General features: G+C 44.4%; 62 protein-coding genes (2 of these 62 only partly in view). 26 read left to right on the plus strand and 36 right to left on the minus strand.

The genetic code is table 11. The features are described 5' to 3' along the window. Nucleotides 1–314, minus strand: partial view of a site-specific DNA-methyltransferase gene (locus tag GDA45_02260; protein ID MBC6413745.1) — the beginning only. It extends 472 nt beyond the left edge of the window; the window shows 314 of its 786 coding nt (coding positions 1–314); the start codon lies at nucleotides 312–314; its stop codon lies off the left edge, out of view. 57 nt (nucleotides 315–371) lie between these two features. Beyond that, the gene (locus GDA45_02265) at nucleotides 372–728 is read right to left on the minus strand and encodes a hypothetical protein (GenBank protein ID MBC6413746.1); all 357 of its coding nucleotides are present in this window, start codon (nucleotides 726–728) and stop codon (nucleotides 372–374) included. A gap of 138 nt (nucleotides 729–866) precedes the next feature. Here GDA45_02265 and GDA45_02270 point away from each other — a divergent pair, with 138 nt between their 5' ends. The 4 genes from GDA45_02270 to GDA45_02285 all read left to right on the plus strand — a co-directional run bounded on the left by GDA45_02270 (nucleotide 867) and on the right by GDA45_02285 (nucleotide 6447). Continuing rightward, complete coding sequence (locus tag GDA45_02270) at nucleotides 867–3056, plus strand: primosomal protein N' (GenBank protein MBC6413747.1); 2190 nt, start codon at nucleotides 867–869, stop codon at nucleotides 3054–3056. Nucleotides 3057–3293: 237 nt separating this feature from the next. After that, nucleotides 3294–5033 (plus strand): arginine--tRNA ligase, encoded by a 1740-nt coding sequence (locus tag GDA45_02275; protein ID MBC6413748.1) that lies wholly within the window; start codon nucleotides 3294–3296, stop codon nucleotides 5031–5033. A gap of 7 nt (nucleotides 5034–5040) precedes the next feature. Continuing rightward, complete coding sequence (locus tag GDA45_02280; protein ID MBC6413749.1) at nucleotides 5041–5739, plus strand: SPOR domain-containing protein; 699 nt, start codon at nucleotides 5041–5043, stop codon at nucleotides 5737–5739. A 27-nt stretch (nucleotides 5740–5766) separates the two neighbouring features. Further along, nucleotides 5767–6447, plus strand: a complete 681-nt coding sequence (locus GDA45_02285; protein MBC6413750.1) for a Fe2+-dependent dioxygenase — start codon at nucleotides 5767–5769, stop codon at nucleotides 6445–6447. Nucleotides 6448–6508: 61 nt separating this feature from the next. Here the strand turns inward: GDA45_02285 and GDA45_02290 are convergent, their stop codons facing one another. Then, entirely contained in the window at nucleotides 6509–6709 is a 201-nt protein-coding gene (locus GDA45_02290) for a hypothetical protein (protein ID MBC6413751.1), read from the minus strand. Between the two features lie 193 nt (nucleotides 6710–6902). Between GDA45_02290 and GDA45_02295 the strand changes: the two genes are divergently transcribed. The 4 genes from GDA45_02295 to GDA45_02310 are packed head-to-tail and all read left to right on the plus strand — an operon-like array spanning nucleotide 6903 to nucleotide 11713. Next, complete coding sequence (locus GDA45_02295) at nucleotides 6903–8720, plus strand: AMP-binding protein (protein ID MBC6413752.1); 1818 nt, start codon at nucleotides 6903–6905, stop codon at nucleotides 8718–8720. 37 nt (nucleotides 8721–8757) lie between these two features. Beyond that, the gene (locus GDA45_02300) at nucleotides 8758–9537 is read left to right on the plus strand and encodes an ABC transporter ATP-binding protein (GenBank protein ID MBC6413753.1); all 780 of its coding nucleotides are present in this window, start codon (nucleotides 8758–8760) and stop codon (nucleotides 9535–9537) included. 21 nt (nucleotides 9538–9558) lie between these two features. Further along, nucleotides 9559–10557 (plus strand): branched-chain amino acid ABC transporter permease, encoded by a 999-nt coding sequence (locus GDA45_02305; GenBank protein MBC6413754.1) that lies wholly within the window; start codon nucleotides 9559–9561, stop codon nucleotides 10555–10557. 19 nt (nucleotides 10558–10576) lie between these two features. Then, complete coding sequence (locus tag GDA45_02310) at nucleotides 10577–11713, plus strand: branched-chain amino acid ABC transporter permease (protein MBC6413755.1); 1137 nt, start codon at nucleotides 10577–10579, stop codon at nucleotides 11711–11713. A 314-nt stretch (nucleotides 11714–12027) separates the two neighbouring features. Here the strand turns inward: GDA45_02310 and GDA45_02315 are convergent, their stop codons facing one another. The 3 genes from GDA45_02315 to GDA45_02325 form a co-directional block, all read right to left on the minus strand. Then, the gene (locus tag GDA45_02315; protein ID MBC6413756.1) at nucleotides 12028–13872 is read right to left on the minus strand and encodes a lytic transglycosylase domain-containing protein; all 1845 of its coding nucleotides are present in this window, start codon (nucleotides 13870–13872) and stop codon (nucleotides 12028–12030) included. Nucleotides 13873–13952: 80 nt separating this feature from the next. Next, entirely contained in the window at nucleotides 13953–15374 is a 1422-nt protein-coding gene (gene hldE / locus GDA45_02320) for a bifunctional D-glycero-beta-D-manno-heptose-7-phosphate kinase/D-glycero-beta-D-manno-heptose 1-phosphate adenylyltransferase HldE (GenBank protein ID MBC6413757.1), read from the minus strand. Between the two features lie 18 nt (nucleotides 15375–15392). After that, complete coding sequence (locus GDA45_02325) at nucleotides 15393–16310, minus strand: branched-chain amino acid transaminase (GenBank protein ID MBC6413758.1); 918 nt, start codon at nucleotides 16308–16310, stop codon at nucleotides 15393–15395. A 138-nt stretch (nucleotides 16311–16448) separates the two neighbouring features. On the opposite strand from GDA45_02325, the gene GDA45_02330 reads away from it, so the two are divergent. After that, nucleotides 16449–17426, plus strand: coding sequence for a hypothetical protein (locus tag GDA45_02330; GenBank protein MBC6413759.1), 978 nt, complete (start codon nucleotides 16449–16451; stop codon nucleotides 17424–17426). 89 nt (nucleotides 17427–17515) lie between these two features. Beyond that, nucleotides 17516–18034: a hypothetical protein gene (locus GDA45_02335; protein ID MBC6413760.1), complete on the plus strand. Its 519-nt coding sequence runs from the start codon at nucleotides 17516–17518 to the stop codon at nucleotides 18032–18034. 131 nt (nucleotides 18035–18165) lie between these two features. On the opposite strand, the gene GDA45_02340 is transcribed toward GDA45_02335, so the two are convergent. After that, a complete protein-coding gene (locus tag GDA45_02340; protein ID MBC6413761.1) occupies nucleotides 18166–18966 on the minus strand; it encodes a carbon-nitrogen hydrolase family protein in 801 nt (266 codons plus the stop codon). 552 nt (nucleotides 18967–19518) lie between these two features. On the opposite strand from GDA45_02340, the gene GDA45_02345 reads away from it, so the two are divergent. The 10 genes from GDA45_02345 to GDA45_02390 all read left to right on the plus strand — a co-directional run bounded on the left by GDA45_02345 (nucleotide 19519) and on the right by GDA45_02390 (nucleotide 28070). After that, the gene (locus GDA45_02345; GenBank protein MBC6413762.1) at nucleotides 19519–20847 is read left to right on the plus strand and encodes a hypothetical protein; all 1329 of its coding nucleotides are present in this window, start codon (nucleotides 19519–19521) and stop codon (nucleotides 20845–20847) included. A 482-nt stretch (nucleotides 20848–21329) separates the two neighbouring features. Next, on the plus strand, nucleotides 21330–21665 hold the full coding sequence (locus tag GDA45_02350) for a pentapeptide repeat-containing protein (GenBank protein ID MBC6413763.1): 336 nt from the start codon (nucleotides 21330–21332) through the stop codon (nucleotides 21663–21665). A 100-nt stretch (nucleotides 21666–21765) separates the two neighbouring features. Next, nucleotides 21766–22242 carry a transposase gene (locus GDA45_02355; GenBank protein ID MBC6413764.1) on the plus strand — a complete coding sequence of 159 codons (477 nt, stop codon included), beginning with the start codon at nucleotides 21766–21768 and terminating at the stop codon, nucleotides 22240–22242. 5 nt (nucleotides 22243–22247) lie between these two features. Continuing rightward, a complete protein-coding gene (locus GDA45_02360; GenBank protein ID MBC6413765.1) occupies nucleotides 22248–23174 on the plus strand; it encodes a DNA adenine methylase in 927 nt (308 codons plus the stop codon). A gap of 17 nt (nucleotides 23175–23191) precedes the next feature. Further along, nucleotides 23192–23956, plus strand: coding sequence for a hypothetical protein (locus GDA45_02365; GenBank protein MBC6413766.1), 765 nt, complete (start codon nucleotides 23192–23194; stop codon nucleotides 23954–23956). Nucleotides 23957–24143: 187 nt separating this feature from the next. Next, nucleotides 24144–25328, plus strand: a complete 1185-nt coding sequence (locus tag GDA45_02370) for a pyridoxal phosphate-dependent aminotransferase (GenBank protein ID MBC6413767.1) — start codon at nucleotides 24144–24146, stop codon at nucleotides 25326–25328. An 18-nt stretch (nucleotides 25329–25346) separates the two neighbouring features. Beyond that, nucleotides 25347–25763, plus strand: coding sequence for an OsmC family protein (locus GDA45_02375; GenBank protein MBC6413768.1), 417 nt, complete (start codon nucleotides 25347–25349; stop codon nucleotides 25761–25763). Beyond that, nucleotides 25760–26146, plus strand: a complete 387-nt coding sequence (locus tag GDA45_02380; protein ID MBC6413769.1) for a VOC family protein — start codon at nucleotides 25760–25762, stop codon at nucleotides 26144–26146. The genes GDA45_02375 and GDA45_02380 overlap by 4 nt, the downstream gene beginning before the upstream one ends. A gap of 32 nt (nucleotides 26147–26178) precedes the next feature. After that, nucleotides 26179–27450 (plus strand): adenosylmethionine--8-amino-7-oxononanoate transaminase, encoded by a 1272-nt coding sequence (gene bioA / locus GDA45_02385; GenBank protein MBC6413770.1) that lies wholly within the window; start codon nucleotides 26179–26181, stop codon nucleotides 27448–27450. A gap of 152 nt (nucleotides 27451–27602) precedes the next feature. Beyond that, a complete protein-coding gene (locus tag GDA45_02390) occupies nucleotides 27603–28070 on the plus strand; it encodes a peroxiredoxin (protein ID MBC6413771.1) in 468 nt (155 codons plus the stop codon). A 143-nt stretch (nucleotides 28071–28213) separates the two neighbouring features. Here GDA45_02390 and tsaD read toward each other — a convergent pair whose 3' ends face one another. The 15 genes from tsaD to GDA45_02465 all read right to left on the minus strand — a co-directional run bounded on the left by tsaD (nucleotide 28214) and on the right by GDA45_02465 (nucleotide 41176). Continuing rightward, entirely contained in the window at nucleotides 28214–29233 is a 1020-nt protein-coding gene (gene tsaD / locus GDA45_02395; protein ID MBC6413772.1) for a tRNA (adenosine(37)-N6)-threonylcarbamoyltransferase complex transferase subunit TsaD, read from the minus strand. A 12-nt stretch (nucleotides 29234–29245) separates the two neighbouring features. Next, on the minus strand, nucleotides 29246–29803 hold the full coding sequence (locus GDA45_02400) for a YggT family protein (GenBank protein ID MBC6413773.1): 558 nt from the start codon (nucleotides 29801–29803) through the stop codon (nucleotides 29246–29248). Further along, nucleotides 29800–30639: a pyrroline-5-carboxylate reductase gene (locus GDA45_02405; protein MBC6413774.1), complete on the minus strand. Its 840-nt coding sequence runs from the start codon at nucleotides 30637–30639 to the stop codon at nucleotides 29800–29802. Before GDA45_02405 ends, GDA45_02400 begins: the two co-directional genes overlap by 4 nt. A 9-nt stretch (nucleotides 30640–30648) precedes the next feature. Next, nucleotides 30649–31311 carry an MOSC domain-containing protein gene (locus tag GDA45_02410; protein ID MBC6413775.1) on the minus strand — a complete coding sequence of 221 codons (663 nt, stop codon included), beginning with the start codon at nucleotides 31309–31311 and terminating at the stop codon, nucleotides 30649–30651. After that, entirely contained in the window at nucleotides 31308–31817 is a 510-nt protein-coding gene (locus GDA45_02415) for a disulfide bond formation protein B (GenBank protein MBC6413776.1), read from the minus strand. The genes GDA45_02410 and GDA45_02415 overlap by 4 nt, the downstream gene beginning before the upstream one ends. 189 nt (nucleotides 31818–32006) lie before the next feature. Beyond that, nucleotides 32007–33320, minus strand: a complete 1314-nt coding sequence (gene der / locus GDA45_02420; GenBank protein MBC6413777.1) for a ribosome biogenesis GTPase Der — start codon at nucleotides 33318–33320, stop codon at nucleotides 32007–32009. Between the two features lie 6 nt (nucleotides 33321–33326). Beyond that, nucleotides 33327–34532 carry an outer membrane protein assembly factor BamB gene (bamB, locus tag GDA45_02425; protein ID MBC6413778.1) on the minus strand — a complete coding sequence of 402 codons (1206 nt, stop codon included), beginning with the start codon at nucleotides 34530–34532 and terminating at the stop codon, nucleotides 33327–33329. A gap of 189 nt (nucleotides 34533–34721) precedes the next feature. Further along, nucleotides 34722–35429, minus strand: a complete 708-nt coding sequence (locus GDA45_02430) for a tetratricopeptide repeat protein (GenBank protein ID MBC6413779.1) — start codon at nucleotides 35427–35429, stop codon at nucleotides 34722–34724. Between the two features lie 27 nt (nucleotides 35430–35456). After that, the gene (gene hisS, locus GDA45_02435) at nucleotides 35457–36722 is read right to left on the minus strand and encodes a histidine--tRNA ligase (GenBank protein ID MBC6413780.1); all 1266 of its coding nucleotides are present in this window, start codon (nucleotides 36720–36722) and stop codon (nucleotides 35457–35459) included. 6 nt (nucleotides 36723–36728) lie between these two features. Then, nucleotides 36729–37655 carry a helix-turn-helix domain-containing protein gene (locus GDA45_02440; protein ID MBC6413781.1) on the minus strand — a complete coding sequence of 309 codons (927 nt, stop codon included), beginning with the start codon at nucleotides 37653–37655 and terminating at the stop codon, nucleotides 36729–36731. 522 nt (nucleotides 37656–38177) lie between these two features. Beyond that, nucleotides 38178–38621, minus strand: coding sequence for a nucleoside-diphosphate kinase (gene ndk / locus GDA45_02445; protein MBC6413782.1), 444 nt, complete (start codon nucleotides 38619–38621; stop codon nucleotides 38178–38180). A gap of 12 nt (nucleotides 38622–38633) precedes the next feature. After that, nucleotides 38634–38834 carry a Fe-S cluster assembly protein IscX gene (gene iscX, locus GDA45_02450; protein ID MBC6413783.1) on the minus strand — a complete coding sequence of 67 codons (201 nt, stop codon included), beginning with the start codon at nucleotides 38832–38834 and terminating at the stop codon, nucleotides 38634–38636. A gap of 32 nt (nucleotides 38835–38866) precedes the next feature. Then, nucleotides 38867–39352, minus strand: a complete 486-nt coding sequence (locus GDA45_02455; protein ID MBC6413784.1) for a dihydrofolate reductase — start codon at nucleotides 39350–39352, stop codon at nucleotides 38867–38869. 8 nt (nucleotides 39353–39360) lie between these two features. Then, nucleotides 39361–40152, minus strand: coding sequence for a thymidylate synthase (locus GDA45_02460; GenBank protein ID MBC6413785.1), 792 nt, complete (start codon nucleotides 40150–40152; stop codon nucleotides 39361–39363). A 241-nt stretch (nucleotides 40153–40393) separates the two neighbouring features. Beyond that, nucleotides 40394–41176 (minus strand): prolipoprotein diacylglyceryl transferase, encoded by a 783-nt coding sequence (locus tag GDA45_02465; GenBank protein ID MBC6413786.1) that lies wholly within the window; start codon nucleotides 41174–41176, stop codon nucleotides 40394–40396. A 43-nt stretch (nucleotides 41177–41219) separates the two neighbouring features. On the opposite strand from GDA45_02465, the gene GDA45_02470 reads away from it, so the two are divergent. Together GDA45_02470 and GDA45_02475 are read left to right on the plus strand one after the other, a co-directional pair. Then, a complete protein-coding gene (locus GDA45_02470) occupies nucleotides 41220–43295 on the plus strand; it encodes a thioredoxin domain-containing protein (protein ID MBC6413787.1) in 2076 nt (691 codons plus the stop codon). Then, complete coding sequence (locus GDA45_02475; GenBank protein MBC6413788.1) at nucleotides 43292–44041, plus strand: 1-acyl-sn-glycerol-3-phosphate acyltransferase; 750 nt, start codon at nucleotides 43292–43294, stop codon at nucleotides 44039–44041. Before GDA45_02470 ends, GDA45_02475 begins: the two co-directional genes overlap by 4 nt. Nucleotides 44042–44346: 305 nt before the next feature. Here the strand turns inward: GDA45_02475 and hemL are convergent, their stop codons facing one another. Next, nucleotides 44347–45645, minus strand: coding sequence for a glutamate-1-semialdehyde 2,1-aminomutase (gene hemL, locus GDA45_02480; protein ID MBC6413789.1), 1299 nt, complete (start codon nucleotides 45643–45645; stop codon nucleotides 44347–44349). 133 nt (nucleotides 45646–45778) lie between these two features. After that, nucleotides 45779–46513: an RDD family protein gene (locus GDA45_02485; protein ID MBC6413790.1), complete on the minus strand. Its 735-nt coding sequence runs from the start codon at nucleotides 46511–46513 to the stop codon at nucleotides 45779–45781. Between the two features lie 227 nt (nucleotides 46514–46740). On the opposite strand from GDA45_02485, the gene GDA45_02490 reads away from it, so the two are divergent. Further along, a complete protein-coding gene (locus GDA45_02490) occupies nucleotides 46741–47535 on the plus strand; it encodes a DUF2182 domain-containing protein (protein MBC6413791.1) in 795 nt (264 codons plus the stop codon). A gap of 93 nt (nucleotides 47536–47628) precedes the next feature. Here the strand turns inward: GDA45_02490 and GDA45_02495 are convergent, their stop codons facing one another. The 6 genes from GDA45_02495 to GDA45_02520 form a co-directional block, all read right to left on the minus strand. Beyond that, nucleotides 47629–48537 carry a flap endonuclease gene (locus tag GDA45_02495; GenBank protein MBC6413792.1) on the minus strand — a complete coding sequence of 303 codons (909 nt, stop codon included), beginning with the start codon at nucleotides 48535–48537 and terminating at the stop codon, nucleotides 47629–47631. Nucleotides 48538–48695: 158 nt separating this feature from the next. Beyond that, nucleotides 48696–48899, minus strand: coding sequence for a 50S ribosomal protein L31 (gene rpmE / locus GDA45_02500; protein MBC6413793.1), 204 nt, complete (start codon nucleotides 48897–48899; stop codon nucleotides 48696–48698). Between the two features lie 278 nt (nucleotides 48900–49177). After that, entirely contained in the window at nucleotides 49178–50149 is a 972-nt protein-coding gene (ispH, locus tag GDA45_02505) for a 4-hydroxy-3-methylbut-2-enyl diphosphate reductase (GenBank protein MBC6413794.1), read from the minus strand. Further along, entirely contained in the window at nucleotides 50146–50634 is a 489-nt protein-coding gene (locus tag GDA45_02510) for a lipoprotein signal peptidase (GenBank protein MBC6413795.1), read from the minus strand. Before GDA45_02510 ends, ispH begins: the two co-directional genes overlap by 4 nt. Before the next feature lie 15 nt (nucleotides 50635–50649). Then, nucleotides 50650–51048, minus strand: coding sequence for a hypothetical protein (locus GDA45_02515; GenBank protein ID MBC6413796.1), 399 nt, complete (start codon nucleotides 51046–51048; stop codon nucleotides 50650–50652). 63 nt (nucleotides 51049–51111) lie between these two features. Continuing rightward, the gene (locus tag GDA45_02520) at nucleotides 51112–51558 is read right to left on the minus strand and encodes a L,D-transpeptidase family protein (GenBank protein ID MBC6413797.1); all 447 of its coding nucleotides are present in this window, start codon (nucleotides 51556–51558) and stop codon (nucleotides 51112–51114) included. Nucleotides 51559–52006: 448 nt separating this feature from the next. Here GDA45_02520 and GDA45_02525 point away from each other — a divergent pair, with 448 nt between their 5' ends. Beyond that, nucleotides 52007–53137 carry a multifunctional CCA tRNA nucleotidyl transferase/2'3'-cyclic phosphodiesterase/2'nucleotidase/phosphatase gene (locus GDA45_02525; GenBank protein MBC6413798.1) on the plus strand — a complete coding sequence of 377 codons (1131 nt, stop codon included), beginning with the start codon at nucleotides 52007–52009 and terminating at the stop codon, nucleotides 53135–53137. Here the strand turns inward: GDA45_02525 and GDA45_02530 are convergent. After that, nucleotides 53124–53924 carry an undecaprenyl-diphosphate phosphatase gene (locus tag GDA45_02530; protein MBC6413799.1) on the minus strand — a complete coding sequence of 267 codons (801 nt, stop codon included), beginning with the start codon at nucleotides 53922–53924 and terminating at the stop codon, nucleotides 53124–53126. The two genes, GDA45_02525 and GDA45_02530, sit on opposite strands and share 14 nt — an antisense overlap. Before the next feature lie 57 nt (nucleotides 53925–53981). Here GDA45_02530 and GDA45_02535 point away from each other — a divergent pair, with 57 nt between their 5' ends. Beyond that, nucleotides 53982–54719 (plus strand): pteridine reductase, encoded by a 738-nt coding sequence (locus GDA45_02535; GenBank protein ID MBC6413800.1) that lies wholly within the window; start codon nucleotides 53982–53984, stop codon nucleotides 54717–54719. A 43-nt stretch (nucleotides 54720–54762) separates the two neighbouring features. Here GDA45_02535 and folK read toward each other — a convergent pair whose 3' ends face one another. The 4 genes from folK to wrbA are packed head-to-tail and all read right to left on the minus strand — an operon-like array spanning nucleotide 54763 to nucleotide 56572. Next, nucleotides 54763–55257 carry a 2-amino-4-hydroxy-6-hydroxymethyldihydropteridine diphosphokinase gene (gene folK, locus GDA45_02540; GenBank protein MBC6413801.1) on the minus strand — a complete coding sequence of 165 codons (495 nt, stop codon included), beginning with the start codon at nucleotides 55255–55257 and terminating at the stop codon, nucleotides 54763–54765. A gap of 10 nt (nucleotides 55258–55267) precedes the next feature. After that, nucleotides 55268–55621 carry a dihydroneopterin aldolase gene (gene folB, locus GDA45_02545; GenBank protein ID MBC6413802.1) on the minus strand — a complete coding sequence of 118 codons (354 nt, stop codon included), beginning with the start codon at nucleotides 55619–55621 and terminating at the stop codon, nucleotides 55268–55270. 7 nt (nucleotides 55622–55628) lie between these two features. Further along, entirely contained in the window at nucleotides 55629–55952 is a 324-nt protein-coding gene (locus GDA45_02550) for a DUF2069 domain-containing protein (GenBank protein MBC6413803.1), read from the minus strand. 17 nt (nucleotides 55953–55969) lie between these two features. Continuing rightward, the gene (wrbA, locus tag GDA45_02555; GenBank protein MBC6413804.1) at nucleotides 55970–56572 is read right to left on the minus strand and encodes an NAD(P)H:quinone oxidoreductase; all 603 of its coding nucleotides are present in this window, start codon (nucleotides 56570–56572) and stop codon (nucleotides 55970–55972) included. 220 nt (nucleotides 56573–56792) lie between these two features. On the opposite strand from wrbA, the gene GDA45_02560 reads away from it, so the two are divergent. After that, on the plus strand, nucleotides 56793–57113 hold the full coding sequence (locus tag GDA45_02560; GenBank protein ID MBC6413805.1) for a hypothetical protein: 321 nt from the start codon (nucleotides 56793–56795) through the stop codon (nucleotides 57111–57113). Between the two features lie 21 nt (nucleotides 57114–57134). On the opposite strand, the gene GDA45_02565 is transcribed toward GDA45_02560, so the two are convergent. Next, nucleotides 57135–57355, minus strand: the end of a protein-coding gene (locus GDA45_02565) for a penicillin-binding protein 1A (protein MBC6413806.1). 2164 nt of this gene lie beyond the right edge of the window; the window shows 221 of its 2385 coding nt (coding positions 2165–2385); its start codon lies off the right edge, out of view; its stop codon occupies nucleotides 57135–57137.

Consider the following 57355-nt stretch of genomic DNA (forward strand, 5'->3'; position numbering starts at 1 on the left):
TTGGATAGTTGGTTTATAGTTCTTGCAACATTAGACCAACCTTGAAACACCACTAAACTGCCGTCAGTTTTGATAATCCGCTTGAACTCTTTTGTCAGATAAGCCCAATTCAAATTGTCTTTCGCGTCCCACGGACAATCAGAATAACCTATTTCATAAGGAGGATCTGTTGCTATTAGGTCTACTGAGTTTCCTTTGACACATTTTAATAATTTCATGCAATCGCCTAAAACGATTTGATTGGTACTTATATCTCGTTGTTCTTTTTCTATCGCAGGTTGTTTAGCGGTGGTGTGGAATATCTCTATTTGCATAACCCGATTGTATTATTTACCAAGAGGTCTCACCGCTGCGACAAGCTAGCGGTGGTCCTAGTCACTGGGTATCCATTTGCCGTTGACTTCAAAGCGGGTTTGAGTCATATCGCCAGTGGTATCCATATCTACACATTCAACATCGAGCAGGCGCTTGAGTATATATGCTGCACTCAGTCCGACCATTTGATGATTGCTAGCATGTAGCGCAGTCAGCATACGGTCGGCGAGGATTTGGCAGCGTTGAACAGTGTTGGGGTGTTCTACCCATAGGCGGCTCATTTGCCAACCGCGATCCATATCGGAGTCCACTTTAGCGAAAAAACTTTCGCCTTCCTCCAGCATATCAGCGGGCACTTTAATAGGATAGCTGTCTTCACCGATAATAACTTTTAGTATTTTGATAGAACTCACTAGCCTGTAATTCGGTTAATTAATTTGTAGATGTCCATATCATACATCATTGGTGATAATTTCCGACTTGCGGGTTTAATTGCTTCACTATGCGATAAATTTTAGTGATAGAATAATTTTTCCATACTATCTAACTTTATGCCTTCAGTATTACGTATTGCAATACCCTCGTTATTGCCGACTTATTTGGATTATTTACCCAATTGGCAAAAAGTGCAACCAGGGATGCGCGTGAAAATTCCTTTACGCAATAAGCCATGTATAGGAATAGTAATCTCCAAGGCGCAAGACACCTGTGTGCCGAGCGCGAAGCTAAAGCCGATCATCCAAGTGATAGACGACGCAGCGATAATTCCGCCCGCTTTATTATTGCTCCTGCAGTGGATGTCGCAATACTACCATTACCCAATGAGTGCGGTTCTGAGAGTTACATTACCGCGTTTGGTGCGCGCAGCTAAATCGCTACCACCCGACACAGTAGAGATGTGGCGAGTACGGCGTAATAATTTATCTGCTACTGAACTTCCTAAACAAGCTACTAAACAACACGCGTTGCTTGAATGGCTGGGTAAACTGGAAGATGTTGATAAAACGCTATTGGACATGGAGTTTAAGAATTGGCGCACTCCGTTAAAGGCTCTGGAAAACAAAGGTTTGGTTGAGTGCCGCCGTGTTCAGATAAAAATACAAGCACCGAAAGTGTCTCCAACTTTGCGCTATCGGCTGAATGACGAGCAACAACACGCGGTTGATGCGATACTTGCCGCCGCTGATGGCTTTTCCTGTACTTTGCTTGACGGTGTAACAGGTAGCGGCAAGACTGAGGTTTACCTAGAGCTTTGTGAGCATATTGTTAAGCAGCGCAAGCAAGTACTCGTTTTGGTGCCGGAGATTGCCCTAATAATGCAAACGGTAGCCAGATTTAGAGCTCTTTTTGGTCAATGGGTGCAAGTTTTTAATTCAAGCTTAACCGATAGCGAGCGTCTACGCACCTGGGGTTTTGCTCTGGACGGCACCGCGCAGGTCATCATCGGCACACGTTCGGCGTCATTTTTACCATTTAAGCGACTAGGTTTGATTATTGTTGATGAAGAACACGATAAATCCTACAAACAATTAGAGTCATTGCGCTACCACGCGCGTGATGTTTCTATCAAGCGTGCGCAACTTGAAAATATTCCGATACTGCTGGGTAGTGCGACGCCGTCGCTTGAGACTTTGCATAATGCATCATCCACTCGCTATAAACATCTACGGCTGATGCATCGGGTCGGTGGTGCGAGGATGCCGCAGTTTCGTATCATAGATGTGCGCGGCCAATGGCTTGACGGTGGTTTATCCAAATCATTGGTACGAATGATAGCGGCGCGTTTAGACAAGCAAGAACAAGTCTTACTATTTGTTAACCGCCGTGGCTATGCCCCGATTATGTTATGTCGCCAGTGCGGTGCGGTCTTGGAATGTCCGCATTGCGACGCGCGTCTGGTTTACCATAAGCTTATCAACAAGCTAGTGTGCCATCACTGCCATTCAAAAATGGCGCTACCACAGCAGTGTCCGGAATGCCAATCACAAAAATTGGAGCCGATAGGGATTGGTACTCAGCAAATAGAAGAGAAGATCCGCACCTTTTTCCCTGATGCACGGGTGCTTAGAATAGACACAGATGCAGTTCATCGTAAAGGTATGTTATCCGAATACTTAGAACAAATTCATTCACGACAAGTGGATATCATTGTCGGCACACAAATACTGACTAAAGGTCATCACTTACCGGCACTCACCTTAACTTGCATTGTTGATGTAGACCAAGGGTTATTTTCGGTTGATTTTCGTGCTACTGAACGATTAGCACAACTGATCATACAAGTAGGCGGCCGTTCGGGTAGAGGCGATATAGGCGGTGAAGTAGTTCTGCAAACTCACCAACCACAACATCCCTTATTACATAATTTACTACATAAAGGCTATGCTACGGTATCGTCGCAACTACTGAAGGAGCGCCAACAGATAGAGATGCCACCCTACAGTCGTTTAACTTTACTTCGTGTAAAAGCACGACGACTGGATCAGAATATTGCATTCTTACAAGCAGTTGAAAAACATGCAAAATCTCTAGTGCGGAACACACGAGTGCGTGTCCATCCACCGATAGCGGCGATAATGGAAAAGAAGGCGGGCTATTACCGTGCCGGCATGCTATTTCAGGCACCGCAAGCAAGCGACCTAACCCGCTATATCGCGATACTTATAGCAAAGATAGAGACGCTATCTATGAGCAAAACCGTCAATTGGCATTTTGATGTAGATCCTCTGGAGGTTGACTAGAGGCTAAGCGATTATAATTTATTGGTTTTGACCTGCGGTTTGAACTATCTCGTTAGGGGATTTTAATCACCTTGAAATCAGTTCTGTATCTGACTACATTGCCCTGCCAAGCACAGGTTTTTTTAATACTTACAATATTAGTATGTTTTTAATAAACCATCGTATTATCTGCAGAGCGGTTCATAATTCTCAATGTAAGCAACGAAAATAAACGGATAAAACTGCTACAATGTAAAAATGCATATAAAAATTAAACAGTGGCTCAACAACGCCCTAGAAGTCCTGCAAACAAAGAAAGTTTTATCGACGGTGATGGATGCCGAAGTTCAGTTGACGCGCGAAAGTTCTCACGGCGATTATTCCAGCAATATCGCGTTGATGCTTGCGGCTAGTGCAAAGTTATCGCCGCTCGATTTGGCAGAAAAAATCGTTACCGAATTACCGCCATCGGATCTCATTGCTAAGGTCGAGACTGCAGGTCCTGGTTTTATCAATTTTTATCTAAAAGAGAAAGCCTACTCAGAGGTGATGGTAGAAATCGTCAGACTAGGCGCCCAATACGGCTGTGCACCAGCCGCTAGTCGCGGTCGCGCATTACTGGAGTTTGTTTCAGCAAATCCTACCGGACCTTTACATATTGGGCATGGGCGTAGCGCCGCATTTGGTGTTGCCCTGGCCAATATACTAACCGCTAGCGGCTATAAAGTAGAGCGCGAATATTATGTTAACGATTGCGGTAGACAGATGGAAGTATTAGCTTTATCAGTGTGGCTGCGTTATCTGGAACTTTGCGGTTTAGAGGTTACATTTCCGGCTAAAGCTTATCACGGTGATTATATATGGGATATGGCGGCCGAACTGCATCGTCAACAAGGACAGCGATTTCATGTTGCTGACTGGCACCCCTCAACACCGGCCCAGCAAGACGACGATGCTCTGGAGAGACATCTGGACTATTTGGTCGAGCGCATGAAACTTTTGCTCGGCACTATGCTCTATACGAGTATCTATGCGGATGCGTTGAATATGATGATGAAATCGATTAAGAATGAGCTCAAGCTGTTCGGCACCATTTATGACAACTGGTTTCACGAGTCATCGCTACTTGCCGATAGGCGAATAAGCGATGTCATTAAACAGTTGGAGGCGAGTGGCACATTGTATGAGAAAGACGATGCACATTGGTTTCGCTCTACCAAGTACTACGACGAAAAAGACCGAGTGTTGGTTCGCTCTAATCATCAAACAACTTATTTTGCCGCCGACATCGCATATCATCTAGACAAATATAAAAGAGGCTACGACCTCATCGTTAATATCTGGGGCGCCGACCATCACGGCTATGTGGCACGGTTGCGATCAGCAATGGCTGCTTTGGGGTTGGATGTCGATAGACTGCATATCATATTAGTACAGTTCGTTAACCTGTATAAGGGGGATCAAAAGATAGCCATGTCTACGCGTGGTGGACAGTTTGTTCCGCTTTCTGAGATTAGAAAACAGATAGGCGGCAATGCGATGCACTTATACTATATGATGCGCAAGCATACTCAGCATATAGACTTTGATGTTGAATTGATGAAATCCCAAAGCAACGATAACCCAATTTATTATTTGCAATATGCACATGCCAGAATTTGTAGCGTGTTCAAGCAAATGGAAAAGCAAGGCTATAGTTACTCTATCCATACTATTGAACCCCATCTATTAGACAAGGCCGAAGAACGAGCATTGATGAAGTTGCTAATCCGCTACTCGTCGGTATTATCGTCGGCAGCGGATGCCAGAGAACCTCAAATATTGCTTGAATACTTGCGTTTATTGGCAACGGAGTTTCACGGTTACTATAATCACTATCGCTTTTTGGTCGATGACGAAGCACTACGCAACTCTCGCTTGGTATTAGTTGCTGCAGTGCGTTGCCTATTATTCAACGGACTGACTATGCTGGGAGCATCGGCTCCCGAACAAATGTGAAGTACTGATGGGCATTAAAGACTACAAATCACCGGCATCTACTGCTGTGCATCCACCGACTAAGAAAAAAGTCAAAAGTAAACGTATAGATAAGAAGACAACCGCTGTTTTTATTGTCGGCTACCTACTGGGTGTGCTTAGCTTGGGTGTCGTTTTCATGAATTATCCGAATAATAACCATATTGATACTCCTAATGTGCAAGCTGAACAACCTGTTGCGGTGGAAAATACCGAAGAAAAGCAACCACCACCTGTTCTAACCTCCACTCCAGAGGAGACGACCTCAGACTTTCAGTTCTACGAACAGCTCAGCAAATTTGAATTTGCCGATCCGGTTCAAACCGCCCCTGACAGCGATGAGTTTAACCAACTACTCCTTCTAGAAAAAACTAATCAAGCAACCGCACAAAACCGCGAAGCCAACCTTGCAGATAAAAAAGAAACGCCTAATCGTTATATTATACAAGCCGGCACTTTCAGTAATGAACAAGCAGCGCAAGACCAACGGCGCAAAATTATAGATTTAGGCTACAAAGAAACTCACATTTTCCGATTGGCGTACGATCAGAAAAAACATTATAGAGTATGGTTAGGACCGTACAGCAATTTAACGGAAGGCACCAAGGTAGCAAACGCACTCAAGTCTGCACACATAGAAGTTATGCTACGAAACACTCTAAAAAAATTTAATCCGCAAGAAAAATAATCCATACAGTACTTATGCTCAGTACCTATGCTAAATAAAATCGTCCATTTGCTTTCGTCGGATGATTTATCCGCAATCAACGAATTGCTCAAGAGAGCCCATTTCGTAGACGGCCGCTTATCAGCAGGTAAGTACGCCAAACAAAATAAACACAACCAAGAGGTCTCAAGCGACGATGCTATCCTAAAGCAACTCAACGCAATTATTATGCCCAGACTAGTCGCTCATCCCGACTATCGTGCCATTGCGTTGCCGAACAAAATCGCCGAACCCTATTACGCAATGTATCGCGTAGGCGATTATTACGGCGACCACACCGACAACCCTGTTATGGGTAACTCGCCGTACCTATACCGCTCAGATATCGCAATGACTGTCTTCCTAAACAACCCTGATGAATACGACGGTGGTGAACTACTCATCGGCACACTCGCAGGAGACTATACACAACGAATCAAATATCCTGCCGGTGATGCTGTGCTATATCCGGCAACAACTACCCACTGCGTAGCGCCTGTTACCCGTGGATACCGTATCGTAGCAATAACCTGGATACAAAGCCTAATCCCCAATCCTCAGCATCGCATGTTGCTTTATCGCTTAAACAAAATACAAAACCGTATAAGCACCACAGCCCCAGACTCCGCAGAGGTCAAAGAACTGGAATGGATCTATACCAACTTATTTAGAATGTGGACACAGGTATGACCGCCGCGATGAAGAACCGCTTAAGCCAAATCATTGTAATATTAAGGCTAGGTTTGGACTACTAGGGCTTTGAACCTACTTCGCTATGTGCCTCGTCGACTATATCCATTGCAATTTTCATATAATCCTCACTATAACCGTGTAGCTCAGATTGTTCGTCAGGCTTGAAATACTCTTTCATAGAGACTCCTGAGGTTTGTTCTGTTTCGATGAACTTTTTCTGCATCTCTATCAACTGCTTAATTTTTTCCTGCTTTGTCATTTTCTCTACCTATCTATAAAATAAAAAGTTTAGGGTATTAATAATAGCAGATATTGAGGGAAAATATAGTAGGGTGTGTCACGAAGGCACTCGTAGTACTCGCAAAAAACTTGCTTTACTTTTTAATTTTTGTATTATAGGGAGTTTATCACACAGCTATTAACCAGCGCTAGAAACCAATTAAAGAATAAATATGGAAACTTTCCCACAATTGCTAATCCATCAAGCAGAGACGCGTGCGCGCTCGCCGGCGGTACGCGTTAAGCAACTTGGTTTATGGAATATATATAGCTGGGGTGATCTCGCAAACCGGGTGCAGAGCCTGGCAAATGGTTTTATGGATATGGGTATTCGCAAAGGTGATAAAGTCATTATGGTCAGCGACAATACTCCTGAAGTCGTCTTGATGTCCTCTGCACTTCAAGTGTGTGGGGTTATTGCTGTGCCGCTCAATGCAAATGCATCGGATGAACTGTTGGCTTATGTTATTAAGAGTTTAAATATCCAATATGCTTATGCACACGATCAGCAACAAGTGGATATGCTGTTGGCTGCACAGGACAAGTCGATCAAATTGAAAAAGATTTTTTATGCGCAATCGCGTGGTTTGGCTAATTACGATAAGAATTTATTGCAAGATATAGAGGCAGTGTGCGCCAAAGGTGATGAATATTCGGCGTCTCACCCGGATGCTTTTAGGTCTGCTGTTGATGCTACTAAAACCGAAGATACAGCATTTATATTTTTGTCTTCTGGCACCAGTTCCGAACCTAAATTGGTACCGTTGAGTTATGCGAATATACTACATATTGCGCGCTACATTGTTGAGGTAGAGAACATCACCGAAGACGATGGACTACTGTCGTTTGTTCCGATTGCCATGCCGGCCAGTTTCATATACGGACAAGCAGCTTCTTTCCTATGTGGCTTTTGTGTGAGCTATCCAGAGAGTAGCGAGACGGTTTTAGAAAACCTGCGCGAGATAGGACCCACATTGCTTTTTGCTTCTGCGCATGTGTATAAATATCTAGCGACTTTGATTCATAATAGAATTACATTTGCCAGTAAACTGACCCGCAGGCTATACAACCGCTATTACGAAAATGCCCCAGTGGGAGAGACTTCTTTAATTGGTAGTTTATTAATCACCGAACCAATTAAAAATGTATACGGTTTCAGCCATCTGCGGGTGGCGGCGACTAGCGGTGATGCAATTAGCGAAAAGGTTTTCAACTCGTTTCGTAAATTAGGAATAAATATAAAACAAATATATGGTTGTGCTGAGACTGGTGGTGTAATTGCTATGCAAACTGCACAAGAAAAGGAAGCGCATTCGGTAGGACACACGATAGCTGGTAGCGAGATTAAAATTGCTGCTGACGGTGAGATTTTGTGCAAGGGACCTAATATCTTTAAGGCATACACCGACGGCACTTCGGATACCATAGACGACGAAGGCTGGTTCCACACCGGCGATTTAGGAATGATAGAAGGCAATGAGTTATATGTTAAGGATAGAAAAGAACTGGTCAAAGATTTAGGCGGCGGCAAGAAATTAATGCCTAAAATTATAGAGAACAGGATCAAGTCGTCTCCTTACATACAAGATGCTTATGTGTGGTCGCCTGACGATACTAGCGTTTGCGCATTGATTGTCGCCGACGAGCATACGGTTGGATATTGGGCGGAGTATCACGATGTGCGCTACACTGGTTATCAAGATTTAGTTTCTCAAAAGGAAGTTGAGGAACTCATAACTGCGCAGTTAAAAGACGCCACTGATGCACCGCAAACCGGTAGCGAACAAGCTCCTCTGCAACACTTCGTCCTGCTCAAAAGAGAATTTTCTGCGACTTTGAGTGAATTGACTTGGACGAATAAATTATGCCGTCATGTAATAGAGAAAAATTTCTCAGCGATATTAAACGGGATAAAAGATAAAGCAGCTATGATTAAGTATAATGACCCGATAACCGGCGCAGATATTGATTATAAAGTTTGCAGATTATAAACATTAAGACGATGATAAGGATAGAGTGGCAAAAGCAATGAGCAAAGAAGTCTTCATGAGCGTTGAGAATGTAGACTTATCGTTCAAGGGTGTTAAGGCAATCACTGATATAAGCTTTAATGTGTATAAAGGTGAAGTGTGCTCGCTGATTGGTCCTAACGGTGCTGGCAAAAGTTCGATGCTCAATGTCATAAACGGAGTGTATACCCCGCAAGCAGGACGAATCATATTTGATAATAAAGTGTATAAGCGTACGCGCCCGCATAAAATGGCGGTCGACGGTATTGCGCGGACTTTTCAGAACATTGCATTGTTCCAGGGTATGACGGTGCTGGATAACATCATGACCGGATGCAATCTAAAAATGAAATCTACTTTTTGGGAGCAGGCTTTTTTCTACGGTCGTCCGCGTCGTGAGGAGATAAAACATCGTCGCAGGGTAGAGGAGATTATCACTTTCTTGCAGATCGAGGCGATACGCAACACACCGGTCAACAAGCTCGCCTACGGTTTGCAAAAGCGCGTAGAGTTAGGCCGTGCATTGGCTATGGAACCCAAGTTGTTGTTGCTTGATGAACCTATGGCAGGTATGAATTTAGAGGAAAAGAAGGATATGTCTTGCTTTATTGGGGAGATCAATCGTGAATTAGGCACCACCATTGTTTTGATAGAGCACGATATGAGTGTGGTGATGGATATATCAGATCATGTTATTGTTATGGACTACGGTAAGAAGATCGGCGATGGTACTCCTGACGAAGTGCGCAACGATAAAGCAGTCATTGAGGCTTATCTAGGTGTCAGCCACGAAGTATAGATTAACGCAGAGTAGATAGAGATGTTGTATTTTACTGAAGTAGTTATCAGCGGTTTATTAACCGGTGTTATGTATTCTCTGGTCGCTATCGGTTTCGTATTGATTTACAAGTCATCTGGAGTGTTTAACTTTGCCCAAGGTACGATGCTACTGTTCGCCGGTTTGACATTTGTTAAATTAACCGAGCAAGGGGTATCGTTTTGGTATGCTTTTGTGCTGACTATGGGTGCGATGATTATGATGGGCATACTCATCGAGCGATTTATCATGCGTCCTTTGGCGAATCAATCGTTACTCTCTCTATTTATGGCGACCGTCGGCTTGAGTATCCTTTTAGAGGGAGCCTCTCAGGGCATATGGGACTCGGCAGTGCATGGGCTTAAGCTAGGCGAGTTTCTCGGCGACGAAATAGACGCCGAGCTTGCCTGTCAGAGCGGGCTGATCTCTTGTATATATGCAAAATTTATCAATTTACTAGCAACGCTCTTATCACCCAATCCGATATTTTTAAGTGATTATATAGAAGGTTTCGATGTGCTGATAGGTGCTTTTGATATCTTTGCCGCGATCGTTGCTGGCACGATGATCATAGGTTTGTCTATCTTTTTCCAAAAAACCAAAACTGGTATGTCGTTGCGGGCGGTGTCCGATGATCACTTGGCGGCGATGGCGGTTGGTGTGCCTTTGTCTCGTATATGGTCAGTGGTATGGGCTGTAACCGGTGTGATTGGTCTGATTGCTGGCTTGCTGTGGGCGGATCGCATCAGTGTATCATTCACCTTAACGCAGGTCGTGCTAAAAGGCTTGCCGGTGATACTGATTGGCGGATTGACTTCTATACCCGGCGCAATCATAGGTGGCTTTATCATTGGGGTTTCGGAAAAACTAGGTGAAGTCTATGTTGCCGAATGGTTTGGTGGTCAGGGCATAGAGAACTGGTTCGGCTATATGGTTGCTATGATATTTATTCTGATCAGGCCGGCCGGTTTATTCGGTGAAAAGGAAATTGAAAGAGTATAGGACAAGTTAAGGTAGCACTATGTTTTACAGAGAAACCCGTAATATTGTTTCTGATTATACCGCCGATCGCAGCATGATCCCGTTGCGCCAAGACCGCTGGTTCTTGTATGCGTTTATGTTTTTTATATTATTCATCGTGCCCTATATCGCCGATGATTATTGGATGGGAGCTATTTTAATTCCGCTGTTGGTATTTTCTCTCGCCTCGCTAGGTTTGAATCTGCTAACTGGATATACTGGGCAGCTATCGTTAGGTTCAGGCGGCTTCATGTTACTAGGAGCGGTGGCTACCTTTAACTTCCTATATCGCTTTGACGGGCAGAACATTCCTTTTGATATGCCTCTGCCGATGGCACTGTTCTTTGCTGGAGTTGTCACTGGTCTGGTGGGTGTTTTGTTTGGTTTGCCGAGTATCAGGATCAAGGGATTTTATCTAATCGTCTCGACACTGGCGGCACACTTTTTTATTTTATGGTTTTTCAATTCTTATCGTTATTTCGTCAATTACGATCACGCCGGTGTCGTGCTGTTGTCATCCAGATACTATGAAATCACTTGGCTACAATTTAACCCGCAGAACTATTACTTGCCAGAATTGACCACTCTGAATCTAAATACCTATATAGGCAAATACTACTTGGTGCTAATCACCGTAATTATCCTTACCCTGGTTGCTAAAAATTTAGTACGTAGTTCGATAGGTCGTAACATGATGGCAGTGCGCGATATGGATATAGCTGCCAGCGTAATAGGTATACGCGTGGGTGCCACCAAGCTCATCGCATTTTTTATTAGTACCTTTTATATCGGTGTTGCTGGTGCTTTGTTTTCTTTTTCGTACACCACCGATATCAATTTGCGCACGCACGAACTGGATAGAGCGTTTCAGATATTATTTATGATCATCATCGGTGGTCTAGGTTCTATTGCCGGTTCATTTATGGGCACCGCCTTTGTTTATATGTTTGATATAGTCATCAGTCTGATAGGCGACAGGATATTCGGCGGTGCGTTCAACTCTGCGTTTGTAGAAAATCTAGGCAAGGTGATTACCGGCGTCGTCATCATCATACTCCTAATTAAAGAGCCGGGTGGCTTCGCCGCACTATGGGGACGTTATAAAGAGAAGCTGCGTACTTGGCCGTTCCCGCACTAATCTATCCGTTTGTAAAAAACAAAACACTTTCTGCGTAGAGACGAATCCCTCTCATAGCATCCCTTTAGGATATGGTATTTAGTACAGGGCATTTAGTATAGGGCGGAGTCTCCGAGAGACCCTGCCGCTTGTATATGAGCGACCCCCAATGATCGCCGAGCAAGTGTGTTCATGCGCCGATTCGTGCTGTACGCTATCACTCAATATTGATGATCAGTAGATTAGTTGCTGCGCAATGAGTATGGGTGCGCTCCCGGCGGAGTGTATGCGAGTTTTGTATGAGAGGAATGACCGATAGTTACCGCTACGGTGGGTTACACGATTAATGCACGCAAACGTATCATTTTATTGTGCATCTTATAATAATAAACTACCGTATAGAATAGGACAGCTCTTACATAACGGCGGGTTTCGGTAAACGGTATTGTTTCTATCCAAATATCGGCATCGTCGACAGGAGCTTTTGCTTGCCATTGTTTTACGCGGTGATATCCAGCATTATAAGAAGCGAGTGCCAATTCCCACTTACGGTTGTTAAGCAAGTATACCCTATTCAAATAATGGCTTCCTAATTGTATATTTAGCTTGGGCTTCAGCAGGGCCCAAGTGGAAGGATGTTTTAATCCTAAGCGCTTTGCCGTTTTAGCGGCAGTGGCTGGCATCAACTGCATCAAGCCTAATGCACCAGCCGATGATTTGACATCTGCCATAAATGCGCTTTCCCGACGCATCACCGCATACAGCCAATGCTCGGAAAGGTCGACTATACTGGCCTGTTGGGCAACAATATCGCGATATGGCATGGGGAAGCGTAATTCTAGTTGTTGGTGCCAAAAGCTCTTGTCGGCGAGTGCTTCTATGACACAGGTAGCCTGCCCCCATTGCCTGCATAGTAAAGCAGTAGCAATACGTTCGTCTTTGTTCAGGCGTGGTAGTAAATAAAACAGTTCTCGTCTAGCGTCAAATATACGCCCAATACTAAAAAACTCGTAAGTTCGTTTCATCGCTGCCAGATCTTTCGTCTGATTTATGATGCGCGGTTCAACTATCGGCAGTTTGGTTGAAAGCGCATATGCTTGATTGACACGATCGGCAGCCAAGTAACCATAATAGCTTGCCTCGGATGCAATATCTTTCCATATCATTTTTGCTTCTGTACGGTTACCCAATTGTTCCAGCGCCCGCGCTTTCCAGTAAAGCCATCGGGTGTTTGTGCGGTCTTGATGATCTAAAGCGGCGATGGCAGCCAGTACATTCTTCCACTTCTGCAACCTCAGTGCACACCGTATGTGCCAGTAATTCGATTCTTTATCTGAATGCTTTATCAACGATAAATAACCCAGACCTATTTCGGGTTTTAATTGCCGGCAAGCGGCGATTCCTAATGCTGTGCTGGCCTGCTCGTATAGCGAGGCATAAGACCTAAAACGAGGCTTTAGATTTTGCCACACAGCATGCGCTTTGTTTAAGTCTTGAGCCTGCGCTTGCGACAAGCTATATAAAAGTATTTGATGTAACAAAGCTGAGTGTGTTTGATGGTCAGCTATTCTGGCAAGTGCTCTGAATGGGTGGTAATGCCCCTGTTTCAGCAAAGCATACCAAAGACGGTAGTCAGTATTTAATTGTCTCGCCAGATAATCGGCAAGTCCTATATTATTATTTTTCACCACCAGTATTATTCTTTGCCATATCAAGTTTTGGTCTATCACTTTGGTTTTCTTGCCCCACTGGAAAATCGGGTCGCACTCCGTAGGTTGAGAAAAATCAACTAACCATAGCTGCCGAGTTAAATCGCGTAATTCAGTCACCCGCTTTGCGTGCAACAGACTCTGGGCATAGAAACACATCAGTTCATTATTTAAGTATTGCTTGTTATTGCGATAGTATCGTGCAAATAACTGCTTATTATTTTTAGCTGCTAAATATTGCAACCATTTATAGCGTAGCTTATCGGCGATTGGTGTGTTGTCGTAGCGGCTTAGAAAATCGTCGATCGTCTCAGGTTGAAGATAAGCAAAACGTTTGCGCATGTCCGTATAAAGCAGATAAGGATATAACGGATAATTGCGCAACGAATTTTGGAATTGCAAAAATCGATTTCGCTGCCCTTGTTTGAGTGCTTGTTCGGTCTTCAGGTACAGAGCTCTTTGCTTTTCCAAGGTACTGGCGGCAAGAGCGTTCTGGCAGATAAAAACGAGCATAAAACATATAATGTACCCAGCGGTAATGCTTTGTTTGCTCATTCTTGTTTTAATTTTTTATTAATGCCGGTAGTAGACAATCCTTTTATATAATCTAATATCACAACTTGCCCTCCGTATCCGGTTATATGTTGGTAACCGTCTACTTCTTCAGCCTTATAATCGCCACCCTTAGTGAGAATATCAGGTGATATAGCCTCTATTAACGCCTGCGGGGTAGCATCCGAAAAAGGAATGATCCAATCAACCATACGCAATTCAGCCAACACGCTGAGCCGATGTGTCAAATTATTAATCGGACGGCTTTTCCCTTTGATGAGTCTTACTGAGTCGTCATCGTTTATTGCTAAAATCAAACAATCTCCTAAAGATGCGGTTTGCCTGAGCGTATGAATATGTCCGGCGTGTAATATATCAAAACAACCGTTGGTCATCACAATGCGCATACCTTTACTGCGTGCTTTTTCAACTTTTTTCAGCAAATCATCTAAATCATAGATAACTTTGGTGTAAGCTTCACGATGCAAGCCAGATTTTAATTCCTCGTAGTCCACCGTTGCGGTGCCGGACTTGGCGACCACTAGGCTTGCTGCTTGATTAGCAAGGCGCATGGCGTCGACCAAAGACCAGCCGACCGCATAAGCGGTTGCTAATACCGCAATCACCGTGTCACCGGCGCCAGTGACATCATAGACTTCTCTAGCTTGTGCTCGGCGGTGATGGATATGCTCGGCGTCTTCCAAAAGCGACATGCCGTCTTCTCCGCGCGTCACGAGCAATGCCTGTAGCGATAAATCTTCTTTGAGCTGCAAGCCCAGTTTTTCTAGAGTGTCCAAATCATCGCACTGCCCTACTATGTTTCTGAACTCGGCATAGTTCGGAGTTAATACGGTTGCACCTTTGTAGCAGAGAAAATTTCTCTGTCTGGGGTCAACGAATACTGGTTTATTTGCTTGGCGGGCAATGGCAATCAATTCTTGTGCCTCCCGCATAGCCCCAATAGCGTAGTCGGATAACACCACGACATCTACTTTGCGTATGTATGATTCATAACATTTAATAAGCGATGCGTACTCGGCATCGCTATACGAACCTCTTTCGTCATCTAACCGTAGCAGTTGCTGATTTTTGCAGAGTATTCTGGATTTAACGATTGTGCTAGCATTTTCGCTCTCTATCAGCTCGCCTTGTACTGCATGATCGGCTAATAATTTCCTAATATGTTTTCCTTGCGCATCTTGTCCGATGAAACCGATTAGCGTTGTCTGTGCGCCTAAAGCAGCGACATTGGCAGCAACATTGGCAGCTCCGCCAGCACTTTCCTTTATTGTGCGGGTGACTAACACTGGCACTGGCGCTTCGCGCGAAAGTCGCGAAGTTTCACCTTGTATATAACGGTCAAGTATTGTGTCGCCTACAACTAGGACGCGAGCTTTAGAAAAATCCACTGAACCAATTATCCCGACAGCTATGTGTCATTAAATAAATGTTAAGTAATCTTGGTATTTTTTATTGCGCCCACCAACCACATCGTTGTATAGTGCTTGCAACTTCTCAGTAACAGGGCCGCGTTTGCCATCGGCGATACAGTGTTCGTCTATCTTGCGTACCGGAGCGACTTCGGCTGCGGTGCCGGTAAAAAACACCTCGTCAGCTATATAGGCTTCGTCTCGGGTAATTTTTTTCTCTACCACATCCATCCCCAATTCATTGGTGGCAAGTTCTATGATGGTACGCCGAGTAATACCGTCCAGCACACAGCCTAGCTCAGGTGTGTAAATAACACCGTCGGAAAGAATAAAGATATTTTCGCCGCTACCCTCGGCGAGATAGCCATTCACATCGAGCATTAACGCCTCGTCGTAGCCATGCTGTTGCGCCTCCTGTAGAGCGAGCATAGAATTGATGTAATAGCCGTTCGCTTTTGCTCTACACATAGCAGTATTCACCGCGTAGCGGGCGATAGAAGAGACCTTAACGCTAATGCCGCGTTGCATATTCTCTTCACCTAGATAAGCCCCCCATTGCCACGCTGCTACGATGCCGTGTACTTTTAATTCTTTGGTATGCAAGCCCATACCTTCTGCTCCATAAAAAATCATCGGGCGTATATAAGCGCTGTCTAGCTTATTTTTTATCAGTACTTCTTTTTGTGCTGCATTCATTTGTTCGGGTGTATAAGGCATGGTTATACCCAGCATCCTTGCCGAGTCAAACAACCTCTTGGTATGGTCTTGCAAGCGAAAAATTGCTGTACCTTGCTCAGTCAGATAAGCTCTGACGCCCTCAAAGACCCCCATCCCGTAGTGTAGGGTATGCGTTAATACATGGACACGCGCCTCTCGCCATGGCACAAAATTTTCATCGTACCATATCCAACCGTCTTTATTTTCCATTAAAAAACTCCTTCTTTGCTTCCTTCTTTAATTTTTTGAAATATTATAGTACTATTATTAGCCATAGAGTTAGATGTGCAGGGTGGAGGACTGAAATTACTCTGCATATTTTATATTATTTTTTATCTATTTCTTTGTATGGCTGAAAAGATCGCTAAAACACCTCTTGGCATCCAATCCAAGCATACCGATTCAAAGCGCGCCCAAGGCCGTTTTTATACTTTAGGCAACCCTTTCACGCTCAAGCCGTTCCGCCGATGGGCTAAGCGTGCCGGCATACCTGGTGTGTGCATATTAGAGCCGTTTGCCGGTGCAAACCACATCATACATACGCTCAGCGATTTGGATTTGTGCAAAGACTTTATCTCCTATGATATTAACCCAAACAACAATGCGGTAAAAAAGAGGAACACTATAGAGCGCTTCCCTAAAGGCTACAAGGTCTGCGTTACCAATCCGCCATGGCTGGCACGCAACTCGGCAACACGCAGAGGTTTGCCGTATCCCCAAACAGCGCACGATGATCTCTATAAACACTGTTTGGAGCTCTGCCTGCATAATTGCCGATATGTTGCTGCACTTATCCCCGCTAGTTATCTGCAAAGCGGGCTTTTCAGGGAACGGCTACATAGCTACATACTCTTGCACAAGACGATTTTCAACGATACCGAAAATCCAGTGTGTTTAGCACTCTTTGACAATAAAACAAATGGCAAAGTATGGATTTATGCCGATGACTGCTGTATCGGAACATTGAACGCACTGGAAAGTAGTTTACCCGAACCTAAGCGGGATAAAAAAATACGCTTCAATGACCCGAATGGTCAACTAGGGTTTATATCGTTTGACAACACCAGAGAACCCAGTATCAGGTTTTGTAGGAGTGCCGAAATCAAAGATTATCAGATTAAGCACTCGTCTCGATTTATTACTCGCATCGGCGGTGAGTTCAAAAACCTATCGGCACTCATTAAAAAACTAAACCGTAAAATAACATCGTTTAGGGAAGACACCGAAGATATATTCCTAACGCCTTTTAAGGGTATACGCAGTGACGGTCGTTATCGCCGCCGCATGGATTTCAATCTGGCACGGAGATTTATCAATAGCACCTGATATTGCTCAATAAAATATTTGTCTTTTGCAGGATATTTCATTTATACTGAGACCAATATTTTTTAGCACTATACTAAGGAGAGTAAATAATGAAGTTATGGTATGTACTTTTAATGATGACAGTTGCTTCCACTGTACAAGCGGCAGGGCATTGCGATAATCCGATTACAAAAGAACAGGTAATGGCTGCCCAGAGCAGCTGGGGACAAGCTATTGTTGCGATTGGAGCGGCTAGTGATGCTAGAGCCGCTGCACAAGACACACTAGATCGGCTCTATGCTTATGATGAGGGCGTTGTTCTTTTCAAACCTACTCTTGCCAGCGAGCACCCGTTCCGAGACACTGAAAAAACAGCACTATCTTATTTTGTTGGCGGCATTATTTCGGAAGATAAAGGCTTTGCACTGGCGCCGTATACCAATGTGCGCTTTGAGAATGAGGGGATTGTCACCTATTGCGACACGGCTTTGGCTATGGGCGAATACTATTTCACTAAAACTGATGGTGAGGAAATCAAGGTCGAATACAGCTTTGGCTACCTGCGCGGTAGTGATGGCAATTTAAAAATCAACCTACATCATTCTTCATTACCATACTCACCCAGCTAATAGAATCTGAGCAAACTGCTCACATCAGATGTGCCGATAGGCTCATTTTTAACTTGATATGTTTGTAGCGTAAACTTTTGACACAGTGACTCTATAAAAATCTAAAGTGCTATGATCGCCATTGAGATAGTCTAGAAAGATACTTTGATATCGCGGTGTTCTAAGCAAGGGAAACTACGTCTTAGTTTTGTTTGTTCATTTCTATTTATTTCGGCGATTGCCACTTGTTCGGCATTGCCCTGGATTTCGGTCACCACTCGCCCCCACGGTTCTACAATCGCACTATGTCCATAAGTGCTGCGGCCGTTCTCGTGCACGCCGACTTGGTCTGCGCCGATAACCCACGCTTGATTTTCTACTGCTCTGGCGCGTAGTAGCAACTGCCAGTGCGCCTCGCCAGTGTGTTTGGTAAATGCCGACGGCAAGACAATAATTTCAGCACCTTTATGCACCAGTAATCTAAACAGTTCAGGGAAGCGCAAATCGTAGCATATGGTGAGACCAATGCAGCCTAATGGTGTTTTTGCCACTATTGCCTCATTGCCCGACTTAAAAACCGACGACTCCCTGTAGCTTTCGCCTTTTTCTGGAAAATCAACATCAAACAGATGTATCTTGTTATAAGTGGCGATACACGCACCCTGGTCGTCGTAGAGCAAACAGGCGGCATAAACACGGGGATCGCCCTTGATGCGAACAGGTACCGTACCGCCTACTAGATATATCTGATGGCGCGTGGCTTGCTCGGCAAGAAAATCTTGTATCCTGCCTTGCCCCGGTTGTTCGGCGATATCCATTTGTGCATTTAACGACCTGCCCATAAAAGCAAAAGTTTCGGGCAATACCAGTAGGCGCGCGTCTGCATCCACTGCGCGTGCTATCAAATCAGCACAGCGTTTTAAGTTATCTGATAAGTTCGCACTGCTGTTCATTTGCAGTGCGGCGCATTTAAATTTTTCCATAGTTATACTCACAATGTCGGCTAAGATAGCATATCATAGTTCGTTCTTTAGAATCTGCGTTAATCAATATCGTGCAATAGCTATATCTCAATGTGGATATTAAAACGAGAGGAAGAGATAGATGAAAGCATGGACATTAATGTTGTTCCCCAAAAGAGGACAACAGACAATATCAATTTTGTTGAAATATTTATAATACTAATACTTGGCGGCATTAGTATGTGGATAGCCTGACTAGGTCTATATTTCGATAACCCCTTCTTTGTTATATTAGGTCTAGTATTCGCTACTAATTTTTGTGATAAATTACTTTCACGATAAAAAAGAAAAAATAAAAAAGAAAAGATAATACGTGGGGGAGAAGGAAAAATGACTAAAACGAGATTTTTTATTATAACTGCTATATCGTTTGTATTTATATATCCATCAACTTATCACAGTCGGCTATATGCCCAATCTACTGATCTTTTGCCATTGCACGCAACATCAAAGCCTACCCACGGTGGCGGTCAAGGTATAACGTTGAGTGACTACAATCTAATATTTAGAGGGTCTATGGAGGCGCAGGCCGATTTCTTTGTCGGACACGACAATCGCCAGTATATTGCTGGAGAAGGCTCTACCGGTGTATTTACGCGTCCGACACCTGGTACCAGCTCACAACGATTTCATATTCCTCGTGGCCGGCTGTCGGTAGACTGGTCTATGACTGAGAGGATAAAGTTCAGTGCGGGTTGGGCGAGCGATTTGTCCCGTCCGCACAACAGATACGGTAATCGCCTTGAGTATTTAGATAGGCTGTTTATAGAGTCCGACACGCAATACGGAACTTTGAGATTAGGCTATGACAAAGCGCCCTTCGGATTAGAAAAAATTGCTGCTCTGGACACCTTGCCTGTTGTTGAGAGGTCTATCTCAACCTATTACTTTAGCGGCTACACGCACTGGGGAGCAGAGGACGGTGGGCGACCTCCGGGTTATGTGTGTACTCCCTTGGGTATAGGCACGCGTAGGCACGGTATCTATTGGTATGGCGACGGCCCGCAGATTGGTAACGGTTCGCTTTCGTATCATTTGGCGTACACTCGTAACCCGTACAACCCCTTCTTCAGCTATCACAGCAGATATAGCAGACCACAAGGCCCCAATATATTCGGCGGCATTAGCTACAACACTGATAACCGGCAAGACCAGTGGTGGCGAGCGGGTATTAATATGTCCTATCTCAGATATGGAATCGCCTATTTTCCCATACAAGAAAGAGAGTATGCACCGTTGCACGCATTCAATCCTTATTTTATTTATAACACGGGTAACTCTATGTGGAGTGCAGAACTTTTTGCCAGCCACGGCAGACATGGTCAAATACAGGAGGGTAATTTTGTTGATGAAGAGCGTGCTGCTAGGCGGTCTATGCGCACTGACTCTTCCGAAGCACTGGGTGCTAATCTAACTTGGACTTATCAATTGCCGCAAGATTGGAGCATTAGTTCTCGTATATCTTATTTGGATACTGATGGTGCGGGAGGGACGAGTGCTTTTATACGCGACATCGTAGCCGGTGATCGCACCCCTATATTTCACGGTAATTTTGATAGAGCAGCCTCTTTCTATATCGGTTCTAAAAAGCGCGTCAACAAAAACCTGGAATTATTAGCTGGTTATGAATACATTACTCTGATGGACGACCTTGATTTTAATTTCTTCGTTGATGCTGATTCTGGCAACCAGATTGATATAGGCCGAGATCCAGACGGTAATGTTATTGAGCCTGCACAGGCGTTTGCCCTTAGAGGAGATGCGCAACGCGACATACATGTATGGCGCCTCAAACTGCGATTTTTGTTTTAAGAAATGAAGATGCTGGTTTTTAATATCCATCAATTTATAAAATTTCAATGTCTATGATATGGCATAACATTAAAAAGTGGCCTTTCAGATATCGGAAGATTTCTTTAGCATTAGCCGCTTTATTAGGTATATTATTCGCTGCCACATGGCAAATCAGCGGACTAGGTGACTTTCTGGAACTAGATGACCGTCTGAACAGTAGCCTAACCCTTTTACTTCTTGGACTTCCTACCTTTTTTCTCCTCTGGGTGTTCAGAACCCATGATGTGCAAAGACAACTCGATAAAACCCAAGAAAGTATTAACAATAGTACCTTTTTTGAATGTGCGCGTCTGCTAGCGGATGAAAAAACATTTTCTAAAAGAGCAGCACTTGAGCAGCTAGCCAATCTAAAAAATGAAACTGGTTTTAACAATGCAAGAATTGATTTGCTTACGAGCAAGATTTTTTTATCTAGAGGACTCCCAGCAGTACAAGAAAAAATGCCTGATTTTAGGTTGGCTCAATTCAAAAGCCTAGATCTTTCTCATTCAAATTTAAGCTATATCATTCTATGGAACGCTGATTTAAGGGGAGCTGATTTAAAGAGTGCTAAATTAATGGGAGCTGATTTAATGGGAGCTGATTTAAGGGGAGCTGATTTGAGCTGGGCTGATTTAACGGGAACTGATTTAAGCGACACTGATTTAAGGGGGGCTGATTTGAACTGGGCTGATTTAACTGATACTAATATGAAAGATGGTTACTATAATTCAGAAACTACATTCCCGACAGATTTTGTCCCTATAAAAGCAGGTATGATACCGAAACCAGATTAGGTTAATGGCTACTATATCCCAATCAGTTCAACTCCTTGCCAAAATTCAAACCCACAGCAACATCCTAGGTAGATCTTTTTATAATGCCTATCTTCAAAGGATGTGTATTACTCAAAAAATCAGCTGGGTTTATGCTGCAGCGTTTGGTAAAGAAAAAAGCAAGCATGCTATACTAGGAATAAGGGAGCAAAATAGTAGCACAAAAATGGCAAACACCAAGCAAACATTAAACTTGATTATTCATAATAATATGCGGGTAGGCTACAATACATACACTAATAATAATCCGTCTTATACTGGAGCGTATAGGCGGCATAAAGTAGTTAAGCACTCGACAAAAGAATATGTGAATGGCATGGCACACACCAATGGAATAGAAAGCGTGTGGGCGGTATTAAAGCGAGGCTACAACAGGACATACCATAATTGGAGCATGAAGCACTGCAAGAGATATGTAGATGAGTTTGTATTTAGACTGAGCGAAGGGAATTGTAAAGTAGACACGGTAGATAGGCTAGCTGCTATGGTTGACGCCAGTGGTGGCAAAAGTATAAAGTATAAAGAATTGCTAGATTAGCCACCATGCTTGCATTGTGGGACGGAACCAGGCAAGCCAGTCTGTTGAACAGGCTTAATGGGAAAGGAAAACACAAGTACTCTAGATATAACGGTTTGCCGTTGCGATACGCTGGTGGGAAAACCCTTGCTGTTGGACACATAATAGAGCATCTACCACCTAAGACTACTTCATTGGTATCTCCGTTTTTTGGTGGCGGTAGTGTTGAGATTGCCTGTGCTAAAGAATTAGGTATGAAAGTGAAAGGTTACGATGTGTTTAGTATACTAACAAATTATTGGCAAATACAGCTAAAGAAACCATTAGAACTATATAGCCATTTGCGTAAATGGAAACCAACAAAAAGTAGATATTCACAAGTAAAAAATAGACTTCGCAAACACTGGGACAAGTCACAAAAAATAGAGGATAAAACATCTTTAGCAGCTCATTACTGGTTTAATCATAATCTATCTTATGGACCTGGTTTTTTAGGTTGGATGTCAAAAATATACGAGGAAGAAGACAGATACATTAGATTACTTGATAAAGTTAGAAACTTCACCTGCCCTAATCTATCAGTATGTTGGGGAAACTTCAGCAGAACTATACCTCAGCATATAGATTCTTTCATGTATTGCGACCCGCCTTATTATTTGAATGGTAATAGCAAGATGTTTAAGGGGATATACCCCCAAAGAAACTTCCCTATACACCACAACAAATTTAACCATGAGTTGTTGCGTGATCTACTTTACAAACATAAAGGTGGCTTTATCCTCTCATACAATGATTGCCAAACAATAAGAGATTGGTATTCTGATTTTGATATTGTAGAAGTGGAGTGGCAATACACACTTGGGCAAGGCGAAACACGAATAGGTAAAAACAGAATAGAGAACGGAACAAACAATCACATAAAACATTCACATGAACTTTTGGTGCTGGGATGATGCCTAGACGGAGAGCCATGACCAGCGAACAGGCAAGCACGGTAAAAATATCTGGTCATGTAAATGAAGCGCACTTTGCTGAACTAATTGGCGGTCATGTACAAAGAGGAAGTCATAAAGACAAAAAAGATGTTGCGGATAAAAAAGACAGATTTCACTCAGTAAAAGCGGGAGCTCGATGGCAGATTTTCTTATACAGTAAAAGCCGCCTTGAAACTAACACTATTTTCCAAGGGTTAGGAAATATTGCAAGCATAATGATTGCTTGCATAGATGCATATCCAGCTACGTGGGAAGAATATCTTGCTGATAAAATGGCTGCGAAGTTGCGACTCCAACCACACATGAGAAGCCTTTTAGAAGAATTAAAAAAACCAAGAATGTTAGCGTCATTCTTTGATAAAGCACTATTTGATGGCGGGAATGCCGACTATCTAAGCATATACCCTGGTTCCGCTAGAGACCCAATAGACAGAAAACATTTCCATGTATTTCACAAGAAGCAAGTAGTTGAAACTTTATGCAGTAATCTATTGCTTTGTAACTCAAAAGCTCGAAATAGAAATCAAATGGATGATCAAAAAGTGGTGTTTGTTTCATTAATGCATAGTAAGCAAATAGGGCAGATTGAGGATAGACATGACAGCAACGGCCACTACAGACAAATGAAGTTCAGGCTGGACGGTAATCCTGTATATGAAATACTAAAATCTAAAATACAGCCTAAAAAGAATATTCACCCACAGGTTACAGCTTATGGCACGGCATGTCAATGGTTGTGATTATGAAATCTCCAAGCAAAAGAAAGATGGAGGAAGAATTCAGGCGACTAATGACTACTAAACCCTGTAAGCCGCCTAAACCAGATGGCGAATAGATTCGCTATAAGTTAGTGCCGAAATGATATCTTTGTGCAGAATAGTATATAATTCCCTTTGTATTTCTATTTAAGAGAGATATATGGAATCCATGCAATTTATTTCAGCGCGTAGTTCAAAAATTAGCCCTTCTAAGACGCTTAGCATCTCTGCGCTATCTAACAAGTTGCGAGCCGAAGGCAAGGATATCGTCAACCTCGCGGTAGGTCAGCCAGATTTCCCGACGCCTAATCATGTAAAACAAGCCGCGGTGGATGCCATCGCCGAAAATAAAACTGGCTATACTGCGGTGGATGGTGTTGCCGAACTCAAAGAGGCGATTGTCGCTAAAATGAAGCGCGATAACCGCCTTGATTATGCAGATAATCAGATTATAGTTTCCTGCGGTGCCAAGCACTCTCTCTATAATATATGTCAAGCACTCCTAAACGAAGGCGACGAAGTGATAGTGCCAGCGCCCTTTTGGATTAGCTATCCCGATATTATTAAACTCGCCGAGGGTATCCCGGTCGTGGTCGCCACGACCGCCGCACAAGATTTCAAAATTACTGCTGAGCAACTGGAACAGCATATCAATCAACGCACCCGCATGCTTTTATTGAACAGTCCGAATAACCCGTCGGGCAGTGTCTATAGTGCACAAGAACTAAGCGCACTCGCCGAGGTGTTATTAAAACATCCGCAAGTCGTAATCTGCAGTGACGATATCTACGAACATTTCGTATTTGACGGACAGGTTTTTAACAACATACTCAATGTATGCCCCGAACTATACCCGCGATGTGTCATCGTCAACGGTGTCTCTAAATCTTACTCAATGACTGGTTGGCGGATTGGTTGGTCTGCCGGGCATGCAGATTTAGTCGCTGCGATAAAAAAAATACAATCGCAAAGCACCTCCAACCCATGTTCTATTTCTCAGGCTGCCGCCCAAGCAGCACTCGCAGGTTCTCTGGATTGTGTCTACACGATGCGAGACGCCTTTGCCGAACGACGCGACTATCTGATAGCGGCACTGAACGAAATAGACGGCGTGAGTGCGCCGACACCGGCCGGTAGCTTTTATGCTTTTGTTGACTTCTCGCAAGCCATCGCCCGACATCCTGATGTCTCCGACGACCTGCAACTCGCCGAACAACTGCTGAATAAAAGTTATGTCAGCACCGTGCCGGGCATTGCTTTTGGCATAGCAAACTATCTGCGGCTGTCGCTTTCAGTTGCACCACAAGATTTACGGAAAGCCGTTGACAGAATAAAGAGTTTTGTATCCAACTAAGCGAATTACAGTTATCCGATGGAAGTCAATGTTAAATGGGTAGACCGGGTATCTTTTATTGCTGAGACTGGTTCAGGACATAGTGTCGTGATGGATGGTGCGCCTGCTGCCGGTGGTCGTAATTTAGCCGCCCGGCCTATGGAAATGGTGCTTGCCGGCTTAGGCGGATGTAGTAGTTTTGATGTTGTCGAGATACTAAAGAAAGCCAGTCAACAAATAAGCAGTGTCGAAATTGCATTGACAGCTGAGCGAGCGGATAGTGAACCTGCCGTTTTCACGCGTATCAACGGGCATTTTATAGTGCGCGGTCATCGCTTGGATAAGAGCATCGTTAAACGAGCGGTCAAGGCTTCTGCCGAAAAACATTCATCGGTCTCTAAAATGTTGGAAAAGACTGCCGAGATTAATTATAGCGTTGAGGTTATAGAAGAATGAGACCACCGGCATCGGCGGGTTTGTTTCATGTCGCGCTGAAGGTATTAGATCTAAAAGCATGTGAGCATTTTTATGTTGATGTGCTGGGTTATACGGTTGAATGGCGGCCAGACTCAGAGAATTTGTATTTGAGTTGCGGACCGGACAATTTAGCGTTGCATCAAGTCGATAGCATAGATGGCAGCGGTGCTTTAGACCATATGGGTATTCTATTAAAGCGAGCCGAAGATGTTGATTTGTGGCATCAGTTTTTATTGCAAAAAGATGTCAAAATAGACAAACCGCCACGCACCCATCGAGACGGTGCGCGTAGTTTCTATTGCCTTGATCCTGAAGGTAACTGCATACAAATGATTTATCATCCACCTGTAGTGGAGAAATGAAAAAATCAAAGCCGACATTGTGGAACGATACAATGTCGGCGTTTGACCACCACCACCTGCGTCATCCGTATAGTGCATTAGGCACTACAGCTCAAGTTTGGCCAGTAGTCGAAGCGCACCAAGTCTACTTAGTGCTCGCCGACGGCACTGAACTAATAGACGGCATGTCGTCTTGGTGGGCAGCCATCCACGGCTACAATCATCCACGATTAAACGCAGCTGCAAAAGCACAACTCTCAAAGATGGCGCATGTGATGTTCGGTGGCTTGACGCATCCACCAGCGGTCGCATTAGGTCAATCTTTGTGTTCGTTGTTGCCGTCGCCGTTGGATTGTATTTTCTTTTGTGACTCTGGCTCAGTCTCGGTAGAAGTGGCAATCAAAATGGCGTTGCAATATCAGCAAGCCAAAGGTAGCACAGATAAAACTAAGTTATTGACTATACGCGGTGGTTATCACGGCGACACTTTTGCGGCGATGTCGGTTTGCGACCCTGAGACTGGGATGCATGGCTTGTTTCGTGGGATTTTGCCACAACAGATCTTCGTAGCAGCACCGCGCTACCGAGAGCGGGCAGACGAAGTTGCTCTGAATACACTTGAAAAAACTATAGCGCAGCACGCAGATAGTATTGCGGCGATGATATTGGAACCTATCGTGCAAGGTGCTGGTGGCATGCATATATATCACCCCAGTTATTTGCGCAGAGCACACGAACTTTGCCAGCAACACGATATTTTGCTGATCTTTGATGAAATTGCTACCGGCTTCGGCAGAACAGGCACCTTATTTGCGCTACAACAAGCCGATGTTGTGCCTGATATTATGTGTATCGGCAAAGCCCTAGGCGCTGGCTATCTAACGATTGCTGCGACGATAACCAGCCAGTCAATCAGTCGGGCAGTTGATAATGGCGCAGCCGGTGCATTTATGCACGGTCCGACTTATATGGCAAATCCGCTTGCCTGTGCGGTTGCATTGGCAAATGTTGAATTGCTTAAGCAAAATCATTGGGCGCAACAAGTCTCGTCTATCGAACGGCAACTCATAGCCGAGCTGAGTGTTTGCAACGACTACAAATCGGTTAAGGAAGTACGCGTCATCGGTGCAATTGGTATCGTTGAACTGCATAATCCTGTTGATGTTCCTGCATTGTGTAAAGCCTTTGTGCAACGAGGGGTTTGGATTAGACCATTTAGAAATCTGGTCTACATTATGCCACCTTATATAATCACTGCCGAGCAGCTGTCGCAGTTGACCACCGCAATTTGTGAAGTGGTGGCAATTTGTGAAGTGGTGCGATAACGCTGTCGTAGCCATACTGATTTCTACTAAACTGCAGAACTAAACTGACACGATTAGGATGTAGGAGAAGTGAAAGCCGATTACCACCGTCGTTGATTGGCAAATAGGTTAAAATATGCCTTGTTTAGATTCACCATGACCTTTTAACAGATATGAGCAAAATAGTAGTAGATAAAAAGGTGCCAGATTTTAAGCTACCTGCCACCGGCGAGAAGGAAGTTGCGTTATCCGATTTCATTGGTTCTAAGCTGGTTCTCTATTTTTACCCGCGCGATAACACACCGGGTTGTAGCCGAGAGAGCCAAGACTTCAAAAGCAAGGCGCGTAGCTTTGATAGCCACAATACCAAAATTATCGGAGTGTCGCGCGACACCATTAAGTCGCACGAGAAATTTAAGGGTAAATATAAGTTTCCGTTTGATCTTTTATCTGATCAAGATGAGGAAGTCTGCAAGTTATTTGATGTCATTAAGCCGAAGAGCATGTACGGCAAAATGTTTCGTGGCATCGAGCGTAGCACTTTTTTGATAGACGAAAAAGGTATACTCAGACAAGAGTGGCGTAAAGTTAAAGTATCGGGGCATGTAGCTGAAGTACTAGAGGCAGCGAAGAACATCTAGTGGTGACGACTAGCCGTTTAGTGAAAGAGACGGTTATTGGTATCGCACCATTACCACTCTGGACGAGTGCTCTTTTTGTAGTGTTGGTGTTAGCATATATAGGTTTAGCTACCTGTATACGCAATTCGGAGAGCTAGATACTTCTACTGCGATAGCGGCTGCAGATCAGATAACGACCAACGTGCGTTCACTTGTGGCAATAAATCCTCTGGTTGTCCTGCGCGCAAGCGTAGCATGCCAGCATGCGCAATCATCACACCGTTATCCATGCACAAATCAGGTTTCGGATAGATTACTTCCACCGCACAATCTTTAGCTAACTCTTTTAGTTTGTTACGCAAACGACGGTTTGCTGCAACGCCTCCGGCGACTACCAATTGTTTATATGAGGTTTGTTGCAGAGCGCGTTTGCTCTTCATTATCAATGCGTTCACCGCAGAGATCTCAAAAGCCAACGCAATGTCGGCGCGGCTTTGTGGGTCGTTCGCACTATTGCGGATTTGGTTCATAACCTGCGTTTTCAAGCCGCTGAAACTAAAATCCAACCCCGGCTTGTTTACCATGGGGCTGGTGAACTCGAATTTTCCTAGTTTGCCGTGTTCGGCAAGTTGTGAGATGGCCGGTCCGCCGGGATAAGGTAAAGATAACATTTTAGCGACTTTATCAAAGGCTTCTCCGACTGCATCGTCAAGCGTCTCTCCGAGCAGACTATATTTGCCTAGCCCCAAGACTTCTATCAGCTGAGTGTGTCCGCCCGATACCAGCAATGCCAAATACGGAGGTTGCAGTGTTGGGTTTTCTAATAAACAGGCGAGTATGTGTGCCTCTAGATGGTGTATGCCAAATGCTGGTTTATCCAATGCCCAAGCCAAGCTATGCCCGATCACTGCGCCAGTTAGTAACGCACCTATTAAACCGGGACCTGCGGTATAGGCAACTGCGTCAACTTGCGTTAATCGGTAATCGCCTAGGGCTTCATCCAACAACGGTAATAGTTTGCGTATGTGATCCCTAGATGCGAGTTCCGGCACTACACCTCCGTACTCGCGGTGTATATCAATTTGGCTAAACAGAGCTTCACCGACGACTCCCATTTGTGAGTCTACCAAACCAATGCCGGTTTCGTCGCACGAGGTTTCTATGCCTAAAACAAGCGTCCCCATCTATCGCTAAGGCTAATAAAAGGTGCGAATGATATTCAATAGCAGGTATAACCCGAGCAGTACTATCAGTGGGCTGAAGTCAACCACACCTACGGTGGGCATAAAGCGTCTCACTGGGGCTATCAGCGGTGTGACTATATGGTTCAATAGCGACAACACTGGATTTTTTATCATTTGCACTGGGCTAACGAACCAGCTAGCGATTGCTAAAATGAAAATAGCAATGGCATAGAATTGTATCAACCATTCGACGACTTGAAACGCTGAGATCCTGAGCAATAATTCTATAGGCCACGAAGCTCCTTGTATCAGCATTATCAAAAACAATTCTGCTACTCGCATAACATAAATCAACAGCCAACAACCTATGTCCCATACGCCCACTGCCGGTATCACCAGTCTGACTAGTCTAAGTAGCGGTTGGGTGATCTTATAAACGCTTTGCGAGACCGGGTTATAAAAATCGGCTTGGCTTGCTTCCAGTATGGCGCGTGCCATCAAAAAAAGTATATAGAGAGTCATCAAAGTATCAACTAAAAATAAAGAAATTTGCTGCGTGGCACTCATCATTTATCCTCTAGTTGTTGTGATATTTCGATCGACCGTGCACTCGCTTTCGTCAACACCGTGTGGGCGATTTGATCTATATCGACTTGCTCTAATGCTTTTAAGCCCTGCTCTGTAACGCCACCTTTAGAGGTGATTTGTTCTCTCAGCGTTGCCAGACTGGAATCACTTTGCACTGCCAGATTAGCTGCACCGTATAAAGTTTGCAAGGCTAGTCTCTGGGCTATCTCTGTTGAACAACCTGAGTGCTGTGCAGCCTTTGCCAACGCTTCGGTAAACCTGAAAAAATAAGCCGGCCCGCTACCTGAGAGTGCAGTCACAACATGCATATCCTGTTCGTCATTTAGCCACACAGTTGCTCCCACCGTTGCAAAAATATCTGCGGTTATTTTTTTATGTTCAGTATCAGCGCACTGATTGGCATAGAGTGCAGTGATGCCGCAACCTACTGCGCTGGGTGTATTCGGCATACAGCGTATTATAGGCAGAGCCTCTGATGTCCACTGTTGCAGTAAATCAACCGATACACCAGCGGCAACCGAAATCAATATCGTAGTCTGTTTAATCAATAGATGTTTAATTTCCGCACACACCGTTTGTATCATATTGGGCTTAACACACAAAATCACCAGTGTCGCATTTTCAACTGCTTGCACATTAGAAGTGTAGGTGCGTAGCCTATTGTTTTTTTGATTGAGTTCGGTGAATTTATCAGCCGTGGGGTTTGATACTGATATGCGGGTTGCTTCAGGCGTTGTAGCCAGCAAGCCGGTTAGCAAGCTACGCGCAATATTGCCGTAGCCAACGAGTGCGATTCGTGTGTCTGTGATATTTGTCATTACTCTATGTTATAACAGTTTAGCTTGTATTTTAGAGTGTGCCAGACGTTTTTCAAAAACACTGCGGATGCCTTGTGGCAATGTCTTAAGTTTGACAACTTGCTCGATCGCATCGTAATTTTGTTTGTCTATAAAATATAGTCGAGCAATCTCGTATACGCTAATACGCTCAACTGTACGCTTTAAGAATACAATTTCTGCACCAGCACGCAAAGTGCCACCTTTGATAATTTTTGCATAACTGCCAGTCTTACAACTGTGCGCAAAGGTTTTAGAAAATCCGCTTTGCTCGACACTCATGTCTAATTTATAACAAGGAATGCGGGGCTGGGTCAATTCAATGACAACCTCACCAATACCAAGACGGTCGCCGATACAGAGCTCAGTTTCAAGCAATCCTTCCACTGTTAAGTTCTCGCCCAGAGTTCCGTACGGCAGCGGTCGGTTCAAATATGTGCGCCAAGCTCTATAGTGTTCAGATGGATAGATATAAATGCCTTTAGCAGGACCACCATGGTTGCGGAGGTCCGCTTGACGGTCGCCGTCCAGCCCATGTTTATCAACTGCTACCGCACCTGCCATCGGTTGTTTGCGAATACTGCTCTGCACACTTCGTCCTTTATAGACTAAAAGTTTTGCTTCAGATACATTGACCGATAGTATGCTACTCATTGTGCGCGTCTTGGTGTTTTTACAAAAGCAATTATTACCAGAATCAGTAAAACGATAAAAAATAATAGTGTTTGTTGGGGTATCGTCAATCCCAAGAATGTCCAGGAAACATCGGCACACTCTCCGCTACTGTTGAGAATCGTCTGCAATGCTTCGGATAATGGAAACCTATCAAACAAGTATTGTATATCGGGTGTGCATCCGGGCACCAATTCGGCTGGCAGGCTCTGTAACCAAATATGTCTAGCTGAGACGCCGATGCCGGCACCAATAAATAACAATGCTAGCGCAGCATAGAGCTTCTGCCCTAAGGGCTTGGGGTTCTGTAGCACTGCTAACAAAAACACCAGCGCAAGTGTGGCGACGATAAGGCGACTAACCGTGCATAAGGGACATGGTTCAAGCTGTAGATAATCCTCCATAAAAAAAAGAGAAATTGCTAAAGCTAACAGGCATAAAATCCACGCCGCAAAATAAATAATTTGGAACTTATTTAGTTTAAGCATAATGACATTGTTGCTGGGTTGCTCGGGATGATGTGCTGTTATCTGATATATATTGACCTGCTATGCGTGGCGATGGGTAGCGACACTGGTTGCCCTCTAAAGTCTTGTCTATATACATAGTGTAGCGGCACCTCTCTGCTATTGTTAGGGCTTGGTAAAATATTTTTATACGCATGCTCGCTAATGCCACTAGTTGGGTGCGTACGGATTTTTCGTCTTACGAAACTCCAAGGAGATAGGTGTGCCTTTGAGCTTAAAGCAGCGCCTTATATAAGATGCCAGATAACGTTTGTAATGTTGCGGCAGACAATCTACTCGGCCGCCAGAAATAACAAACTGTGGTGGCAGTTCGCCACTTTGACAAATATAACGGGGTTTAATCCGATGATTTTTCACCAACGGCGGTGGATGCCGGTTGATCGCATCTTTTAGAATACGATTGCATTGTGCAGTGGGGATTTTAATGCAAGCATTGTCATAAGCTCGGCTCACTGCTTTCATCATCATTGTCAAGCCTCTGTTTTTCAATGCCGAGATACGATAGAGTTCTACATAATCTAGAAAGCGAAATCTGACATCGACACTACGGTTGAGACTAGTTTTCGCATCGCTATCCAACAAATCGTATTTGTTCAATGCGATAACGAGTGCACAGCCTTGTTCAATCGCGTGCATTGCTAGGCGCGCATCCTGCTCAGTGATGCCTTCTGAAGCATCGCAGATGAGCAGTGCGACATCGCCCATCACGATATGCTCTAAAGATTGGGCAACGCTAAACCTCTCGGTGTCGCTGTCAAGTTTACTCCGGCGGCGTATGCCGGCGGTATCAACCAATGAAAAGTTTCGGTTGTCAAAATCAAAGGGCACACTGATAGCATCTCGGGTAGTGCCGGGGGTTGCCGATGTCAACATCCGTGGTTCGTTAATCAAAGTATTTACTAGGGTAGATTTACCGACATTAGGGCGGCCTATGACTGCCAAGTGTATGCGTTTTGGGTCTTGCCGTTTAGGCAATGGCTCACCCAATTCTGCGGCAATTGCTGTCAGCAGTGTGCGCGTCCCGCGACCTTTAGTGGCTGCTGTATAAAAGCACGGTTGTATTCCTAACGACAGGAATTCGCTTTGATAGTAAGCTGTACTTTGTCTATCTATTTTGTTGATTATCAACCATAAGTTTTTACCAGATTTGTGGATGTCGGCAGCTAAAGATTGATCTATGGGCGTTAGACCTTCAGCTGCATTGACGATTAATGCAATGGTATCGGATTCGTCTATCGCTAGCTGTGTTTGCTTTGCAATCCACTGCTTGATATCGTTGTCGTCGCCAAGCCCGCCAGTATCTATGATGATACAGCACTGATCTTCACTTTTCAGCACTCCATAGCGACGGTCTCGGGTGAGTCCGCGTTGCGCAGAAACGATGGCTTCGCGTTTGTGTAGTAGGGCGTTGAATAAAGATGATTTGCCGACATTCGGTCGCCCTATCAGTGCTAATTTTTGCATGGCATACTATTTGGCTTTGCGATAACCTTTGACATAAAGCGCAGTTAAATCGCCGCTTTTATCAAAAGCAATCAACTTTCTATTGTCAAAAGATAACAAGGATACAACCGGCGCACCACCGACATCAGACTTATCCAATAACTTGCCGCTCTTACGCGATAACCAGTAGATGTCGCCGCGGTCGGTGGCGACTGCGACTAGCGTCCCCATTGAAATGGGTGCACTCAACTCAGTGTCCATCATACGACTGTTAGACCACAGCCTCTCACCATTCAGCAGATTATGTGCTAACACCTGATTCTCCGGTGTTGTCACATACATAGCTTCGCGCCCTACATCGATGCCCACATGCGATGGCGCATCGGCCAGCCATAACAACCTGCTGTTACTCAGATCCAAAGCAATTGCACGCCCTTGATATGCGGTAGCGAAGAAAGTATCGTTTCGTATCAGCATACGCCCGTCTACATCAACAATACGGTCTAGATCTGATTCACCCGAACTAACGCCAATTTTAATCTGATTTAACATCTTGCCATTCGCTAATTCAATTATCAGCACTCGCCCGTCATCTAAACCTAAAAATACTTTATCTTCGTAAAACAACGGAACATTTGCACCTCTAATTGTCAACGCAGGCGCTTGGTCTGTGCGTCGCCAAAGTAGCCTGCCGTCGTCGCTACGAAAAGCAAAAGTCGTATTATCTTCGGTGCGCACTATCACGGTATTTTTGTAATTCTCAGAAATCGCCGAAATTCTGCTACCCAAGCCGCGTCGCCACAATACCGTTTTAGAGTCCTCGGCTACTGCCAGCGCTTCACCTTTAGCTGTGCCTAGTAGTAATATGCCATTGCCACCACCAACCCCGGCAACCAGTGCCTCCGATAGCGATGCGCTCCATACCTGTTTGCCGTCATCGGCGTTGAATGCGGCAATCTTCCCTTTGGGACCACAAACATAAATGCGATTTTCTTCTACCAGAGGCATAAACGGGAAATAGTCATTCTTAAAACTGCCCACCGCTGATACCGACCATAGCTTATCGATCACCAGATAAGACGGTACATCATCTAAATAACGATCCTCTTTGCCGAGTAGCACATCGCTGACAGTCGAGCAAGCACCCAGTAGCAGCGAAAAGCAGGCTATCAATGCAGAGGATAAATAGCAGTATGTTTTATCCGACAGACCGGAAAAAATGCGATTATTCATATATCTCATAGATAGTTGCTGTTGGCCAAGAACTTACGATAAAGTAAACATCCCTATTGTAGCAACTATTATACATGGCTAGGCATCGGCAACCCCGCTCTATGCCTTCTGCTCGTGCAGGCGTCGATTAACCCTGTTTATTTTGCACAAAGCGGAACCGTTTGTGCTAATCAAGCAAACGGCGTAATGTTAGCTTTCGGGTGGTCCTAGTTTGCCGCCTATTTGCTCTACTTTCATCATAATAAAATTGTAGTCGTCTACCATAGAAGTAGAGAGGGCACTTTGATAGGCACTCTGAGCTTGCCCATACTCCCCTTCTTTAACTAAGTAATCGCCTCGTATTTCCGCAGCTAGCTCTTCAACGCCGCGGGGAAAACTATACGATAGAACGATTTCATAGGCTTCTTCCTTTTTGTCCAATTCCAACAATATCCGTGCCAAGCGTACCCAAGCCAAGGATTTGAGTTCGTCATACGGTGAGTGTTCAGTTATCCATCTGAGGTCGTCAGCAGCTTCTTCGAGTTGTCCTTGTTCGACTTTGAACTTCGCCATCGTAAACGATGCGAATACTGGATATACGGTTGCGGTATATTGTTCGCGAATAGCATTAAATATTTGTTCTGCCTCTTCGTTATCCTCTATAGCCAAGTAGCTGAGCATATCTCTGTATTCTATTGCCGCTTGCTTTGCTTGGGTCTCAGTGTAGTAATCCCAGCCTTTCCAACCACCGATGACAGCGATACCTATTAGCGCACCGGCAATAAAATACTTACCGTTATCTTGCCACCATTCACTGAGCATCTCCTTGCTCTCGTCTGCTGAGGCGACTCTCGTTTTTGCTGGCGAAGTTCTTCTTAACGGTTTACTAGGCTGTTTCTCGTGTTTCTTTTTTGCCATGTTTAATCTCTCAATTCTTCAAAGTGTTTATTCAACGGGAAAGTATGTTTGAATGCAAGATACTAATTCACTTTCTTTACATACTTTTTGTTCGGTTTTGCCTCTTAAATCTTTAATCGTGGCGGTTTTGTCGCGCACCTCATTTTCACCTAAAATCACTGCTACTTTGGCACCTGACTTATCGGCTTGCCGCAGTTGACTCTTCAAGCTACCACCGCCGCAATTATTCAGTACCACTGCCGCTAATTGAGTTCTCAACAAATCCGCTAAAATGCGCGCTTTGCTTTCCGCCCTCTCACCCAGTGCCACCACATAGATGTCGCTTCGGTGTGCAAGGTCGGTTTTGTCTTCCAACAACAGCGCAAGCCGTTCTATACCTAGGGCAAAGCCTGCAGCTGTAGTCGGTTTGCCACCCAACAGGGCAACCAGTCCATCGTAACGCCCACCGGCACAAACGCTATTTTGGCCGCTATCTCCTGGGGAGACCCACTCAAACACCGTCTTATTATAATAGTCTAGTCCGCGAACTAAAAGAGGGTCGTGTTGATAAGCGATGCCGTTGTCGTCCAACATTGATTTCAGCTGTTCTAAATGTAACCGTGATGCATCGTCTGTATAATCGCTCAACTGCGGTGCATCCTCGAGTAGCTTTTGGGTGTTTACATCCTTGCTGTCAAGTATGCGCAAAGGGTTTGTTTCAAGTCGTCTGCATGAATCGTCATCGAGCTTATCGCGGCGAGATTCAAGCCAATTTACTAGTACTTTGCCGTAGTTCCGCCGCGCTTCAGAAGTTCCTAGTGAGTTAATTTTCAATGTCAGGTTTTTAATCTCCAGTTTTTCAAAAATCCGATTAGAGATAGTAATGAGTTCGCAGTCTATATCGGGTCCTGCCATCATAAAAGTCTCGGCACCGACTTGGTGAAATTGTCTGAGACGACCTTTCTGGGGACGTTCGTGACGGAAAAACGGCCCGCTGTACCACAATCGCTGTCTGGTGGTAATTAATCCATTTTCCAAAACGGCGCGCACGCAACCTGCAGTGCCTTCTGGTCGCAGTGTCAGAGAATCGCTGTTGCGGTCTTCAAAGCTATACATCTCTTTGCTAACAATGTCTGTATGATTGCCTATTGAGCGCGTATATAATTCGGTTTTCTCTAATATCGGCAGGCGTATCTCTTGGTAGCCAAAAGTACGTAGTGTTTCTATACTATGTGATTCTATGTTGGCGAACAATGCGCTTTGTGCGGCTAATGCGTCGTGCATGCCGCGTATAGATTTAATTGGATTTGTCACTTCGTTTTAGGGCAGTTCGGTTACCTGAAAAGAAGCTGTGTTGCTATCCCTTATATACGATGAAAAATCGTAGTCTTTGCCGCCAATCATGATGCTCACGCGAGATGCATTACCCAGTTCAAAATTCAACGGCATTTTGGCCTTGAAAATTTTGTTATAACCGGTTGGCAGTATTCGATGAACGATCAACTTACCGCTACCATCTCTGATTCGCGCCCAACTTTCGTCCGTAGACATAACGACCAGTGTTACCACCTGCGGCATATCGTCCATGAAATCCTCGTTCTCAGTAATATTCTGATTAACCTCGTCGGGTATCTGCATATCTTCGGTTGCTAAGCCGTTGGGCATCTGGTCTTCTGGCATTGCTTTTTTAATGTCTATTTCAACTGGTGCTAATACTTGGCTGGGTGGATCTGGTGTATCTGCAGGCGAAACAGTCTCCTGCTTTATCGTCGTTATATTGGAGATATTCGAGTCGTCAATGTCAGTGTTTTGCACGAGCGGTTCTGCAGATTCAGGCTCCTGCATAGGTTGCTTTTCTTGCCACCAGATCATAATCAGTATTAAAAATATTGTAATTACAGCGACACTCCCCACAATCATTATCAATCGTTGTCGGTATTCGTCGGATGGAGAACTTAGCGATAAGTCTGCGTGTAGATAATCTTCTTCCATTGGCAAGTTGGCTGAAAGCATCTCAAGCACCGGAGTTGCATCTTTATTTAACAGCCGGCAATACGAGCGTATATAACCCCGTATATAAACCATCTCAGGTAGCTGATCGTAAGCGTCTTCTTCCAGCGCACGAATAATATTCACCGACAGATGCAATTCGTTGGAGATATTCTCAATCTCCAGGCCTTGCTTCTCGCGCTCGTAAGCTAAGTACTGTCCTGGCTTTGTCATCTCGTTGATATTTTCTTCTTCCATATTGATAAATTATATAGTGAAATACATGGTTTGTCTTTTTTGCCGCTTCATAGCCTGAATAACTTCATTGTTGAGTGTGCTTTCATATTCTATAGTATATAGTTTTCTTATATTTATGGTGTATTTATTTTTTGTATTATATACAAATCTAGCCAATAAAATGTTTTTTAAGCATTCTTTAACGGCACTCATTTTCACCCATTTCAGGGTTGCCGAATACCCTGATATATCCGCCTGACACTAGCCCAATTTATCTAATATCCCTCTGTATTGAGGGTCAAAAAAAGCGACTGGTATCGTATTCTCCGGCAGTTTTTTTAAGAATAATAACCCGTCCATTTTAATCCGCTTATTAAAATGTAGGCCTTTAGGTAAATCTATTAAAGGTGTTTTTAATTTACGTTTGCGCGAAAAAAAACTGAAGTAACAACTGTATCTGATCTATGCGACGATGGTGAGATTTTCCTAGCTGGCCGGTTCATTTTATTAGCTCTTTTCTAATACCGACAGCCACTATTTTGCCTACCCTCTCTCCGTTAAGGTACGCTTGCATATTTCGGACTCGTCAAAGAAAAACGCGATCTCAGTTTGCGCGGTCTCAGGTGCGTCAGAACCGTGCACTGCGTTTTGATCTATGCTAGTTGCAAAGTCCTTGCGTATGGTGCCGGCTGCCGCTTCCTGTGGATTGGTCGCACCCATCAATTCGCGGTTGTGGGCAATGACATTATCGCCCTCTAACACCTGCACCATAATTGGACCAGAGATCATAAACTTGACCAAATCATTAAAAAATGGGCGTTCCTTATGCACTGCATAAAATGCCTTTGCCTGTGCTTCTGACAGATGCATCATTTTAGCGGCGACGATTCGTATGCCGGCTGATTCAAAACGGGAATAGATATCGCCTATATGATTTGCTGCCACCGCATCAGGTTTGATAATAGATAAAGTTCTTTCCATAGCTATTGTTCTTCTCCTTTAGTCTTTTTCTTCTATCCAAGCCATTTGTATCGCTTCTAGAATTCTTTCTCCGCAATGTTTAGGGTCGTCGTCAAACTCTTCCAGTGCGCAAACCCATTCATATAAATCGGTAAAACGCACATCTTGCGGCATTATGTCAGCGTGCGCTTCGTCTAAAGCAATCGCAATTTCGCGACTATCAGTCCACTTTAATCCCATAATATCTCCTCAAAATAAGCTATTGTAATACCTTATGCAGATTTTACACGCCCAAGCAGGCGGAAATGTAAATCGTATTTATTTTTTTCGTCCGCCGGATAGTCGTAACTCTCTATGACACGCCAATCTTCATCTTTCAATAGTGCGATAGGGAAATAGGTATCGCCCGATAATTCATGAGTATTGACTAAGGTTTGATATATACGCTCGGCAAGCGGTATGAATAGGTGATAGATTTGTGCACCACCGATGACGAAACATTCTTGGTCGTTGACCACGGTGCGCAATTCATCCAAAGTTGAGACTACATAACATCCCTGTGCCTTAAAACTATTTCGGCTGAATACCACATGGGTGCGGTTGGGCAACGGTCGGCCTAATGATTGGTAAGTCTTTCTACCCATCACGATGATATGACCGGTTGTTATTTTCTTAAATCGTGCAAGATCAGCAGGCAGATGCCACGGCAACTGGTTGTGTACACCGATTAAATAGTCTGGTGTATGACAGGTGATAATAGAAACTTTCACACCGCTACGGGTGCCGGCAGAGGTCCGTGCGGTTCGTAGCCCGACAGCTCAATATCTTGGTAGCTAAATTGATCTAAATCTTTTATATCTTCGTTGAGTTTTAGTGTTGGTAAAGTCCTCGGCGTTCTCGTTAATTGTTCGCGAGCCTGCGCAACATGGTTTTTGTATAAATGCACATCGCCCAAAGTATGGATTAACTCACCGCAAGTTAAGCCGCTTACCTGAGCTATCATCATAGTCAACAACGCGTATGACGCGATATTAAACGGAACACCCAGAAAAACATCGGCGCTACGCTGATAGAACTGACACGATAGCTGTTTATCAATGACATAAAACTGTATCAGCACATGGCACGGTGCCAAACGCATGTACGGTAATTCTCCGACATTCCAAGCGCTGATTATCAAGCGACGAGAGTCGGGTCGCTCGTTGAGATCGGTTAACAATTGGCGTAGCTGATCCACCGTGCCATCGCTACCGCGCCAGGCACGCCACTGTCGGCCGTAAATTGGACCTAAATTACCGTCCTTATCAGCCCATTCATCCCATATAGATACCCCATGCTTATGCAGATAGTCAGTATTGGTGTCGCCGCTAATGAACCATAACAATTCGTGTACCACTGATTTGAAATGAATCCTTTTAGTAGTGAGTAAGGGAAAGCCATCTTGCAACTGATAACGCGCTTGCCAACCAAACAAAGAATAGGTGCCGACACCAGTGCGATCTTCTTTCTCCGCACCGCGTTCTAATATCGTTTGCAATAAGTCAAGATAAGGACGCATTAATTCATATTTTTAGTTTTTGCATAAGGTATTGTAGCCGATAAATAGTATGCCGTTAAAATATCTATAATCGGTTTTGTCAATGCCAAACCGACATTTCATTTATCAAGGGTAGCCTTCGGCTCTTTCGTCTAGAGTAGCCAGCACAGAGCACTGCGCAAAGATCCTGCAGGGAGCAGGCTGTTTGCATCACTACGGTAGTAGCTATCTTGCGCAGCATCTTAGTAAACTAGGCGTATCTCTACGCGCTTTGTTTGGAACTATAGCGCATCAATCCGATTCCGACTGCGACCATTACCAAAGATAGTAGTTGCCCCATTGTCATCCAGCCAAATGCGATAAAACCGAGGTGAGCATCAGGTTCACGAGTGAACTCAACCGTAAAGCGTAGTATGCCGTAGCCTAACGCAAAGTAGGCGGCGACTCGCCCTACTGGCCTTGGTTTTAGTGTGTAGATCCATAACACTATGAATAGCAATACGCCCTCTAGCATAAATTCATACAGCTGCGATGGATGCCGCGGTTCGGCTCCAGCAGCGGGAAATACCACAGCCCATGGCACATCAGTTATTCGTCCCCATAATTCGCCATTAATAAAATTGCCGATTCTACCTAAGCCCAGACCTATAGGCACTAGGGGCGCAACAAAATCAATGATCCGTAAAAACTCAATATTTCGGCTACGCGCAAAAACCCAAACAGCTATTAACACACCGACTAAACCGCCGTGAAAGCTCATGCCACCTTGCCATATAAAAAACAAACTCAACGGGTTGGTGGCCAGCGCTGCGAAGTTATAAAACAGCATATAGCCGATACGGCCACCGACGATTACGCCGATAATGCCGTAGAACAATAAGTCGTCCATCTTGGCTAGCGCAACGCCACGGTGTAAGTCACCAATGCGCATCCGCCCTAAGCCGTAGAAAGCGATAAAAGCAAGCAGGTACATCAAACCGTACCAATGTATGCGTAGTGGACCTATGGAAAATGCAACTGGGTCTATAGGCGGTAACTGAAACATAACAACAAGGCATTATAATAGTATTGTTGAAGTTATCTATACAATGAAAAAGCACAATCATTTATCGGAAGAGAGCAGTCCCTATTTACGCCAACACGCCGACAATCCAGTTGAATGGTACCCGTGGCGAGCAGAAGCCTTAGATAAAGCTCGGCGAGAGGATAAGCCCATATTTTTATCAATTGGTTACTCGGCTTGCCATTGGTGCCATGTGATGGCGCACGAGTCGTTTGAGGACGAAGCAACTGCGCAGATGATGAACGATTACTTTGTTAATATCAAAGTAGATCGCGAAGAGCGACCCGATTTGGATAAAATCTATCAGACCTCTCAACTATTAATCAATCAGCGCGGCGGTGGTTGGCCGTTGAGTATGTTTCTTACTCCTGATGACCAAATCGCTTTCTACGGTGGCACCTATTTTCCTAAAGTAGCGCGCTATGGCATGCCAGCGTTCAAAGATATATTAAAAGGCGTGCACGACTCCTATCACCAAAGGCGAGAGAGTATATACAAACAAAATGATGCAATGCAGCGGGCGTTGCAACAAATCTATATGCCGTCGCCGACCTCTGACATAGCGGTCTCGCTACTCGCCGAAAAAGCCGAGCATATCCTGCACGCTAACTACGACAGTCGCTACGGCGGCTTTGGTTCGGCTCCTAAGTTCCCACAAATAGATATGTTATATTTTTTGATAATACAGTGGGTACGAAATACCACCAAAGCACAAAGTGCAGCGATAGCCTTGACTACGCTTAAAAATATTTGCCGAGGTGGGATCTACGATCAGATAGGCGGCGGCCTTTGTCGCTATTCGGTAGATCAGCAGTGGTGCATTCCGCATTTTGAAAAAATGCTCTACGACAACGGACAGCTGTCGGGACTGTTGGCACAGGCTTGGTCTATCACCCACGACGACATATACCGCCGCAAAGCGATCGAGACCAACGATTGGATCTTACGCGATATGCAGTCGCCGCAGGGCGCCTACTACTCTTCTCTAGACGCCGATTCGGAGGGAGTGGAAGGCAAATACTATTACTGGGATAAAGATGAACTACAAACCCTGCTCACTGCGGACTACGATATCGCAGCATACTATTTTGGTATAGAAGGTACGCCCAATTTTGAAGGGCATTGGCATCTGCAGGAAAAGCGAGATATAGAGGAGACTGCCGCAGCATTAAAAATACCTGTTGATGTGGCGAGTGCGAAGATTACCGACCTAAAGTACAAATTACTAAAGCAACGCGCCACGCGTATTATGCCGCAGCGAGACGATAAGATATTGACGAGTTGGAATGCTCTGATGATTAAAGGTATGGCGTTGTCGGCTTATTTGTTGGATCGATCTGAGTATAGACTGTCGGCGAAGCGCGCATTAGATTTTATACGCAAGTATATGTTGGACGGTGCGCGATTATCCGCAGTATGCAAAGACGACCAAGCGCATACCAACGGCTATTTGGATGATTATGCCTTTTTGATTGATGCAATTCTCTATCTAAACCAAGCGCATTGGTCTAGCGACGACTTTAACTTGGCTTATGCGTTGAGCCATACCATTATTGACTACTTTGAAGATGCCGAACACGGCGGTTTTTATTTTACCTCGCACGATCACGAACGGTTGGTACAGCGCCCTCGCACACTAACCGACGAAGCACTACCTGCTGGGTATAGTCTGGCAGCTACGGCATTATTTAGAATGGGTTCGCTGCTGGGTGAAGAACGATTTATACAAGTTGCCGGACGAGCTATCATGCAAGCCAAAGGCGCAATGGGAAGCGCACCTCATAACTATGCGACCTTGCTGAATGCAGCTATAGAATACGACACTGGCTTTGAATACATTATCATTCGCGGCACTGAAGAGGTGTGTGCACAGTGGTTGCGCCTGACTGCCGAATACTATAATCCGGCGCGTTTATGTTTCGCTATTCCGACCACCGCCACCGACTTGGCCGCTGCTCTAGACGAGAAAAAAGCTGAGCCATCTTCTGGTCAGGGTGTTGCTTATCGCTGTTGCGGACAAAGTTGTCAACCACCGATTAAGGATCTAGAGGAACTCAGCAGACATCTGCAGGCAACCCAATCTAAATTGCTTTCAAAATGAGTTACCCAAGGCTACTGGTACGTTTTATCCTAGTCGGCTTGCATGTTTTAATCGCCGCAATAATTGCACCGCCGTTCTTTATGTCGTGCGAGGACGGCAAGCTGAAACCTTTACAGAAAAAATTGATACGGTGGCAGATGAGCTTTTGTTTAAGACTGCTGGGCATCCGTATCCATCGTACTGGACAACCAACAAACAGCACGCAACTCATAGTATCCAATCACATCTCGTGGTTGGATATCTTGGTTATAGGAAGTGCCATACCGTCGTGCTTTTTATCCAAAGCCGAAGTGCAAAATTGGCCTATCATAGGTAAACTGACGATGCGCTACGGCACGATATTCATCAATCGCGGGCAAGACAGTCACTTGGTTCGCACAGAGATTGCCCGTCGACTTAACGAGTGCATCAATGTTGTGCTATTCCCGGAAGGTACAACATCAGATGGCACTTCGGTGCGTCCTTTTTTCCCACGCCTGATGGCTACTGCGATAGACACCGGCACACCGATACAACCTATCTCTTTGTGCTACTTCAATAACCGAAAAATCAGCGACATCGTGCCTTTTACCAGCGACCGCTCGCTACTCAGTCATGCGGTACAATTAATGAAGCAAAAATATACCGATGTAGTGCTGCATTTCGGTGAACCTATCGCTCCGCAGGGTCAGGACCGTAGCAGTCTTGCCAAGCAAGTGCACGCTGCCGTGCTGAACGGAATGTGCTACAGTCAACCGCAAACATAGGGTACCTCTATCTTACTCAGCTACAAGATAGCAAGCACTACGAGTAGTCTGTGCGATAGCAGACTAGCGGAGTGGCCCTTCGAGGAATACTCTGGTGCGGATTAGGATGCTGTCTCCTTGCCCTGAAAGAGAGCTTTACATCCAGTAAATAAGCCGAATCTAAATATACCTATCTGATAAGTCGTGGCATCGTACATTAAATCGCTCGTTGAGAGCATTCATCTTAGGATAGCGAGGGTAAGTAATCAAAATCTATGCCACGCTACAATGGAGGAAGTGCGAGACGAGACATCAAGGCCAACAGATCAATTTTTTATCTTAAGTAAAGCCTTTTTAGTCACATCGATAGTTTGTTCTATAACCTCGGCATCGTGCGCCGCTGAGATAAAGCATGCTTCAAACGGCGACGGCGGTAGATAAACTCCGCCATCAAGCATCGCATGGAAGAAACTTTTAAATGGCTTACCGTTATCTTTTGTTACACAACTACGCACTTGATTTAGTGTTTCTACTTTTTGTGTTGTGCCTAAGAAAAAGCCAAACATAGCTCCCATGGAATCACTATAAAAATCTACTCCGACATCTCTGGCACAGTCTAACAAACCACCAATCAGAGTTTGCGTGTTGCGCACGATGTCATCAAAGCAGTTGTCCGCACAGAGCAGTTCTAGAGTGCGCAAACCGGCGGCGACCGCTACCGGATTTCCAGATAAGGTGCCGGCTTGATAGACCGGTCCTAATGGGGCAATGTGTTGCATAATCTTTTTACTCCCGCCAAACGCCCCTATAGGCAATCCACCACCGATCACTTTGCCAAGCACAGTGAGGTCCGGTTTGATTTGATAAACCGATTGTGCGCCACCAATAGCAACCCTAAAACCGCTCATTACCTCGTCAAAAATAAGCAACGTACCGTAATGATCGCAACAACGGCGCAGAGTGCTTAAAAATTCGGCATTCCCAGGTACGAAATTCATATTGCCAGCAACTGGTTCAACAATGACTGCGGCGACTTGGTCACCTATTTGTTCAAACACTTCGTCAACCTGAGCCGCATTGTTATAGCCTATTGTGCTAGTCGCCGCCGCCGTTGAATCTGGTACTCCAGGTGAGTTCGGCACTCCCAAAGTCAAAGAACCCGACCCGGCACCAACCAACATCGCATCACTATGTCCATGATAGCAACCGTCAAACTTAATAATTTGTTCGCGCCCAGTATAACCGCGTGCCAAACGCACGGCACTCATCACCGCTTCGCTACCTGAGTTGACCAACCGCAATAAATCCATAGAAGGAATATACGCTTTGATTTTTTCTGCCAGTTGGGTTTCAATCTCAGTGGATGCACCGAATCCCAGCCCGCGTTCAGCAGTTTGCTTGACTGCTGTCAATACTTCGGGGTGTGCGTGTCCCATAATCATAGCCCCCCACGATCCCACATAGTCTATATATTGGTTGCCGTCTTCGTCGGTGAGCCATGCGCCGCGCGCTTCTTTAATGAACGGTGGCGTACCGCCGACTGCTTTGAATGCCCTTACAGGAGAGTTCACTCCCCCAGGGATAGCCAAGCAGGCGCGTCGATAGAGCGTTGTTGATCTTTTCATAGTTCGTTTAAGCATCGTTTTTTCACCAGATATCTTTACTAGTTCAAAATGCAGATATCCGCTTGTGGACAGAGTAGAAATATCTTACATTTATCATTAAAAGTAGCATTAATAACTTTCTCATTTTGGCTATCTAAAAGAAGAACCCAATTAAAACACCAAATAATATTAAAGCACCAACGAATATAACTAACATGGCGAATAATATAACAAACAATGATATTCGCTTCCAACCCAGAGGCGCTGCATAAACCCTACATCCTATTGATTCATCGTAGCTGGCCGGCTTCTTTTTCCCTAACCGTAGTGCTTGATATATGAAAGTGAAAAGGTATATCAGAGGAATACCAAATGCAAACCCTGTTACCCACATTCTAGAATTGCGAGCAAGATATTGAGATAGAGTCAACGGTTTGTTATCTAGCGTTAAAACCTTAAGGCCAAGTATCGCTTTTCCAGGTGTATTCCCTGCGATCTTAGATATTAAAGCATCAAACAATAAGACTACTGGGAAGAGTATAATTCCCAGAATGACTGCGTTAGTAGAAATTATCGCTCTAATAAATACCGGGAAAATAATACCTAATATAGTTAAGGCTATAATTAAGACGATTGACTCCAGCAATAAATCAAAATATCTAGCAAAGAATCGAGGCCATCTGTTTGCCAATTTTAAGGGAAGTGGAGACGGAATCTCTGACTTTAGAGATGCCAAGTCTATATCTTCAAGACGCTTCCATTCAAGCATTCCCTCTTGCCATACGATTGTATTTAGTGTGATCTTTCCATTTAGACAGAGTTTTGAAAACTCATCTGTTTTTATTGGTCCAATCTTTTTGTCTTTTTCTAAGTACCACCAATCGTTCATGGATAACTTTCGTTTCATTGTAAGTAGCTAACTTCCCAGATCAACATCCATCAAAAACATATGGATAAAGAGGTTAAAAGCTTTTAATATACTATTATTGTATAGTGCCAAAAGCATATGTCTGAGTGCGCTGCGCTTTGATATAATCAATGGTTAGCACATTATCTTAAACTATAAGCTAAAATATATGTTTTTTATCGTATCACCTATAAAACTGATCAGCTAAAATGCAGCCCAACACATACGTCGCTCTACCGCCACTCAGTCATAAAGATAAAAGCATCGTATACATAGGCATTATTGCGATTGCGCTGATGGCGTGGCTTTATCTATTTTATATTGCCGCACAACATAGCCGCATGGATATGTCGATGATGGGTATGCCACAGCAGGCCTTTTCATACCACGGTGCGTTATACGATTTCTTAGTTTTATTACCAATGTGGGCAGTCATGATGATTGCTATGATGTTGCCCAGCATATTACCGGCAACAGCAGTTTTTGCTGCTTTTAACAAGCATAAAAAGGCGCGTGCACAACCCTATGTAGACACTTATACCTTCGTCTGCGGTTATCTAGTAGCTTGGGTTTCCTGTGGTGCACTGTTTGCGTTGATGCAGTCAGGTTTATCCATTGCCGGTGTGCTAGATAGCACGATGAAAACCAATAATTTATTATTGAGTGGTGGCATCCTGTTAGCCGCTGGTCTTTATCAATGGACATCTCTGAAAGAGGTTTGCCTTAAAAACTGCCGATCCCCGCTGGGCTTCTTTATAGAACGATGGCGCGAAGGGCGTAGCGGCGCAGTCTATATGGGATGGCGTTACGGTTTGTTTTGTGTCGGCTGCTGTTGGGCATTGATGGCAATTATGTTTTCAGTCGGCACGATGAATATTCTATGGATGGCAATACTTTCAATATTTATGCTAGCCGAGAAAATTTTCCCAGGCAGCAAGCTCATGCGCAATATCGCTGGAATATTATTAATTTGCTGGGGTAGCTACTTGCTCATCGGCATTTAAGATAGCCTTTGTCTATCTGCTCGCTGGTGTGTAATGACGGATAAATTTGTGGCTTTTACTCTAACCCGTTGTATGTCATGGCATCAAAAAATACTAGCTTTCAGTTGCCAGCGATGCTAGACATTCAGTCCATCGGCGGCGGCGATATACGCCGAAACCTAATAGCGCAAACAGTGCTTCTAATCTAGAATGGTCTATTTCACCGACACGCGTAGCGAAGTCGTTAGGTAGCGAAACATCACGGCAAATTGTGGTCAGCCGATATGCCATTTTTATAGTCTCAGTATATTCTCGTACTAAGCCTTCAATGCGATGTGCACCACGAATATTAAGATTAGCAATGCCCCCGACCTCAGCCAATAATTGCTTTATCGAACCGAAGTGTTGGATTAACTTGGTTGCCGTTTTAGGTCCTATTCCCGGCACGCCTGGTATGTTATCCACTGCGTCTCCAGTAATCGCTAACATATCGGCAATTTGTTCAGGTAGAACCCCGAACCTATCTGCGACACCTTGACAACTTAATTTTAGGTTGCGGCTATAATCCCACCATATATCATTGCCTTCCAGCAACTGCATCAAATCTTTATCTCTGCTAACGATAACCACCGACTGTCCTCGCTGATGTGCTTGGTGGGTCAATGTGCCGATTAAATCGTCGGCTTCGTAGTAGCTTGATGCAATTTCAGCAAGACCAGTAGCCACTATAAATTCTCTACAGTGGGCAAATTGTGCTTTCAATTCTTCGGGGGTAGCCGCACGATTTGCTTTATAAGATGGATAAATTTCATTGCGATAAGAAGTCTCCAAACTTTCATCAAAAGCGAAGACTATGTTTTCTGGCTTAATGTCACTCAGCAGTTTCAATACGAAATCACAAAAACCGTAAACCGCATTAGCTGGCTGGCCTTGTGCGTTGCGCACATTGTCGGACAGTGCAAACCAAGAACGAAATATATAAATGCTTGCGTCGACCAAATAGAGTCTGTCGGTATTATCCATCGCTATCAAAAATCTGCTCTAGAACTTGCATCAGGTTAGTTCACCGCTACTTAAACACCAAGTTAATAGGCATCACACACTGCGTCATTGGCATACCCAGCAATGAGCAGACTGAGCAAAAAGATAAAAGTAAATGGTGGGTTATACCAAGCAATATATCAGCGATTGTAACGTTTACGAAATTTGTCAACTTGACCTGCACTTTCTAGTATTTTCTGTTTACCTGTATAAAATGGATGACAAACCGAACAAACCTCAACGGTCATTTGCTCATCCGAATAAGTCGAACAAACTGTAAAGCGATTACCGCAACTACAAGTCACTGCAACATCTTTATACTTAGGATGTATATCTGCTTTCATTTTCTGGTCTCAAATAAAAACGCCTATCATAGCCGAATACCAAGCTATAAACAAGTAACTGTACGATGCCACGGCATCTGCGACGAATGGAGGAATGAAGCAGCGAAGCGCTGTACAGGGGTTTGAAAACCTAAACCTTGATGTGGTCGCTTAAAGTTGAAGCACCTAAGATATTCAAATGATTTCGTTAAACACAGATAAATCCTGCAGGTATCTGCCACTATACAACCGCACGCAGATAAGTAGGATAAAACTACTTTTTCAACAGCCCCACATTTCTACTTTGTGCTAACACTTTGTGTTGACTTAGCGGTGAAATCCCAAAGTTCTTTAGGTAGCCTGAATGTGATTTTTTCCTCAACACCTACTTGTTCGACAATCTCGGTGGCCTGGTAATTTTTTAATGCCAGCACGACGCTCTGGACTAGGGTTTCGGGGGCTGAAGCACCCGCTGATAAACCGACACACTGTTTGCCTTTCAACCAGTGAGAAGAGATCTCTTCCGGCGTATCTATTAAATAAGAGTCGACGCCGCGTTTGAGCGCGATTTCATGCAGACGGTTAGAGTTTGAACTATTTTTAGAACCTACGATGAGTATCAGATCGCATACTTTGACAAGTTCTTTGATAGTGTTTTGCCTATTTTGCGTTGCATAACAGATATCGTCTTTTTTCGGTCTACGTATATTGGGGAAACGTGCTACTAATATCTCTATAATTTCCGCAGTATCGTCTATCGAGAGCGTGGTTTGTGTCACCATTGCAACTTTAAGAGGATTACGAATTTGTATGCGTTCGGCATCTTGAGGAGACTCTACTAAAAATATAGTGTTCTCTGATGTAGTATCGTATTGCCCTATTGTCCCATCCACTTCTGGGTGGCCGCGATGTCCTATCATAATAGTTTCATAACCTTCTCGGTGATTTTTCAGCACTTCTAGATGTACTTTGGTAACCAGTGGACAGGTCGCATCTATTACGCGCAAACGGCGACGTTTTGCGTCTTCTCTGACACGACGAGAAACACCGTGCGCACTGAAAATAACAACCGAACCTTCGGGAATTTCATTTAAGTCCTCAACAAAAATTGCCCCTTTATTTCGTAGTTCTTCAACCACGCACCGATTATGCACGACTTCGTGCCGTACATAAACAGGGGACTCGAGCATATCCAATGTGCGTTCCACTATCTCTATCGCTCGATCTACGCCGGCGCAAAATCCTCGCGGGTTAGCCAAAAGTACTTTCATCTATGCTGAGCCTTATCACTAAGTGCAACACTTATAATAAGCAATGCTCCTATGGTAATACCTATATCCGCTATATTAAATGTTGGCCAATGATAGGACTGATAATAAACATCCAGAAAATCTACCACCGCACCTCTAAACAAACGATCAATCAAATTGCCGAGTGCGCCGCCCATTATCAGCATCATGCCCAAAGCCGATAGTAGGCTGCCTGGTTCGTCTGGTTTCAACCGTTTGAGTAAAGACCAGAGAAAGACACAAACGATTACGGTTACTGTAACAAAAAACCAACGTTGCCACCCTCCAGCCTCGCTGAGCAAGCTAAAAGCAGCACCCGTGTTGTACAGCAAAGTGAGATTGAACGACGGCATTATAGGATATGGACGACCTTGAAGTAGCCACGACTCCGCCAACCCTTTACTAATCTGATCTAATAAAACAATCAGCAAAGCGAAGCCTAACCATCTGTAATGGTAACTCCTCAATGGAACTCCTAAATATTAACCTTTCGTGGTGTCCTTGTTTCTAACCACTAATCTCCAATGCACGACAAACAATATAATTTGAATTAACAAAACGATAGAGTATTCTAGGATTTCCTGCTGTCCCTGTCTGCGTTCTGTTTTTAGTGCAATATCATACGCTTCATTGCGCTTGCGGGTAATTTCTTGTTCGGTCATATCTTTAAATTTATCATAGCGGCCGCCGCTATCCCCAGACTGCAAAATAAATTCATCGTTGCTCTGATATTTGGAGTACTCCCAACCGGGCAGAGTTATGTGCGGAGCAACCACGCCCACTATGCTGTAGATAATCACGCCAATCGCAATGCTACCTATCAGCACATTAATAAAACAAACTGCCAGAGCATATAGTCCTACATAATTTCTTTTAACCATTTACTTTTTCCCTATTTATTTTCGCACTGCTATCATAACATAGTGGAACTAGAGGTTTAACTGTTAGGGTCTTATTAGTATGGGTGTGCCTTCCTCGACAAGATGCCATATCAACCGCATATCCTTGTTTTTCAAGGCGATACAACCTTGAGTCCAATCTTTTTTGAGGTTTATCTTTTTAATAGAATCGTTCGGTTCTCCGTGGATTACAATATCGCCGCCCGGATTGTTGCCTTTGAGCTTTGCGATACGCCTATCCGTGTCGTTCGGAAAAGAAATGCTAAGCGAACGGAAGAAACTACTGCTAGGATTGCGCCCGTTAATATAATAAAGTCCTTCGGGAGTACGCGAATCCCCTTCTTTTTGTTTATGTCCTATGGGATTTTGCCCCAATGAGATTGCAAATGTATGCGTAATTTCCCAATCGGTTAACAAATGCAACTGCCGAGCAGCTTTTTCCACTAAAATGGCATTGACTTTCTCTTGTGCGATCGCCGAATCCCCTATCATAAGTAGGAGGGCAGAAATAATGATGGGTATCACTTTGTTCATATTTCAGTGGTCTCCTCAATTTAGCGCCAAAACTCGGGTGAGATTTCCATTCGGGTATTTTTCCCTAGAAGGTCTCAGGCTGTCAAGTCACAAGGGGATTATGGGAGGGGATTATGGTCGTTTTTCTCTCATACTTAATACCAGTATATCGGCAAAACTCTATTTGGTAGCGGCTTGAATTTATACCGAAAGATTAAAGGTTTTGGAAGATGCGGATACCAGCCTAATGGGTATGACATACAATCCATAGAAGCTTTTGGTATCTTTAGATTTTTATTGTGGTGATATAGCTTTAGAGGATAAAGAGAGCATAAAGCCCATCTTCACACAGCTCCACATTTTTACTTTAGGTTGGCAAGCGATGTTAAGTCCGGTGAGTTAACGATAACATGGTATTCTATGCGAAATGAAAACTTACTTAGTCGGCGGCGCAGTACGCAATGCAATGTTAGGTCGAGAAGTGTCGGAGAGAGACTGGGTCGTAGTCGGTGCCAAACCGGAGGAGATGCTAAAACTAGGATATAAGCAAGTTGGAAAGCAGTTCCCAGTTTTTTTACATCCTAAAACGAAAGAAGAATATGCCTTGGCGCGTACCGAGCATAAAACAAGCCACGGATATCACGGCTTTGAGTTTGATACTTCCCCAGACATCCGCATAGAGGACGATTTAAGGCGTCGCGATCTAACTATCAATGCGATAGCCCAAGATGAAAACGGCGTAATCATCGATCCATGGGGGGGACGTAACGATATTACTATGCGTATGCTCAGGCATATATCGGATTCGTTTGCTGAGGACCCAGTGAGGGTGTTGCGCGCCGCTCGTTTTGCTGCACAGTTCTACGGGCTGGATTTTAGGATTGCACCTGAGACCATTGCGTTGATGAAACAAATGGTTGCTGACGGAGAAGTTGACTATTTGGTTGCTGAGCGGGTTTGGCAAGAAACCGCAAAAGCGTTTGCAACCGATTATCCATCGGTGTACCTCAAAGTGCTAGTCGGTGTCGGTGCGCTCGCCCGTATCGCCCCGGAATTGGATGACTTATTGCGGCGGGTTGGCGATACTGCCGAGCAAGAATATGGCGACCTAACCAACTGTTTATTTAAGGCGATAGACCTGGCACCCAAACAGTCACCGGCGGTATTATTGGCAATATTGTCTTTGTATGCGTATCGCACTAATGTTTCTATTTCAAAACTAAGTGATCGGTGGAAATTATCAAGAGTTTACCGGTGGATGATTGATGCCGCCGAGCGGTTTGCCGATAGCCTAAAATTAGCTTCTGAGTTACCTGCTCAGAAGCTATTAGATTTTTTAGAGCAAGCCGACGCAATTAGACAACGAGAGCGATTTAATGACTTATTGACCGCTTATAAATTATCCGATGCCGAAAACCTCGCTGAGCGTAATGTAGCGCGCCTGACGCGTGTCTTAGATGTGCTGGCTATAGTTAGACTGGATGTTCAAGGATTGCCAGGGCAGTTGGCAAGGCAGCGCTTCCGCAAACTGCAACTGGAGGCGATTAATTCGTTATGAGCAAAAACAATACGACACCCAGCAAAAGACGATAGATAACAAAAGGAAGCAGCCCTATTTTTTCGACAAAGTGGATGAACAGTTTGATAGTCAACAACGCAAATAATGCGGAGATAATAAACCCCAGTATTATCGGATACCACAAAGCGACCTGGGCCTCAGGGTCTTGCAGCATATTCCAAGCATTGAATACAACGGCACCGCCGATCACCGGAATTGCCAATAAAAATGAAAAGTTCAACGACTGGCGGCGTGATAAGCCGAGCAGCAATGCTGCAGTGATTGTAATGCCAGCTCTGGAGGTGCCGGGAATCAGTGCAAGCACCTGCGCTAAACCGATAATAAATGCATATTTCAAGCTAATCGTGCGCACTATATTTGTGCGTCTATTAGAATCGGCATACCACAGTGCAAAAGCAAAAATGATGGTAGTCGTAGCGATAACCCAGGTGCTACGTAGTTCGTTACTTATCAAACCTTCAAGCAGTGCACCAGCGATGATGACCGGCAATGATGCAACAACGAGCGGTGGCCATATATTCTGGTTGAACGAAAGCGTTGACTTTGAACTAACCGGTTGAGCACTGCTGATGTTGACGAGTTCTCTACGAAAGTGGAATATTACGGCAGCCAAAGTGCCACCGTGCACAGCGATATCAAAAGCTAAAAAACCTTTGCCCAATCCCAACAGGTGTGCGGTTAAAATAAGGTGTGCGGAACTTGACACGGGTAGAAATTCGGTGATGCCTTGTACCAAGGCGAGCACCCAGATTTGCAGAAAGTCCATGAATATAGCTTTTATATCAATATCCCAAGCCCTTATCATAGCAGGAGTAGTGCGTTGGTGAAACAACAAAAGGTTGTTTTGATAACCGCTGCCGCCAAGCGCATTGGTGCGCAGATTGCACGAACACTACATCAGGCAGATATGAAAGTGCTACTACATTATCATAAATCTTCCGCTGCTGCGCAAAAGCTGAGTGCACAACTCAACGAACTACGCCCCGATTCAGTGCAGACATTAACCGCCGACTTATCCGATTTGCAGGCGATAAAAGTACTTGCGCAAAATGCACAAGCCCGTTGGGGATATGTTGATGCATTGGTCAATAACGCGGCAGCGTTCTATCCGACCGAACTTAACTCTGTGGATGCCGTACACTGGGAACAACATATTAATCTCAATATGAGAGCTCCGCTATTTTTAAGTTGCGAGTTGGCACCCATATTAGCAAGACAACAAGGTTGCATTGTCAATATAGGCGACATACACGCCATTCGTCCGCTCAAAGGACACACCGTTTATTCGGCGAGCAAAGCAGGATTGGCTATGATTACTCAGTCGTTAGCCAAGGAGCTCGCTCCTGAGGTGCGTTGTAATGCGGTCTATCCGGGTGCCATATTATGGCCAGAAAATGATTACGATGATGACAAAAGGCAGGAGATCTTAAACCGTACGCTACTCAAAAGAGCTGGGCATCCAATGGATATTGCATCGGCGGTATTGTTTTTGGTGCGCAATGCAGACTATATAACCGGTCAGACTTTGATAGTCGACGGTGGGCGCACGCTGCATAGCTAAATAGTTGGTTGCAAAGTAAACGCATAGATAGGTGTGTCGGCACTTAATCTACTGCCCACGAGAAAGAGATTTTTTTTATCAGTGCTTGTTGTTGGCATTGTTCCCACAATTCGGCGAAGCATATCCCCGTTTTTGGGTGTCTTAAATCACCGGCAATTTCCTGCATGGGTTTTAGCACAAAAGCATGTTTCATCAGATCTTTATGCGGTAAAAGTAGACCGTTGTTATCAGTAATTAAATTATCGTAGAGTAGCAGGTCCAGATCGAGAACCCTGGAGACGAATTGATCCTTACCTCGTTTTCTTCCATGCCGTTTTTCTATCTCAAAAAATACTTTGCTGACATACTCCGGTGTTAGTGAGGTCTCTAAGCGAACCACCATGTTATAAAAATCATCTCCGTTAAAACCGACTGCAGATGACTGGTATACGGAAGATTTTTTTATGTTTCGGAATATCTGTTGTAAGGTATGCACGCACGATCGCAGATTGTGTGCTTTATTGATGTTGCTACCAATGCCGACATACACCCAAGACACGATAGTAATCTCAGTGGCTACCGCGCTCGATAGAGACACCGACGCCTTGTGCACCGCGAATAGCACCCGTTTTGTTCAGATCTAGTCTCAACCATCGGATATTAAACTCTTCAACCAGCGAGTTGGCAAGATCGTTGGCTAGGGTTTCAATCAGTTGATACTCCGATCTCGCAACGAAACTTTGGATATATTTAGCAATACTTTTATAGTCAAGGGTGTCGTCAAGTTTGTCGCTCTGTGCAGCGGTTCCAATATCGGCAGCCATTTCTAAATCAGCATACAGCACCTGACGGATTTGCCTCTCCCAGGCAAACACACCGATAGTCGCCTCTAGTTTAAGTTCCTTTAGAAAAATTTTATCCATCGTTCTATCATACCACCTTGTTTGCCGTCTGCTTTAGATAAACTAGAAGACTTACAAACCACAGAGTTGCAGCGATGGTTTGCAACCAACCGTATAACAGGGCACCGCCAGCAATATCAATTAAACCCAGTGAGAAATAGACGAGCGCTAGTAGTGTTGATAACTGACAAGACCTGCGGCGTGCATGCAATAGCCCGCGCAATACCATAAGTAACGGTAAGCCTAAAGCTAAAATCGGCAGTACGCGGGGTATTTTCTCAGGAGGTTCTATCAGTGCATTCCATAAGACTAATACACTGAGTAGCGTTAAGTAGGATGCTAGCGAAACCATCCAGGCGATATTTCGCATTAGGATTTATTATTCAGCAAGCAAGCGAATCCGGCAATCCGTTTGCCGAAGGCGATGCATAGTTCACTCTCCGTGGCATCTATTGGGCGGTCGGCCTTACGGCCTGCTACATGGCTAGGCCCGTAAGGTGTGCCGCCGCTTTGAGTGCGATGTAGAGCATTCTCAGAATAAGGCAAGCCACACAAAATCATGCCGTGGTGGAATAACGGTAGCATCATAGAAAGTAAAGTAGTCTCTTGCCCACCGTGCAAGCTCGAAGTAGAAGTAAACACACCGGCCGGTTTCCCGGCTAGAGCACTGCTCAACCACAAACCACTGGTTTGATCCCAAAAGTGCTTCATCGGAGCTGCCATATTACCGAAGTGGGTTGGGCTACCTATCACCAATCCTTTGCAGCTGGCTAACTCGTCAAGTGTTGCATAAGGAGGTCCTTGTTGAGGTACGTTAGTTTGTTCGCTCGGCGATTTCGTAATCGGCGGTACGGTGCGCAACATTGCTTGTGCCTCGCCGCTATTTTCAATGCCGCGAGCAATCAAACGCGCCATCCGTTCGGTGGCGCCGTGCACGCTGTAATAAATAATTAGTAGCCGGCAATTATCCATAACATGCTTAGTCAGCCATATAACTATCACTTAAGATTACTGCTAAAAAGATCATCAGGCAGATGCAAGATAAATTCACAATAGCGTATATTATATAGGATAGTAAATTACAGTATTTACTGTGCCAATCTGACTGAAGCGGCGTAAGCGATGAACGAGCAGATATTTTAGCCGCCATTGAAAATGTTTAATTAGTGTAACCACAAAATGCAAATACAAAATGTACAATATTATTCGTAAGCTAGGCTTTCTGAGAACGATGCTCTATATATCGGCGCTACTGGTGGTTATATTTTCTCCTACCCCAGGTGCACAGGTTGATGTCAGGTGGCCTGGAATATTAACGACGGTGATGGTGCCAGCACTCGCACCGCTTATTTTTATGGTTATTGTCTTCGACTTGATTATGTCTAGGGTGGTGAGTAAAGGACGTACCCATAATGGTTCACCACCGCTACCTAGGTTCTTTTGGCTAGGTGCAACTCTGGCACTGATTATTTTGTTAAGGTGGTTACCCCATCTACTGTCACTGTCGATATGATGTTAATCGACATCGATATCATCAAAAGAGTTTTTCTATGTCTTTCTCCTTTTGCCCGGCTGGTGTGGCGATTTTCTTAGGTAGATAATCTTTTCTAAAGGTTTCAAGGATGGCATTTGTATCGCTGGGATGAGCGAGCAGGCCACTTTCAGGGTCGATTTTAGCGGACACCACCTCAGGCGGGCGAAAGTAGGGAGTCTCGTCATTCTCAGTGATGGTTTTTTCTATAAAGTCTATCCATA

Source organism: Chromatiales bacterium (genome assembly GCA_014323925.1).
Taxonomy (GTDB): domain Bacteria; phylum Pseudomonadota; class Gammaproteobacteria; order Poriferisulfidales; family Oxydemutatoraceae; genus SP5GCR1.

Excerpts from the sequence above, each read along its gene's own strand:
- GDA45_02270 (MBC6413747.1), top strand. The coding sequence starts at position 867 with ATGCCTTCAGTATTACGTATTGCAATACCCTCGTTATTGCCGACTTAT.
- GDA45_02530 (MBC6413799.1), bottom strand. The coding sequence starts at position 53,924 with ATGGACTTTCTGCAAATCTGGGTGCTCGCCTTGGTACAAGGCATCACC.
- GDA45_02350 (MBC6413763.1), top strand. The coding sequence starts at position 21,330 with ATGCCTGATTTTAGGTTGGCTCAATTCAAAAGCCTAGATCTTTCTCAT.
- GDA45_02280 (MBC6413749.1), top strand. The coding sequence starts at position 5,041 with ATGGGCATTAAAGACTACAAATCACCGGCATCTACTGCTGTGCATCCA.
- GDA45_02390 (MBC6413771.1), top strand. The coding sequence starts at position 27,603 with ATGAGCAAAATAGTAGTAGATAAAAAGGTGCCAGATTTTAAGCTACCT.
- GDA45_02465 (MBC6413786.1), bottom strand. The coding sequence starts at position 41,176 with ATGTTTCAGTTACCGCCTATAGACCCAGTTGCATTTTCCATAGGTCCA.
- der (MBC6413777.1), bottom strand. The coding sequence starts at position 33,320 with ATGCAAAAATTAGCACTGATAGGGCGACCGAATGTCGGCAAATCATCT.
- GDA45_02405 (MBC6413774.1), bottom strand. The coding sequence starts at position 30,639 with ATGACAAATATCACAGACACACGAATCGCACTCGTTGGCTACGGCAAT.
- GDA45_02490 (MBC6413791.1), top strand. The coding sequence starts at position 46,741 with ATGCAGCCCAACACATACGTCGCTCTACCGCCACTCAGTCATAAAGAT.
- GDA45_02285 (MBC6413750.1), top strand. The coding sequence starts at position 5,767 with ATGCTAAATAAAATCGTCCATTTGCTTTCGTCGGATGATTTATCCGCA.
- iscX (MBC6413783.1), bottom strand. The coding sequence starts at position 38,834 with ATGGGATTAAAGTGGACTGATAGTCGCGAAATTGCGATTGCTTTAGAC.
- GDA45_02355 (MBC6413764.1), top strand. The coding sequence starts at position 21,766 with ATGTGTATTACTCAAAAAATCAGCTGGGTTTATGCTGCAGCGTTTGGT.
- GDA45_02525 (MBC6413798.1), top strand. The coding sequence starts at position 52,007 with ATGAAAACTTACTTAGTCGGCGGCGCAGTACGCAATGCAATGTTAGGT.
- GDA45_02460 (MBC6413785.1), bottom strand. The coding sequence starts at position 40,152 with ATGCGTCCTTATCTTGACTTATTGCAAACGATATTAGAACGCGGTGCG.
- GDA45_02300 (MBC6413753.1), top strand. The coding sequence starts at position 8,758 with ATGAGCAAAGAAGTCTTCATGAGCGTTGAGAATGTAGACTTATCGTTC.
- GDA45_02440 (MBC6413781.1), bottom strand. The coding sequence starts at position 37,655 with ATGGAAGAAGAAAATATCAACGAGATGACAAAGCCAGGACAGTACTTA.
- GDA45_02370 (MBC6413767.1), top strand. The coding sequence starts at position 24,144 with ATGCAATTTATTTCAGCGCGTAGTTCAAAAATTAGCCCTTCTAAGACG.
- GDA45_02495 (MBC6413792.1), bottom strand. The coding sequence starts at position 48,537 with ATGGATAATACCGACAGACTCTATTTGGTCGACGCAAGCATTTATATA.
- GDA45_02475 (MBC6413788.1), top strand. The coding sequence starts at position 43,292 with ATGAGTTACCCAAGGCTACTGGTACGTTTTATCCTAGTCGGCTTGCAT.
- GDA45_02560 (MBC6413805.1), top strand. The coding sequence starts at position 56,793 with ATGTACAATATTATTCGTAAGCTAGGCTTTCTGAGAACGATGCTCTAT.
- ispH (MBC6413794.1), bottom strand. The coding sequence starts at position 50,149 with ATGAAAGTACTTTTGGCTAACCCGCGAGGATTTTGCGCCGGCGTAGAT.
- GDA45_02335 (MBC6413760.1), top strand. The coding sequence starts at position 17,516 with ATGAAGTTATGGTATGTACTTTTAATGATGACAGTTGCTTCCACTGTA.
- GDA45_02275 (MBC6413748.1), top strand. The coding sequence starts at position 3,294 with ATGCATATAAAAATTAAACAGTGGCTCAACAACGCCCTAGAAGTCCTG.
- GDA45_02550 (MBC6413803.1), bottom strand. The coding sequence starts at position 55,952 with ATGGTTTCGCTAGCATCCTACTTAACGCTACTCAGTGTATTAGTCTTA.
- GDA45_02290 (MBC6413751.1), bottom strand. The coding sequence starts at position 6,709 with ATGACAAAGCAGGAAAAAATTAAGCAGTTGATAGAGATGCAGAAAAAG.
- GDA45_02520 (MBC6413797.1), bottom strand. The coding sequence starts at position 51,558 with ATGATAGGGGATTCGGCGATCGCACAAGAGAAAGTCAATGCCATTTTA.
- folB (MBC6413802.1), bottom strand. The coding sequence starts at position 55,621 with ATGGATAAAATTTTTCTAAAGGAACTTAAACTAGAGGCGACTATCGGT.
- GDA45_02295 (MBC6413752.1), top strand. The coding sequence starts at position 6,903 with ATGGAAACTTTCCCACAATTGCTAATCCATCAAGCAGAGACGCGTGCG.
- GDA45_02310 (MBC6413755.1), top strand. The coding sequence starts at position 10,577 with ATGTTTTACAGAGAAACCCGTAATATTGTTTCTGATTATACCGCCGAT.
- GDA45_02400 (MBC6413773.1), bottom strand. The coding sequence starts at position 29,803 with ATGATGAGTGCCACGCAGCAAATTTCTTTATTTTTAGTTGATACTTTG.
- GDA45_02305 (MBC6413754.1), top strand. The coding sequence starts at position 9,559 with ATGTTGTATTTTACTGAAGTAGTTATCAGCGGTTTATTAACCGGTGTT.
- tsaD (MBC6413772.1), bottom strand. The coding sequence starts at position 29,233 with ATGGGGACGCTTGTTTTAGGCATAGAAACCTCGTGCGACGAAACCGGC.
- GDA45_02340 (MBC6413761.1), bottom strand. The coding sequence starts at position 18,966 with ATGAACAGCAGTGCGAACTTATCAGATAACTTAAAACGCTGTGCTGAT.
- GDA45_02515 (MBC6413796.1), bottom strand. The coding sequence starts at position 51,048 with ATGGTTAAAAGAAATTATGTAGGACTATATGCTCTGGCAGTTTGTTTT.
- GDA45_02365 (MBC6413766.1), top strand. The coding sequence starts at position 23,192 with ATGACCAGCGAACAGGCAAGCACGGTAAAAATATCTGGTCATGTAAAT.
- bioA (MBC6413770.1), top strand. The coding sequence starts at position 26,179 with ATGTCGGCGTTTGACCACCACCACCTGCGTCATCCGTATAGTGCATTA.
- GDA45_02380 (MBC6413769.1), top strand. The coding sequence starts at position 25,760 with ATGAGACCACCGGCATCGGCGGGTTTGTTTCATGTCGCGCTGAAGGTA.
- wrbA (MBC6413804.1), bottom strand. The coding sequence starts at position 56,572 with ATGGATAATTGCCGGCTACTAATTATTTATTACAGCGTGCACGGCGCC.
- GDA45_02325 (MBC6413758.1), bottom strand. The coding sequence starts at position 16,310 with ATGGAAAATAAAGACGGTTGGATATGGTACGATGAAAATTTTGTGCCA.
- hemL (MBC6413789.1), bottom strand. The coding sequence starts at position 45,645 with ATGAAAAGATCAACAACGCTCTATCGACGCGCCTGCTTGGCTATCCCT.
- rpmE (MBC6413793.1), bottom strand. The coding sequence starts at position 48,899 with ATGAAAGCAGATATACATCCTAAGTATAAAGATGTTGCAGTGACTTGT.
- GDA45_02485 (MBC6413790.1), bottom strand. The coding sequence starts at position 46,513 with ATGAACGATTGGTGGTACTTAGAAAAAGACAAAAAGATTGGACCAATA.
- GDA45_02415 (MBC6413776.1), bottom strand. The coding sequence starts at position 31,817 with ATGCTTAAACTAAATAAGTTCCAAATTATTTATTTTGCGGCGTGGATT.
- GDA45_02410 (MBC6413775.1), bottom strand. The coding sequence starts at position 31,311 with ATGAGTAGCATACTATCGGTCAATGTATCTGAAGCAAAACTTTTAGTC.
- GDA45_02430 (MBC6413779.1), bottom strand. The coding sequence starts at position 35,429 with ATGGCAAAAAAGAAACACGAGAAACAGCCTAGTAAACCGTTAAGAAGA.
- GDA45_02360 (MBC6413765.1), top strand. The coding sequence starts at position 22,248 with ATGCTTGCATTGTGGGACGGAACCAGGCAAGCCAGTCTGTTGAACAGG.
- bamB (MBC6413778.1), bottom strand. The coding sequence starts at position 34,532 with ATGAATAATCGCATTTTTTCCGGTCTGTCGGATAAAACATACTGCTAT.
- GDA45_02330 (MBC6413759.1), top strand. The coding sequence starts at position 16,449 with ATGGCTGAAAAGATCGCTAAAACACCTCTTGGCATCCAATCCAAGCAT.
- GDA45_02470 (MBC6413787.1), top strand. The coding sequence starts at position 41,220 with ATGAAAAAGCACAATCATTTATCGGAAGAGAGCAGTCCCTATTTACGC.
- GDA45_02375 (MBC6413768.1), top strand. The coding sequence starts at position 25,347 with ATGGAAGTCAATGTTAAATGGGTAGACCGGGTATCTTTTATTGCTGAG.